The sequence below is a fragment of the Sphingobium sp. CFD-2 genome, from assembly GCF_024611135.1.
GTDB lineage: Bacteria > Pseudomonadota > Alphaproteobacteria > Sphingomonadales > Sphingomonadaceae > Sphingobium > Sphingobium fuliginis.
The window spans coordinates 281,485-338,717 of sequence record NZ_CP084407.1; the positions used below are offsets into that span (position 1 = coordinate 281,485).

At 62.6% G+C, this 57,233-nt stretch carries 51 protein-coding genes and 7 pseudogenes (1 of these 58 running past the window's edge); 27 read left to right on the plus strand and 31 right to left on the minus strand.

Features of this window, described 5'->3' with window-relative positions; all coding sequences use genetic code 11:
- From LDB29_RS26735 to LDB29_RS26785, 11 genes are all read left to right on the plus strand, one after another.
- On the plus strand, positions 1-1,410 hold the 3' portion of the coding sequence (locus tag LDB29_RS26735) for an MFS transporter (protein WP_257558178.1). 54 nt of this gene lie to the left of the window's left edge; only the last 1,410 of its 1,464 coding nucleotides appear in the window; its start codon lies beyond the left edge, outside the window; the stop codon is at positions 1,408-1,410.
- Positions 1,411-2,568: 1,158 nt separating this feature from the next.
- The gene (gene ectA, locus LDB29_RS26740; protein WP_306812604.1) at positions 2,569-3,036 is read left to right on the plus strand and encodes a diaminobutyrate acetyltransferase; all 468 of its coding nucleotides are present in this window, start codon (positions 2,569-2,571) and stop codon (positions 3,034-3,036) included.
- Entirely contained in the window at positions 3,033-4,340 is a 1,308-nt protein-coding gene (gene ectB / locus LDB29_RS26745) for a diaminobutyrate--2-oxoglutarate transaminase (protein ID WP_257558179.1), read from the plus strand. The genes ectA and ectB overlap by 4 nt, the downstream gene beginning before the upstream one ends.
- 10 nt (positions 4,341-4,350) lie before the next feature.
- Positions 4,351-4,764: an ectoine synthase gene (locus tag LDB29_RS26750; protein WP_257558180.1), complete on the plus strand. Its 414-nt coding sequence runs from the start codon at positions 4,351-4,353 to the stop codon at positions 4,762-4,764.
- A gap of 24 nt (positions 4,765-4,788) precedes the next feature.
- Entirely contained in the window at positions 4,789-5,709 is a 921-nt protein-coding gene (thpD, locus tag LDB29_RS26755) for an ectoine hydroxylase (protein ID WP_257558181.1), read from the plus strand.
- Positions 5,706-7,145, plus strand: a complete 1,440-nt coding sequence (locus LDB29_RS26760) for an aspartate kinase (RefSeq protein ID WP_257558182.1) — start codon at positions 5,706-5,708, stop codon at positions 7,143-7,145. Before thpD ends, LDB29_RS26760 begins: the two co-directional genes overlap by 4 nt.
- 20 nt (positions 7,146-7,165) lie before the next feature.
- Positions 7,166-8,413 (plus strand): MFS transporter, encoded by a 1,248-nt coding sequence (locus LDB29_RS26765; RefSeq protein WP_257558183.1) that lies wholly within the window; start codon positions 7,166-7,168, stop codon positions 8,411-8,413.
- The gene (locus tag LDB29_RS26770) at positions 8,410-9,756 is read left to right on the plus strand and encodes an MFS transporter (RefSeq protein WP_257558184.1); all 1,347 of its coding nucleotides are present in this window, start codon (positions 8,410-8,412) and stop codon (positions 9,754-9,756) included. The genes LDB29_RS26765 and LDB29_RS26770 overlap by 4 nt, the downstream gene beginning before the upstream one ends.
- On the plus strand, positions 9,753-11,000 hold the full coding sequence (locus LDB29_RS26775; protein ID WP_257558185.1) for a mechanosensitive ion channel family protein: 1,248 nt from the start codon (positions 9,753-9,755) through the stop codon (positions 10,998-11,000). The genes LDB29_RS26770 and LDB29_RS26775 overlap by 4 nt, the downstream gene beginning before the upstream one ends.
- Positions 11,001-11,157: 157 nt before the next feature.
- Positions 11,158-11,652 carry a transposase gene (locus LDB29_RS26780; RefSeq protein ID WP_257558187.1) on the plus strand — a complete coding sequence of 165 codons (495 nt, stop codon included), beginning with the start codon at positions 11,158-11,160 and terminating at the stop codon, positions 11,650-11,652.
- A gap of 13 nt (positions 11,653-11,665) precedes the next feature.
- The gene (locus LDB29_RS26785) at positions 11,666-12,067 is read left to right on the plus strand and encodes a transposase (RefSeq protein ID WP_257558189.1); all 402 of its coding nucleotides are present in this window, start codon (positions 11,666-11,668) and stop codon (positions 12,065-12,067) included.
- A gap of 101 nt (positions 12,068-12,168) precedes the next feature.
- On the opposite strand, the pseudogene LDB29_RS29330 reads toward LDB29_RS26785, so the two are convergent.
- The 5 genes and pseudogenes from LDB29_RS29330 to LDB29_RS26815 all read right to left on the minus strand — a co-directional run bounded on the left by LDB29_RS29330 (position 12,169) and on the right by LDB29_RS26815 (position 16,522).
- Positions 12,169-13,660, minus strand: a pseudogene (locus LDB29_RS29330) (recombinase family protein).
- Positions 13,657-14,172, minus strand: a complete 516-nt coding sequence (locus LDB29_RS26800) for a GNAT family N-acetyltransferase (protein ID WP_257558193.1) — start codon at positions 14,170-14,172, stop codon at positions 13,657-13,659. Before LDB29_RS26800 ends, LDB29_RS29330 begins: the two are co-directional and overlap by 4 nt.
- Complete coding sequence (locus tag LDB29_RS29335) at positions 14,169-14,534, minus strand: DUF1778 domain-containing protein (RefSeq protein WP_306812605.1); 366 nt, start codon at positions 14,532-14,534, stop codon at positions 14,169-14,171. The genes LDB29_RS26800 and LDB29_RS29335 overlap by 4 nt, the downstream gene beginning before the upstream one ends.
- Positions 14,535-14,564: 30 nt before the next feature.
- Positions 14,565-15,248 (minus strand): annotated as a pseudogene (gene mobQ, locus LDB29_RS26810) (MobQ family relaxase); the annotation flags it as partial.
- Positions 15,249-15,421: 173 nt separating this feature from the next.
- Positions 15,422-16,522, minus strand: coding sequence for an acyltransferase (locus LDB29_RS26815; protein WP_257558195.1), 1,101 nt, complete (start codon positions 16,520-16,522; stop codon positions 15,422-15,424).
- A 227-nt stretch (positions 16,523-16,749) separates the two neighbouring features.
- Between LDB29_RS26815 and LDB29_RS26820 the strand changes: the two genes are divergently transcribed.
- Positions 16,750-17,457 (plus strand): hypothetical protein, encoded by a 708-nt coding sequence (locus LDB29_RS26820; protein WP_257558550.1) that lies wholly within the window; start codon positions 16,750-16,752, stop codon positions 17,455-17,457.
- 198 nt (positions 17,458-17,655) lie between these two features.
- Here the strand turns inward: LDB29_RS26820 and LDB29_RS26825 are convergent, their stop codons facing one another.
- Positions 17,656-18,228, minus strand: coding sequence for an EF-hand domain-containing protein (locus LDB29_RS26825; protein WP_257558197.1), 573 nt, complete (start codon positions 18,226-18,228; stop codon positions 17,656-17,658).
- Between the two features lie 901 nt (positions 18,229-19,129).
- Here LDB29_RS26825 and LDB29_RS26830 point away from each other — a divergent pair.
- A complete protein-coding gene (locus LDB29_RS26830; protein WP_373886387.1) occupies positions 19,130-20,782 on the plus strand; it encodes an FMN-binding glutamate synthase family protein in 1,653 nt (550 codons plus the stop codon).
- A gap of 111 nt (positions 20,783-20,893) precedes the next feature.
- On the opposite strand, the pseudogene LDB29_RS29340 reads toward LDB29_RS26830, so the two are convergent.
- The 4 genes and pseudogenes from LDB29_RS29340 to LDB29_RS26850 form a co-directional block, all read right to left on the minus strand.
- A pseudogene (locus LDB29_RS29340) lies at positions 20,894-21,280 on the minus strand (type II toxin-antitoxin system VapC family toxin).
- Positions 21,281-21,356: 76 nt separating this feature from the next.
- Entirely contained in the window at positions 21,357-22,718 is a 1,362-nt protein-coding gene (locus LDB29_RS26840; RefSeq protein ID WP_257558200.1) for a cell wall metabolism sensor histidine kinase WalK, read from the minus strand.
- Positions 22,715-23,434 (minus strand): response regulator, encoded by a 720-nt coding sequence (locus LDB29_RS26845; protein ID WP_257558202.1) that lies wholly within the window; start codon positions 23,432-23,434, stop codon positions 22,715-22,717. Before LDB29_RS26845 ends, LDB29_RS26840 begins: the two co-directional genes overlap by 4 nt.
- A 75-nt stretch (positions 23,435-23,509) precedes the next feature.
- Positions 23,510-23,854 (minus strand): RcnB family protein, encoded by a 345-nt coding sequence (locus LDB29_RS26850; RefSeq protein ID WP_257558204.1) that lies wholly within the window; start codon positions 23,852-23,854, stop codon positions 23,510-23,512.
- Between the two features lie 236 nt (positions 23,855-24,090).
- On the opposite strand from LDB29_RS26850, the gene LDB29_RS26855 reads away from it, so the two are divergent.
- The gene (locus tag LDB29_RS26855) at positions 24,091-24,354 is read left to right on the plus strand and encodes a hypothetical protein (RefSeq protein WP_257558206.1); all 264 of its coding nucleotides are present in this window, start codon (positions 24,091-24,093) and stop codon (positions 24,352-24,354) included.
- A gap of 943 nt (positions 24,355-25,297) precedes the next feature.
- Complete coding sequence (locus LDB29_RS26860) at positions 25,298-25,795, plus strand: hypothetical protein (RefSeq protein WP_257558209.1); 498 nt, start codon at positions 25,298-25,300, stop codon at positions 25,793-25,795.
- 304 nt (positions 25,796-26,099) lie between these two features.
- On the opposite strand, the gene LDB29_RS26865 is transcribed toward LDB29_RS26860, so the two are convergent.
- Both LDB29_RS26865 and LDB29_RS26870 read right to left on the minus strand, forming a co-directional pair.
- Complete coding sequence (locus tag LDB29_RS26865; protein WP_257558211.1) at positions 26,100-26,534, minus strand: DUF934 domain-containing protein; 435 nt, start codon at positions 26,532-26,534, stop codon at positions 26,100-26,102.
- Entirely contained in the window at positions 26,527-28,161 is a 1,635-nt protein-coding gene (locus LDB29_RS26870; RefSeq protein WP_257558213.1) for a nitrite/sulfite reductase, read from the minus strand. Before LDB29_RS26870 ends, LDB29_RS26865 begins: the two co-directional genes overlap by 8 nt.
- Before the next feature lie 245 nt (positions 28,162-28,406).
- Here LDB29_RS26870 and aqpZ point away from each other — a divergent pair.
- Positions 28,407-29,131: pseudogene (gene aqpZ / locus LDB29_RS26875) on the plus strand (aquaporin Z).
- A 76-nt stretch (positions 29,132-29,207) separates the two neighbouring features.
- Positions 29,208-29,531: a hypothetical protein gene (locus LDB29_RS26880; protein WP_257558215.1), complete on the plus strand. Its 324-nt coding sequence runs from the start codon at positions 29,208-29,210 to the stop codon at positions 29,529-29,531.
- On the opposite strand, the gene LDB29_RS26885 is transcribed toward LDB29_RS26880, so the two are convergent.
- Positions 29,522-29,674, minus strand: coding sequence for a hypothetical protein (locus LDB29_RS26885; RefSeq protein ID WP_257558217.1), 153 nt, complete (start codon positions 29,672-29,674; stop codon positions 29,522-29,524). The genes LDB29_RS26880 and LDB29_RS26885 overlap by 10 nt on opposite strands.
- Before the next feature lie 612 nt (positions 29,675-30,286).
- Between LDB29_RS26885 and LDB29_RS26890 the strand changes: the two genes are divergently transcribed.
- Both LDB29_RS26890 and LDB29_RS26895 read left to right on the plus strand, forming a co-directional pair.
- Positions 30,287-30,532 carry a type II toxin-antitoxin system ParD family antitoxin gene (locus LDB29_RS26890; RefSeq protein ID WP_373886390.1) on the plus strand — a complete coding sequence of 82 codons (246 nt, stop codon included), beginning with the start codon at positions 30,287-30,289 and terminating at the stop codon, positions 30,530-30,532.
- Between the two features lies 1 nt (position 30,533).
- Positions 30,534-30,848, plus strand: a complete 315-nt coding sequence (locus LDB29_RS26895; RefSeq protein ID WP_257558220.1) for a type II toxin-antitoxin system RelE/ParE family toxin — start codon at positions 30,534-30,536, stop codon at positions 30,846-30,848.
- A 212-nt stretch (positions 30,849-31,060) separates the two neighbouring features.
- Here the strand turns inward: LDB29_RS26895 and LDB29_RS26900 are convergent, their stop codons facing one another.
- Positions 31,061-31,375 carry a hypothetical protein gene (locus LDB29_RS26900; protein WP_257558553.1) on the minus strand — a complete coding sequence of 105 codons (315 nt, stop codon included), beginning with the start codon at positions 31,373-31,375 and terminating at the stop codon, positions 31,061-31,063.
- On the opposite strand from LDB29_RS26900, the pseudogene LDB29_RS26905 reads away from it, so the two are divergent.
- Positions 31,262-31,543 (plus strand): annotated as a pseudogene (locus tag LDB29_RS26905) (integrase); the annotation flags it as partial. The gene LDB29_RS26900 and the pseudogene LDB29_RS26905 sit on opposite strands and share 114 nt — an antisense overlap.
- A 12-nt stretch (positions 31,544-31,555) precedes the next feature.
- On the opposite strand, the gene LDB29_RS26910 reads toward LDB29_RS26905, so the two are convergent.
- Positions 31,556-32,452: a fused MFS/spermidine synthase gene (locus LDB29_RS26910; protein WP_257558222.1), complete on the minus strand. Its 897-nt coding sequence runs from the start codon at positions 32,450-32,452 to the stop codon at positions 31,556-31,558.
- Between the two features lie 180 nt (positions 32,453-32,632).
- Positions 32,633-33,819: pseudogene (gene bktB / locus LDB29_RS26915) on the minus strand (beta-ketothiolase BktB).
- Between the two features lie 237 nt (positions 33,820-34,056).
- Here bktB and LDB29_RS26920 point away from each other — a divergent pair.
- Positions 34,057-34,278 carry a hypothetical protein gene (locus LDB29_RS26920; RefSeq protein WP_257558224.1) on the plus strand — a complete coding sequence of 74 codons (222 nt, stop codon included), beginning with the start codon at positions 34,057-34,059 and terminating at the stop codon, positions 34,276-34,278.
- A gap of 448 nt (positions 34,279-34,726) precedes the next feature.
- On the opposite strand, the gene LDB29_RS26925 is transcribed toward LDB29_RS26920, so the two are convergent.
- The 6 genes and pseudogenes from LDB29_RS26925 to LDB29_RS26955 form a co-directional block, all read right to left on the minus strand.
- Positions 34,727-35,641 carry a lysozyme inhibitor LprI family protein gene (locus tag LDB29_RS26925; RefSeq protein ID WP_257558226.1) on the minus strand — a complete coding sequence of 305 codons (915 nt, stop codon included), beginning with the start codon at positions 35,639-35,641 and terminating at the stop codon, positions 34,727-34,729.
- Between the two features lie 216 nt (positions 35,642-35,857).
- A pseudogene (locus LDB29_RS26930) lies at positions 35,858-35,986 on the minus strand (metallophosphoesterase); the annotation flags it as partial.
- Positions 35,987-36,388: 402 nt separating this feature from the next.
- The gene (locus LDB29_RS26940) at positions 36,389-37,393 is read right to left on the minus strand and encodes a YihY/virulence factor BrkB family protein (RefSeq protein WP_257558228.1); all 1,005 of its coding nucleotides are present in this window, start codon (positions 37,391-37,393) and stop codon (positions 36,389-36,391) included.
- Positions 37,394-37,499: 106 nt separating this feature from the next.
- Positions 37,500-37,988, minus strand: coding sequence for a MarR family winged helix-turn-helix transcriptional regulator (locus LDB29_RS26945; protein WP_257558230.1), 489 nt, complete (start codon positions 37,986-37,988; stop codon positions 37,500-37,502).
- A 670-nt stretch (positions 37,989-38,658) separates the two neighbouring features.
- Positions 38,659-39,399: a hypothetical protein gene (locus LDB29_RS26950; protein WP_257558552.1), complete on the minus strand. Its 741-nt coding sequence runs from the start codon at positions 39,397-39,399 to the stop codon at positions 38,659-38,661.
- A 69-nt stretch (positions 39,400-39,468) separates the two neighbouring features.
- Positions 39,469-39,930 carry a response regulator gene (locus tag LDB29_RS26955; protein WP_257558232.1) on the minus strand — a complete coding sequence of 154 codons (462 nt, stop codon included), beginning with the start codon at positions 39,928-39,930 and terminating at the stop codon, positions 39,469-39,471.
- A 538-nt stretch (positions 39,931-40,468) separates the two neighbouring features.
- Here LDB29_RS26955 and LDB29_RS26960 point away from each other — a divergent pair.
- From LDB29_RS26960 to LDB29_RS26970, 3 genes are all read left to right on the plus strand, one after another.
- A complete protein-coding gene (locus tag LDB29_RS26960) occupies positions 40,469-40,846 on the plus strand; it encodes a DUF4168 domain-containing protein (protein WP_257558234.1) in 378 nt (125 codons plus the stop codon).
- 234 nt (positions 40,847-41,080) lie between these two features.
- Entirely contained in the window at positions 41,081-41,410 is a 330-nt protein-coding gene (locus LDB29_RS26965) for a Rap1a/Tai family immunity protein (RefSeq protein WP_257558236.1), read from the plus strand.
- Between the two features lie 105 nt (positions 41,411-41,515).
- Positions 41,516-41,962, plus strand: coding sequence for a hypothetical protein (locus tag LDB29_RS26970; protein WP_257558238.1), 447 nt, complete (start codon positions 41,516-41,518; stop codon positions 41,960-41,962).
- Positions 41,963-41,994: 32 nt separating this feature from the next.
- On the opposite strand, the gene LDB29_RS26975 is transcribed toward LDB29_RS26970, so the two are convergent.
- Positions 41,995-44,019, minus strand: coding sequence for a lytic transglycosylase domain-containing protein (locus tag LDB29_RS26975; RefSeq protein ID WP_257558240.1), 2,025 nt, complete (start codon positions 44,017-44,019; stop codon positions 41,995-41,997).
- 130 nt (positions 44,020-44,149) lie between these two features.
- Positions 44,150-44,950 carry a helix-turn-helix domain-containing protein gene (locus LDB29_RS26980; protein WP_257558242.1) on the minus strand — a complete coding sequence of 267 codons (801 nt, stop codon included), beginning with the start codon at positions 44,948-44,950 and terminating at the stop codon, positions 44,150-44,152.
- A gap of 100 nt (positions 44,951-45,050) precedes the next feature.
- Here LDB29_RS26980 and LDB29_RS26985 point away from each other — a divergent pair, with 100 nt between their 5' ends.
- Positions 45,051-46,250, plus strand: coding sequence for an MFS transporter (locus LDB29_RS26985; RefSeq protein WP_257558243.1), 1,200 nt, complete (start codon positions 45,051-45,053; stop codon positions 46,248-46,250).
- Positions 46,251-46,486: 236 nt separating this feature from the next.
- Here LDB29_RS26985 and LDB29_RS26990 read toward each other — a convergent pair whose 3' ends face one another.
- On the minus strand, positions 46,487-47,194 hold the full coding sequence (locus LDB29_RS26990; RefSeq protein WP_257558245.1) for a YoaK family protein: 708 nt from the start codon (positions 47,192-47,194) through the stop codon (positions 46,487-46,489).
- 392 nt (positions 47,195-47,586) lie between these two features.
- Here LDB29_RS26990 and glmM point away from each other — a divergent pair, with 392 nt between their 5' ends.
- A complete protein-coding gene (gene glmM / locus LDB29_RS26995) occupies positions 47,587-48,927 on the plus strand; it encodes a phosphoglucosamine mutase (protein WP_257558247.1) in 1,341 nt (446 codons plus the stop codon).
- A gap of 374 nt (positions 48,928-49,301) precedes the next feature.
- On the opposite strand, the gene LDB29_RS27000 is transcribed toward glmM, so the two are convergent.
- A complete protein-coding gene (locus tag LDB29_RS27000; RefSeq protein ID WP_257558249.1) occupies positions 49,302-49,445 on the minus strand; it encodes a hypothetical protein in 144 nt (47 codons plus the stop codon).
- A gap of 35 nt (positions 49,446-49,480) precedes the next feature.
- Between LDB29_RS27000 and LDB29_RS27005 the strand changes: the two genes are divergently transcribed.
- Positions 49,481-50,146, plus strand: coding sequence for a PIG-L deacetylase family protein (locus LDB29_RS27005; protein ID WP_257558250.1), 666 nt, complete (start codon positions 49,481-49,483; stop codon positions 50,144-50,146).
- A 402-nt stretch (positions 50,147-50,548) separates the two neighbouring features.
- On the opposite strand, the gene LDB29_RS27010 is transcribed toward LDB29_RS27005, so the two are convergent.
- From LDB29_RS27010 to LDB29_RS27030, 5 genes are all read right to left on the minus strand, one after another.
- Positions 50,549-52,819 (minus strand): bifunctional diguanylate cyclase/phosphodiesterase, encoded by a 2,271-nt coding sequence (locus tag LDB29_RS27010; protein WP_257558251.1) that lies wholly within the window; start codon positions 52,817-52,819, stop codon positions 50,549-50,551.
- A 366-nt stretch (positions 52,820-53,185) separates the two neighbouring features.
- Positions 53,186-55,081: a PAS domain-containing sensor histidine kinase gene (locus LDB29_RS27015; RefSeq protein WP_257558252.1), complete on the minus strand. Its 1,896-nt coding sequence runs from the start codon at positions 55,079-55,081 to the stop codon at positions 53,186-53,188.
- A gap of 182 nt (positions 55,082-55,263) precedes the next feature.
- Positions 55,264-55,830, minus strand: a complete 567-nt coding sequence (locus LDB29_RS27020) for a DUF488 family protein (RefSeq protein WP_257558253.1) — start codon at positions 55,828-55,830, stop codon at positions 55,264-55,266.
- Between the two features lie 10 nt (positions 55,831-55,840).
- Positions 55,841-56,455, minus strand: a complete 615-nt coding sequence (locus LDB29_RS27025) for a uracil-DNA glycosylase family protein (protein ID WP_257558254.1) — start codon at positions 56,453-56,455, stop codon at positions 55,841-55,843.
- A gap of 250 nt (positions 56,456-56,705) precedes the next feature.
- Positions 56,706-56,981, minus strand: a complete 276-nt coding sequence (locus LDB29_RS27030; protein WP_257558255.1) for a hypothetical protein — start codon at positions 56,979-56,981, stop codon at positions 56,706-56,708.
- Positions 56,982-57,233: the final 252 nt, after the last annotated feature.

Sequence of the window (57,233 nt, forward strand, 5' to 3'; positions counted from 1 at the left end):
GGGCTTTCGCTGATGATGCTGATGCCCTCGCTGAGCTCGAGCACCGCCAACGTAGCGCTGCCGAGCTTGGCGAGAAGGTTCGCCGCATCGTTTCAGGCAACGCAGTGGATCATCCTTGCCTATCTGCTGACGGTCACCGCGCTGGTCGTCCTCGCCGGACATCTTGGAGATATTTTCGGCCGGCGCAGGCTGCTGCTGGCCGGCATCGTCGTTTTTGCGACTGGATCATTGTTGTGCGCAATGGCGCCCGGTCTTGAACTGCTGATCGCCGGGCGTGTGATCCAGGGGAGCGGGGCAGCCTTTATGATGGCGCTCACGATGGCATTCGTCGGCACGGTTGTTCCGGCGAAACGGACCGGTCGCGCAATGGGGCTGCTGGGCACGATGTCGGCGATCGGGACCACGCTTGGGCCAGCGCTAGGCGGGGGGCTGATCGCCTGGGCGGGCAGCACGGCGATCTTTCTCATCAATCTGCCGCTCGCCGCCGTTGCGGCCATAAGCGTCTTGAAGGCCCTGCCACAAGATCCGCCGCGCGGCGCGGCGATGTCCCCGCGTCTGGACATGACCGGCATGGCCTTGCTTGCAGCTACGCTGACCAGCCTTACGCTGGCGATGACCCTGGGACGCGGGCAGTTCGGCTTCGTAAACCTCGCGGTCCTGGCCGCCGCCATCGGCACAGGCGCCGTCTTCCTTGCGATCGAGGCTCGAGCTGCATCCCCGCTGATACGGCTGGACCTGTTGCGCAACCGAGCGCTGGTTGCCGGTCTTTCCACCAGCATCATCGTCTCCACCGTGATGATGACCACCCTGATCGTCGGCCCCTTCTATCTGGCAAGGGTAGTCGCGCTCGACCCTGCAGGCACCGGATTGGCCATGGCAACAGGGCCATTTGTGGCCGCCATCGCCGGCGTCCCGGCCGGGCGGCTGGTCGAGCGGATCGGTGTCCGGTCCGCTGTGATTGCCGGGCTCGCCGCGATGGCTGCGGGCGCCACTGCCCTCTCGATCATTCTTCCGGCCTTCGGGATCGCCGGCTACCTCGCGCCGATCGTCGTGATGACGGCGGGCTATGGGTTGTTCCAGGCGGCAAACAGCACCGCCGTGATGGCGGGCACGACGCCGGGCGAACGCGGGATCGTCTCGGGAATGCTGAACCTGTCGCGCAATCTCGGCCTGGTTGTGGGAGCATCTGCTATGGGAGCAGTGTTCGCCTGGGGGATCGGCTCGGCAGACATCATAAGCGCTGAACCTGTCGCGGTCGCCACGGGCACGCGCGCGAGCTTCGCGGCAGCCGCAATCCTTGTCGTCCTGTCGCTGGTCATCGCGCGTCGCGCGACCCGTGCGAACGGACAACCCGCGCTCGTCAGGCTTCCTGTCGGCCACGATCGCGGGCAACGCAAACGTTCATGTTAAGCGATACCACCCCTCCCTCGGCAAGAGCTCATCAACTGCCAGATCCACGTCCTGGAGGATCGATACGAGCCAGGGCGGCGACTTTACGCACGTTCAGTGGTCGGGCCTCTGAAGTGGCGCGCCATGCGATATGGCGGGCGCCGGAACTCTCCTGCCATCACCATGCGCGGCCGGCAAGACGACCATGCGGCCTGCCGTCTCATTCCGGCGCTCAAGGAGCCATCTGTCGGCGGCGCTGCTGCGCACGCTCTTTGCCATGTCTGGGAGGGCAAGCATGTCGGCAGGGGAAAGGGAGCAGGCTTCTGCAAGATTTCAGTTCCCTTGCCGGCTGCGAGGCGGCCCGATTTCTATGTCATTCCTTTTCCCGTCCGCCGGATTCTTTTGCCAAAGCCGTGGACTTCGCACTCGATGCCGTTTAGGGCGGCGATGTCCCGGCTGGCCCCATCCCCCAAGATGCCACGGCCGGGCACTGGACGCCGGCCACGCCCTTTTGGCCGGATTTTCCCTGTCCCGGCGCCGGCATCGACGATAGTACGCATGAGGCGTCGGGACTTTTTCATGCGCCGGGATCCTGGCCCTCGGCCCGACCTGGCGGTTGCCCCCCCGCATCCGTGCGGCGGGCCCCGATCAGATGGCGGCAGTCCTTGCCGCAGGAATTCTGGACAGAATATCTCCCCTGGGCGTGAGCGAATCGCGCGGGAACGACACACACAGGACGGGCTCTTGCAAGGGGACGAGCGACCTTGCGCCGGCAATGCGGCAGCTGCCGATCTTGCTTGCATGCGGTGGGCTCCAGTCGCACGAAGCGCACGGGCAGCGATCCCCTGATCCATGACTGAAACATAGAAGGGACGGGGCTTTGCAGCGATGCAAATTCCTTCGGTAGACAAAGTATTTATATGGATTCTTTATGCCGAAAATCGCCAAGAATCTGCTTGAAGGTTGAAAAAGAGGACGAATTGGCCTAGATCATGGTCCCGTTCGAGGGGGCGGATCGCTCTGCCACGAAATTAATAATTCGGGAGATAAAGCATCTTCAGGTCAAATTCCGATGCGGCGAATAGGCCGCCACGGACGTTTGCGAGCCTTTCACCTGCGCGTTCATCCAAATTCCTGTTCCGCAAGCCCGTTGCACTGGACGGCCCGGCCGTCACGGCGCTGGTCGCGCAGTGTCCACCGCTCGACCCCAATTCGGCCTACTGCAACCTGCTGCAGTGCACGCATTTCGCCGACAGCTGCGTGATCGCCGAATGCGATGGCGCCATGGCGGGTTGGGTTTCGGGATACCGCCCGCCTTCCGAGCCGGAATGCTTCTTTGTATGGCAGGTCGCCGTTGCGCCTGCCGCACGAGGGCAGCGGCTTGGCCGCCGGATGATCGACGCGCTGCTCGATCGCCCATCGGCGCAGGGCGTCACCCATCTCATCACCACGGTGACGGATGACAATGTGTCGTCCTGGGCCTTGTTCGAAGGCCTGGCGAAACAATGGAACGCCGCGCTTGCCAAAAGCGTGCTTTTCGATCGCGACACCCATTTTGCCGGCGCTCACGCAACCGAATGGCTTGCGCGTATCGGCCCGCTGCCCCGCATGAGAGGTGGCCCAACACAAGGAAAAACGGCGACATGATCACCACCCTTCCCCAGCCCACGAGCCGAAAACCCGACACGAGCCTGTATGAGCGACGCGAATCTGCCGTGCGCAGCTACGCCCGGTCCATGCCGCGCCAGTTCACCAAGGCGCAAGGCGTTTGGATGCATGACAATCAGGGCGGACGTTATCTCGATTTCCTGTCGGGATGCTCGACCCTCAATTACGGCCATAATCATCCTGTGCTCAAGCAGGCGCTGCTCGATTATATCGAGGCTGACGGCATCGCCCATGGCCTCGACCTGCACACCGACGCCAAGGCTGCATTTCTCGAAGCGCTGGAAACTATCGTCCTTACGCCACGCCGTCTGGATTACCGGGCCATGTTTACCGGGCCAACCGGCACGAACGCCGTCGAAGCCGCGATCAAACTGGCGCGCAAGGTTACAGGCCGCGAACTGGTCATCGCCTTCACCAACGGCTTTCACGGCATGACGCTGGGGGCGCTGGCCTGCACCGGCAATGCGGCCAAGCGAGGCGGCGCAGGCGTACCGCTCGCCCATGTCTCACATGAGCCCTATGACGGCTATCACGGGTCCGGGGTCGACACCGCCGACCTGCTGGAGCGGCGCCTGTCCGATCCGTCGAGCGGCCTTGACGCGCCCGCCGCGATATTGGTGGAAACCGTGCAGGGCGAAGGCGGCCTCAATGCCGCATCGCCGCAATGGCTGCGCAAGATCAGCGCCATCGCCAGGCGGCACGGAGCCCTGATGATCGTCGACGACATCCAGGCGGGTTGCGGCCGGACGGGCAGCTTTTTCAGCTTTGAAGGCATGGGCTTTACGCCCGACATCGTCACGATGGCGAAGTCCTTGTCGGGGATGGGCCTGCCCTTCGCCCTCACCCTGTTCCGGCCGGAGCTGGACCAATGGGCGCCAGGCGAGCATAATGGGACATTCCGGGGCAACAACCACGCCTTCGTCACCGCTACTGCCACGCTGCGGCATTTCTGGAGCAACACGCAGTTGCAGAAGGACATCGCCCGCCGCGGAGCGCTGATCGAGCGCCGGCTGGAAGCGATCGCTCTTCAACATGGCCTGTCCACCCGCGGTCGAGGCATGATGCGCGGTATCGACGTCGGATCGGGCGAGATTGCCGCGGGTGTCACCGCCGCCTGCTTCGATCGCGGCCTCATCATCGAAACGAGCGGAGCGCATGACGAAATCGTCAAGATCCTTGCCCCGCTGATCATAGACGACGCCCAGCTTTCAGCAGGCATCGACATATTGGAAAATTGCATCCGCGAAGCATTGTCTTCGCCCTACGGCGTCGCCGCGGAATAAAGGAGCTATCATGATTGTTCGAAAATTGCAGGACATCCGCAAGTCGGATCGCAATGTCAGGTCGCAGCAGTGGGAGAGCGCGCGCTTGCTGCTCAAGGACGACAATATGGGATTCTCCTTCCATATCACGACCATGTATGCCGGAGAGGAAATCCACATGCATTACCAGAATCATCTGGAAGCGGTGCTGGTTCTCAAAGGCACGGGCACGATCGAGGATCTGGGCACGGGCATCACGCACCAGCTGGCCTCAGGCGTCATGTATGCGCTCAATGCCCATGACAAGCATGTCGTCCGGCCCATCACCGACATTCTTTGCGCCTGCGTGTTCAACCCGCCGGTCACCGGCAAGGAGGTCCATGATGAAAACGGCGCCTACCCCGCCGAGGCGGACATGATCCGCACCGCTGCGCTGAGTAACTGACCGAACAAGAAAGGGGCAAGTCCCTTGCAAGACATCTACCCGTCCCGTCACGCCAAGACGGCGGAGTTTTTGCCGCGCCTCGATCCTGTCGTCCATGGCCGCTGGAGTGAGGATGCGCCGATCAGCCAGGAGGAGGCCGAACAGTTCGACCGCGATGGCTATCTGGTGCTGGAGAATCTGTTCTCCGAACGGGAAATCACCTTCCTTCAGGCCGAGGCGGGCAAGCTGCTGGCAGATCCGGACGCGCTGGAAGATGAAACGGTGATCGGCGAACCGGAAAGCCGCGAGATCCGTTCGATCTTTCGCATACACGCGCAAAGCCGTGTCATCGCCAGACTTGCCGCCGATCAGAGGCTGGCCGGTGTGGCCCAGTTCCTGCTGGGAGATCAGGTGTACATCCACCAATCCCGCCTCAACTACAAGCCCGGTTTCCAGGGCAAGGAATTCTACTGGCACAGCGATTTCGAGACCTGGCATGTGGAGGACGGCATGCCGCGCATGCGGGCGCTGTCCATGTCGGTGCTGCTGGCGGAAAACACACCGCATAACGGGCCGCTGATGCTGATCCCCGGATCGCACCGCAGCTTCCTGACCTGCGTGGGGCAAACGCCCGAAGACCATTATCGCATGTCGCTCAAACGCCAGGAATATGGCGTGCCCGACGAGGACAGCCTGGCCGAACTGGCGCACAGGCATGGCATCGTCGCGCCGACGGGCAAGCCCGGATCGGTCGTGATCTTCGACTGCAACATCATGCATGGATCGAACGGCAACATCACGCCCTTCCCCCGGGCCAACGCCTTTCTGGTCTATAATGCCTCAAGCAACCGGCTGGTCGCTCCCTTCGGCGTTGAAAAGCCGCGCCCGGAATTCATCGCCGCGCGCAGCGAGCCCCATCCAATCGTGCCTGTTGCAGGTCCGCTGGCCGAGGAGGCGCTGGCATGAGCGGGCATAGCGTCGAGAAGATCGGCGGCACGTCGATGGCCGCCACCGCTACCCTGTTCGATAATGTGCTGATCGCCGGACGGCAGGGATCAGACCTTTACAATCGCATTTTCGTGGTGTCTGCCTATGCGGGCATCACCGACCTGCTGCTGGAGCACAAGAAGAGCGGCCGGCCCGGCGTCTTCGCCCGCTTCGTCGCCGACGAAGGCGCGGACGGCTGGCGCGAGGCGATGGAGGCCGTGCGGGCGGCCATGCGGGACCGCAATGCGCAGATGTTCGCGCGGGCGGACAGCCAGCGAGAGGCGGACGCCTTCGTCGACATGCGGATCGACGCTGCGGCATGCTGTCTTGGCGACCTCGCGCGGCTGCGCAGCCATGGACGCTTCTGCGTCAAGGAGCAGCTGACAACGGTGCGCGAAATGCTCGCGGGTCTGGGCGAAGCGCACAGTGCCCACAGCACCGCGCTGTTGCTGCGCGACCGGGGCGTTAATACCGTCTTTGTCGATCTGACGCTGTGGCATCAGCAGGACATGCAGGAGCTGGATGAGCGGATCACCAAGGCGCTGCGGTCTGTCGACCTGTCGTCCACCCTGCCGGTCGTCACCGGTTATGCCGGGTGCCGCGAGGGCATGGTGCGCCGCTATGCGCGGGGCTATTCGGAAATGACCTTCTCCCGCATCGCGGTGCTGACCGGCGCGCGCGAGGCGATCATCCACAAGGAATTTCACCTGTCGAGCGCGGACCCGAAGCTGGTCGGAACAGGCAGGGCGCGAAAGATCGGGCGCACCAACTATGATGTCGCCGACCAGCTCGCCAATCTGGGCATGGAGGCCATCCATCCAGGCGCGGGCCGAGGCCTGCGGCAGGCCAGCATTCCGCTGCGGGTGCGCAACACCTTCGACCGCGAGGATGGCGGGACGCTGATCTGCGGCGATTATGTATCCGACAGCCCGCGTGTCGAGATCGTGACGGGCATCCGCCACGCGCAGGCACTCCAGTTCTTCGAGCAGGACATGGTGGGGGTGAAGGGCTATGACGCGGCCATATTGGAGGCGTTGACGCGGCATGGAGCCTGGATCGTCAGCAAATCATCCAACGCCAACACCATCACTCATTATCTCTCGGCCGACGCGCCGACGGTGACGCGAGTGATCGAGGATTTGCAGCGATCCTATCCCGATGCGTCGATATCCGCCCACCCGGTCGCGGTGGTGTCGGTGATCGGCAGCGACATTTCTCGGCCCTCGCTGGTCGCCGATGCATTGGCGGCGCTGGCGGGAGAGGAGATCAGCGTCATGGCGATGCAGCATCAGATCCGCAATGTCGATGTGCAGTTCATCGTCGATGTCGCACATTATGATAGCGCAGTGCAGGCGCTGCACCGCGCCCTGGTGGAGAGCGCCAACCTGGCACCAGAGGGGCGGCGCGCCGCCTGATCGGCGTCCGATCTGCAGTCATGCTTGACGCCATCCGACCTGTCCGCAGCCTATTGCTGTCCATCTTCATGCTGATGGCGGGCAGCGGCTTTCTCGCGACGTTGATCAGCCTGCGCCTCAATCGGGCGGGCAGCGGCACGATGACCATCGGCATTGTCGCCACGGCCTATTTCGGTGGGTTGATCATAGGATCGCTCCGCGCCGGGAACCTGGTACGCAGGGTGGGGCATATTCGCGCCTTTGCCGCCTTTGTCGCGCTGCTGTCGGCCAGCACCCTGTCCTATGCGCTGTGGACAGAGCCGCTGTTCTGGATGCTGTTGCGGCTGGTGGACGGGATTTGCGTGGCGGGCGTGTTCGTGTGCCTGGAAAGCTGGCTCAACGCCCGCGCCGATCCGCGCATGCGCGGCAGCGTGCTGGCCGCCTATATGGTCGCGCTCTATTCAGGACAGGCGATCGGGCAGTTGCTGCTCGGGGCGAGCGGGTCCCTGCCCGCCATCCCCTTCCAGATCGCCTCGATCCTGATCTCCCTGGCCATTATCCCGCTCTGCCTGACGCGTCATTCCGCCCCCGCGCCAGTCGAGGCGAGCGCCTTCTCGCTCCGTTCCCTGCTGGCTGCCTCGCCGCTGGGAGCCTGGGGCGCGGTGGCGACCGGGCTGATGCTGGGCGCCTTTTACGGGCTGGCGGCGGTGCATGTGCGGCGGCTGGGGCTGGACCTCCCTCAGACCGCCCGCTTCATGATGATCGTCATCCTGGGCGGGGTGGCGCTGCAATGGCCGCTCGGGCGATTGTCCGACCGGCATGACCGGCGGCTGGTGATTACCGGCAGTTTCGCCGTAGCGGCACTGGTCAGCATGGCGCTGTCATGGATCGACGGCGGCTCGCTCCTGCTGCTGCTGGGCGCGCTGTTCGGAGGACTGAGCTTCGCGCTCTATCCGCTGTGCGTGGCGCACTGCAACGATCGGTTGCTCGAAACGGAGAGGGTGGCGGCGAGCGGACGGCTGGTGCTGCTCTATTCCATCGGCGCGGCCCTGGGGCCGGTTCTGGCTGCCGGCTTCATGACGGCCGTCGGGACGGGTGGACTGTTCCTCTTCATCGCTTGCTGCGCAACGGTCGCGGCGGCGGTCGGGCTATGGCGACAGCGCGCGTCCGAGCCGGTGCCCGGGAAATATCAGCAGGAGTTTCAGATCGTTCCCCGGACCACGCCCATGGCCGCGCTGCTCGACCCCAACAGCGCTGACCCGGATATGACGCAAGGACAGACGAGATGACCGCGATTTCCACTCCCGCCGTGGCCTCCGCTTCTCCCACGCCCGCCAAGGACGCCATCTTGCGCCGCGCCATCGCCGCCTCGGCGATGGGCAATGCAACCGAATGGTTCGACTACGGCATCTATGCCTATGGCGTGACCTATATCTCTGCCGCGCTGTTTCCCGGCAGCACGGAGGAGGCCGTTCTGTTCGCACTGGCGACTTTTGCGATATCCTTCCTCGTCCGGCCATTGGGCGGACTATTCTGGGGACCCCTGGGCGACCGGCTGGGCCGCAAGTCCGTGCTGGCGCTCACCATATTGCTGATGTCCGGCGCCACGCTGTGCGTGGGGCTGATCCCGGATTATTCCAGCATCGGCTTGTGGGCGCCCGGTCTCCTGGTCGCGCTGCGCATGGCGCAGGGATTTTCCACCGGCGGCGAATATGGCGGAGCAGCGACATTCATGGCCGAATATGCGCCCGATCACCGGCGCGGCTTTTTCGGCAGCTTTCTCGAATTCGGGACGCTGGCGGGCTTTTCGCTCGGCGCGGCGCTGATGCTGGGTTTCTCGCTGATGCTGGGAGATGCGGCGATGCACGCCTGGGGTTGGCGAATTCCTTTCCTGGTGGCAGCGCCCATGGGGCTGGTCGGCATGTATCTGCGCTCGAAGATGGAAGATACGCCGGTCTTCCGTGCGGCCGCAGCGCGGCATGATAGCGGCCCGCCCCCCTCGCCCGGCCTGCCGCTGCTGCTGCGGCGGCACTGGCGGCCCATGCTGGTCGTTGGCGGGCTGGTGGTGGCGCTCAATGTCGTCAACTATACGCTGCTCAGCTACATGCCGACCTATCTGCAGCGGCGGATCGGCTTGTCCAGCAACGAGGCGCTCATCGTGCCGATCATCGGCATGCTGCTGATGATGATGTTCCTGCCCGTTGCGGGATCGCTTTCGGACAGGGTCGGGCGGCGGGCCATGTGGCGGGTTTCGCTCATCGGGCTGCTGGTCGCCGTGGTTCCGCTCTACATGCTGATGGGGACGGGCCTTGTGGGCGCGATTGCCGGATTCGTCTTGCTGGGCCTGCTCTATGTGCCGCAGCTGGCGACGATTTCGGCAACTTTCCCCGCGCTGTTCCCGACGCAGGTGCGCTTTGCAGGCTTCGCCATCGCCTATAATGTGTCGACCTCCATCTTTGGCGGGACCGCGCCAGCGATCGGCAGCGGGCTGATCAGCTACACCGGCAATGAACTGATGCCCGCCTTCTACATGATGCTGGCCTGCATCGTCGGCCTGATCGCGCTGCGCTTCATGCCCGAAACCGCCGGCCGGTCCCTCCATGAGGATCCTTTCGCGGAGAAACAGGCTTGATCACCAACCTTCCCGTTTCCAACGACAGCATCGCGTCACTGACGCGCGGCTATGTGGAGCAACCCTGGATGCAGAGCGGTCTGGCGTTGCTGCTCCTGGGCGTCTTTGCCTGGATCGCGAACTGGATCGCCAAACGCATCGTGCTGCGGCTGCTGCTTCGCCTGCTCAACCATTTTCCCTTTCGCATAGAGGCAGGCCATGTCGGCACGATAGTGGCGCGGCTGTCCAACATCGTGCCGGCGCTCGTCGTCGAACTCGGCATTGGGACGATACCGCATCTCTCTTCCGAGGCCGTCGCCTTCGTCCGTAGCCTGTGCACCGCGTTCACCATCCTGACGATCGCGATTGCACTCAGCGACTTCCTCACATTGCTCAACGATCTGTATCAACGCCGCCCCGACGCGGCCAACCGGCCCATCAAGGGCTATGTGCAACTGGGCAAGCTACTCCTCTACGCCGCCGCCGCGATCCTGATCATCGCAGCGCTCATGGACCAGTCACCGCTATTGCTGCTGTCGGGCCTCGGCGCGATGGCGGCGGTGCTGATGCTGGTGTTCAAGGACACGATCCTCTCCCTCGTCGCCTCGGTGCAGATCGGTTCCAACGACATGGTGCGTGTGGGCGACTGGATCGAAATGCCCCAGTTCAACGCCAATGGCGATGTCGTCGATATCGCCTTGCACACGGTCAAGATCCAGAATTTCGACAAGACGATCACCACCGTTCCCACGCATCGGCTGATCTCCGAGAGCTTTCGCAACTGGCGCGGCATGGCGGAATCGGGCGGTCGCCGTATCATGCGGTCGCTCATGATCGACCAGCGCAGCGTGCGATTTCTCGATGAAGACGACATGGAGCGCATGGACCGCTTCGCCCTGCTGCGGACCTATCTGCAATCCAAGCAAGGAGAGATCGAGCAGTGGAATGCCGAACATGGCGCCAAGAGCATGGTCAATGGCAGGCGCCTGACCAACATCGGCACCTTTCGCGCCTATGTGCTGGCCTATCTGCGCGCGCGCGCCGACATCGCCCAGAACAAGACTTTGCTCGTGCGCCAGCTCGCGCCCAGCGAAAACGGCCTCCCGCTGGAAATCTACGCCTTTGCAAACAGCACGATATGGGCAGAGTATGAAGGCGTCCAGGCGGATGTCTTCGATCATCTGATCGCGATCCTGCCGGAATTCGGGTTGCGGCTGTTCCAGCGTCCTTCTGGCGCGGACCTGTCGGCAATGGCAGCGGCCTAGATACCGGTGGCAGACGGTTGCTCCTGCCCGGCAGCCAGGGAAAATCCTCATCAGGGCGGCGCTGGCGCTTGTCAGGCTAGGAGACCTGTGTGCGGGTGGGTGTAGACATGGGCATTGGTTGCTGATTCTATGGGCTTTCCGAAGAGGAGAGCGGGACGTGGTGCATCGTTCGATAGGCCAGGAGCGGTTTGGTTTCGCCGGTCGCATGCGGCCCCGATCATCGCTCGACGAGCTGGCCAAGCTGATCCATTGGCAGCCGGTCGAGGCTCTCCTCAATCCGCTCTATTCGGCTGCCAAAGGCGAACCCGCCTGGCGGCCTTTGGCGATGTTCAAAGCGCTGCTGCTGTCGATCTGGTATGACTTGTCGGACGTGAAGCTGGCCGACGCGCTTGATGATCGCGCGTCGTTTCGCCGTTTCTGCGGCTTCTCCGGCACAGAGGCGACGCCGGAACGCACTGCCTTCGTGCGCTTCCGCAAGCTGTTGGTCGCGGACGGGCTCGACGGCAGCCTCTTCGAGGCTGTGACGGCCCAACTCAAGGCGAAGCCGGTCACGGTCAAGACCGGGACGCTGGCCGACGCCACCATCATTACCTCGGCCAGCGAGCAGGATGACGATGGGCGATGGGTCAAGCATAAAGGCAAAAGGGCGTGACGCGGACACGGCGTTGGTCGAGAGGATTTCGGTCACTCCGGCCAATGTAAACGACGGGCGTGCCGGTCCGGCGGCGCTGCCCGATGATCCCGGCGAAGTCTTTGCCGATCGCGCTTATCGCGGTTCGCATTTCGGCAGTGCCGTCCGCGCCAAAGGCGGCACGCCGCGCATCGTCACCCACAGCGTCTGGGCTCGCACGCAGGAGGAAGCAGAGGTTTGGCTCAGGGTCTGGAACCAACCCATCCATCGCGTTCGCGGCAGGATCGAGAAGATATTCGGCACGTGGAAACGCAGCTACGGCCTACGCCGGATGCGATGGCGAGGCATCGCCAAAGCTACCGCCCAAGTCCACCTCACCGCCCTCGCATACAATCTCAAGCGCACGCTCTCCATCGTTAATGCCGCAGCGGCGTGACGTCAACGGCGCAGGGCCGGCGCGCACTGCACTGACCACCGACTAAACCGCCGTCAATCACCCCATAATCAACGCCCTACACCCACCCGCACACAGGTCTCCTAGAAGAGTCGGCTGGCAGTATGGAGCGCAATGTCGGTCGTTTCAAAATCCTTGCCGGTGCATTGCAACCGGTCATCGCGTTCCTTTGCAACTGCATAGACCATCAGGCCGAGAAGGTTGAGCTCCCTCCCCGTCCGCCACTTCAGTCCCTGAGTGGGCACTGAGTTTACGCCGCTTTTTCCGGTAAGCGCCTGAAGCAGCCGGTCTTCGATCCCATGATCCGAACCTCGCCATCGGCGACCTCGATGCGCTGGGCGAGCGCGCGGAGATGGTCGCGGCGGTAGCCACCGCCTTCGAGGCGGATGCGCTGGCGTGCGGTCTTGGCGAAGGTGCGGACCATTTTCGGGTGATGGCCTTGGAGCCTAAGTTGTCGAGCATCGCTTGCGCCCGCTCGGCGTCGGCCTTGGCCTGGTCCCTGATGGCCTTGAGGCCGTCGATGCGGTCTTTCAGGGCTGGATCGTCAATGTCGGCCATGCCTGCCTCGATGGCGTCGTAGAGGCGCTTGAACCGCAGTTCCGATTCGGCAGAACGCTTGTTCAATTCGGCGATATGCTCGCGACGACGTTCGGATTGCTCCTGCCGTCGGTCGAGAACGCTGGAGAGGATGGTTTCCAGCCGCTCAGGCTGGAGTAGCTGGCTTTCAAGATGGTTGGCGACAAGATCGTCCAGCTTGTTCATCGGCACGGCCATGCCCTCGCAGGCGGTCGGTCCTTGCCGCGCCTTCATAGAGCAGGCGTAATAACGATAGCGCCCGCCCTTGCCGGCGCGGATGGTCATGGCCCCCCCGCACTTGGCGCAGTGGATCAGGCCGGTGAGCATGGTCGGCCCGCTAATGACGGCGGAAGGGATGACCTTGGGGTTGCGGGCTTTCAAGAGCGCCTGCACGGTTTGCTGCGCTTGTTGAACTCGTGCTCGCCCATATAGGTGCGACGAGTCATGCGCCCCGTGTTTCGGCAGCAACGGTGCGATAGCCAATAGGAGGAAGGGAGCCGTTCCAGAAACCTTGCCGTGCGTTCTCCTTCAAGGCCCGCATGACGTGCTTGGCGTTTTCCTTGGACTGGTATTCGTCGAACAGCGCCATGATCTGCCGCATCGTGACGTGCATGGGGTCATCACCCATTTCCTGTGTGATCGAAACCAGCTTCACGCCGTTCTTGGTGAGTTTGCGAACATAGAACTCAAGCTCGAAATGATCGCGAAAGAACCGGCTGAACGAATGGACCACCACCACGTCGAACGGCGAGGGTTTTGACGTGCCCGCCTCGATCATGCGCTGGAACTCAGGGCGGCGGTCGTTGGTCGCCGATGCGCCTGGTTCCACAAAGGTTTCCACCAATTGCAGGCCGCGCGCCTCGCGATAGGCTTCACCCTGCCGCTTCGGGTCGGAATCGACACGTCATGCTCGGCCTGCCGCGCCGTCGAGACTCGCAAGTAAAGGGCGGCGCGCAGCGCTGCATGGGGCAGAGGTTTGCCCTCGTTCGGGGATGTCATGGCGTTTCTCCCGACAAAAGACGCTGTGCCGTCGCTACAGGCAGATACAGTCTATTGGGCCGATCAATCAGCGCCGTGAATCCGAAAGCGGCATAGAAAGCCGCCGCCTTCTCGTCGATGGCGTCGGCAAATATGGCGTGTGCACCTATCGGCGCTTCGGCAATTGTTTTGATGGCGTCGAACAACAGTGCCTCGCCAAGTCCAAACCCGGCATAGGAGTTATCGCGCCCAAGCCAGCCGATCAGCACCGCCGGAACGGTCGGATAGCGCGGCAACCGGCCCGCCAATGGTTCGGGCACGGCCATGAGCGGCACGTTACTCGATGAGAGCGTGTAAAAGCCCGCAACCCGGTCGGTCTCAAGGTCGCGAGCGACAAAGCAGGTCGCGTATCGGCGTTTGATGTCCTGCGTGACGGCTTCACGAAAATAGCGGTCGATCCGTTCATTGCCGCATGAGAACGCCTTGCGCTGGTGCCCTTTGCCAAGCGGCTCTATCGCAAACCTCGCACTCACCGAGGCGCGATCAGGTCAGCATGGCGCTTCGCTGCGCGGGCAAGACGGGAGTTCGGCGCAGGCGGATTGATCAGGGCCTTGGCAAAGCGCACTTGATCCTCGGCAGCCAGACGCAGCACGTCGGCTTCCTCGACCGTGCGGCGGGCATCCTCGCCCGCCGTCGCAATCAGATAGCCGGTCAGCGTCAGGCCGCGCAGCCGCGCCGCACGCTGCATCTGCTCATAGACATTGACGGGCACGCGCGCTTCAAGACGGGCGGTTTCGACTTCGCTGGCTGGTCTGGGCATGGCTGATCTCCTTGTCGACATTATATACGGCATATTGCCGGATTTATCAAGAATGAGATCAGCCGAACAATTCATCGTCCTTGCCGAGTTCGACCAGATCGGGCACGCGCCGTTCTCGCGCGCGATCCGCCGGTGATCCTCGGCGCGGTCTGCCTCAAGCCCGGCGGCCTCGATGCGCTGCGCCGGTGCGCCGATCTTGGTCTGCGGCTCCAGCGCGACGCCTTGCGCTTCAAGACTGCGGTGGTCGATCCGCGCGTCGATGTCGAGTTCGGCCAGGCGCTCGTTGACGTGATCGGCCCAGCGCTCGCGCCATTGCTCCAGTTCCGTGCGGTTCCACTCCCGAACCTTCGGACCGAAGCCGTTCTCGTCCACCGACCGCATCGTCAGCATGACGTGCGCATGGGGTGTCGGCATTCTGTCAGCGCCGATGTCCCAATCCACATTGAGGTCGGCGATCATGCCCTGATCGACAAACTCGGACTGCACAAAATCGCGGGCCAATTCGATACCCTGCGCCTGCGTCATCTCACGGGGAATGGCGAACTCCACCTCGCGGCAAAGCTGGGCATCCTTCCGCTTCTCGAACGCTTCAACGTCATTCCAGAGCTTTTCGCGGTCGTTCCATTCCTCCGGAGCGTTCTCCGGCAGCATGACCTCGGAATGGACGACGCCCGGCTTGTTCGAGAAGTCATGGTCACGGTCCAGCCGGTCATCGCGCAGCTGCGACGCGGAACGACAGGCGGAGGCGGCAACCGCGCTGCGGCCCGCCGCGCGTCCGATCCAGCCCATGTAATCGCCCCGGATCGAGGCCATACAGATTCCTCGATCCGAAGGCTATCTGCTCTGCGTCTTTGAGGTCTGGCGGTCTTATCTGCTGCCGTTCAAGCGCCGGTTGGGCTGCGCAACCCCTGCTTGAACCGCCGACTTCCGCCGCGCTGGGAAGCCCGGTCGGCCCGCGCTCCCTAGACCGCAACCAGCCTGCCTCGTGTCCACGATCCGGTCAGCCGTCCGCCGCTCAACAGCCTCGCCAAGGCGGGGGCGGTGCGGGTCAACAGCGAGCCCGATAACATGGCAGCGGCCAACACCAGCAGGGGCTGGACAAACAGATAGACCGGATAGAGGGGTGAACCGAGCTTGCCGAATATCGCGCCCAGCACCGGTCCGCCCAGCCAAATGAGGATGAGATGCGAACAGAAAAGGAAGAAGGCGAAAGGTTCAATGCGCAGCAACATGCCTAGCGCCGCACTGCCTGCAAGGCTCCAGGCCAATCGCCAGAAAAACATGGCCGACGCGACGCGCACTGCCAGGTCGAGCATCGCCACCTCGACGCCCGGCAGCGCGCGCGCCGGCAGCAGAGCAAAGGTGAGTTGTGCTGGCATCAGCAGGATGAAAGGCAAGGCCGCAACGCCGAAAGGCAGCGTCGCGACACGATCTGCCAGGCCCGTGCGCCGCGCCAGGATCCCCATAACGAAGAAGAACAGGATCGACGCCCGCATCAGAACCGGCGGTCCCCAGTCAAGCAGCTGGCACAAGGCTGCGCATAGAGCGATCGCCAGGAGCACCCGCGCCGGCAGGCGAACAAAGAGCGGCGCGGCGACCATGCAGAGGAACAGGTCGCGCAGGAACGGCATCTGCACGTTGATGTCGGGATTGCGGCTGGCGATGAACAGTTCCTCGAACATCCAGCCGGTCGATTGCGGGACGGGCGCGGAGAGCCCCAGCGCCCAGGCCGCCCCCGAGACCAACAGGATGGCCAGCGCATTCCACATCACCATTGGCAGCAATATTGTCCGCGCCTTGCGCCTGACATGACGCACCCAGTCCTGGGTGCGGGAAGACCCCTCGACCAGCCATCCTGAGATCAGTCCGAGCAGTGGCACTGCGCCACGGCCGAATATCTCCATGAGCGTCCATCGCAGACCCTCCTGCGGCGTCCCGCGCAGGCTTTCCAGATCATGACCATTAAGGCCCGTCCAGGCGTGAACATAAACGACGCCAACGATGCAGATGACGCGCGCTATCGCGATCGCATCAGATCGGCGAGCCGCGTCGGCGGTCAACATTGGATGCAAGGCAGTTTTCCCATAGGCGGCAAGGACTTGGTCGATTACCCTTCAAGCTCCAGTCCGTCCACCTGCTCCGCGCGACAGGCGTCGCGCCACACAAGGGCACCGTGCGCCCGCCTTCATCTGCGGGCACTGCAGCGCTCACGGTCTGGCGATCATTCAGCGGGATAGACGCGTCGCCGTTCCACGGCATAAGGTGCGCCAAGCCTCTTTGGAGCGTGGCCATGCGCAGTATCGATTTTTCATCCTGGCAGAATCTCGTCCTCACGCTCTTCGGGCTCATTTTCGTGACTTTGATCGGCGTCGGGATCCGGATGCTGACCATGATGACGATCCAGCAGCGGCGCGAGCGCATGAACCGCCAGATCAACGAAAGGCTGCGCACGCTGATAGCCGCATACAAGGCCCTTGGCGGATCGTTTACCGGCACCCTCACGGTCGACCCTGCCCATCTGCGCGACCTGCGCCTGCGCGCATCGGAAGCTGACGCCGATATGCGCGGGCAGGACGAGACAGGTTCAACAAACCCCGATCCACCGGATCGTCCGCGACGCATCCGGGACATCGTCGAGGCTGCGCTCGCCGACATCCTGTTGCTGGGGACCGAAGAACAGGTCCGCCTCGCCGGGCACGCAGCGCGCGAACTGGTCGCCGGACGCCCGGTCCCGACTCATGATCTGGTGATCTCGCTGCGAAATTTCATCCGTGAGGCGCTTGACCTCGATCCGATCCCGGCCAATCTGGCCATCCCCGTGCAAGGACCGGCGCGTCCCTCGGGGAGCGGCGGCAGGAACGGCAAAAATACGCAAGGCGGCGGGCGGCAGGGCGGCGGCGGTGGAGGAATGGGGGGCGGAATGGGCATGGGCCTTGGTGCCGGCGCCGGGCTCGGCGCCGCCCACGCCGGCACGCGCGATGACAGCGACAGAACCTGATCACGCGTCGCCCGACGCCAGTCCAATCATCTTCGGGGCCGGATGCCCAAGCACCACGCGGGGCCAGCCATGCGCTCGACAGTTGCCCGCCGGTGCGGTCCTGGAAGGCGCAACCAGGGCCGCCGGTGCGAGGCGAACGCCTCGGGAAGCCAAAGGTCGCGGAACCGGGGTCGGTTCGCCCCCGGTCCCGCCCGGCGATCAGCCTGCCGGCGTTTCCGCCGGAGCGCCCTGCCGCTTGGCCCGCCATTGATCGCGCATGGCCTTGCGTGCCGCCTGCCTTTCCTCTTTTGTGACCTGCCCATCCTTGTTGGCGTCCAGTCGGTCGAAGCGGGCGAGCGCGGCGGCCGTGAACTCGGCCTGGGTGACGGCGCCGTCCTTGTCGGCATCGGCCATGCGGCCCAACATCATGCCACCATGGCCGCCTCGGCCCCGACCGCCCCAGCGATGGTGCCTGCCGCCTTCACCTGCATCCGCCGCGCTCGCGCCATCCTGGCGCTGGCGCCGCGCGCCGAACTCCTCGCGCGAGATCTGGCCGTTTTTGTCGGTATCGAGGCGGTCGAATTGCGCGGCACGTCTCGCCGCCCGGTCGGCCTGGTCGATCTTGCCGTCCTTGTTCACGTCCATGCGCGTGAACTTAGCGGCGCTGCGCGTCTCCACCTCCGTCCGCTTCGTCACCCCGTCGCCTTTGCCCTGCCCGGCATAGGCAGAACCTGCAAAGGCCATGGCCGAGAGCGACATCCCCAGCAGAACATTGCGGGTCAGCTTCTTCATCACAACAACTCCTGTCCAATTTCCAGACCGGAAACCCCGCGGCTTCCTGTGGTTGGTTCTGCTGGTGCCGTGTCGCGCGAATATCCTCTGAAGGCAGCTATATTGTCGCGCTTTGTATCAGGATGCGCGGCGCCCCATGTGCAAAATCCCGGGCGGGCATAAACCGCCCGAAGATGCTGCGAAGCCCTGTTTCTCATTGGCGCGATCTCCATCCCCCCGACTTTTCAACAACGGCGGGATGCCGGAGCAGCTGGCGCTGGTCCAGCTGTGGCGCGGAGCGGGGCCGCTGTTCGATGATCGCGAGCGCGCGGCGTTGAACCGGCCTGAAAGCTCTGTCCCGCGTCGGGCAATGACTATGCCCGAAGACCGTTTCCAAGCCGTTCCGGCAGTCTTCGACAGAAGGAGGTCGTTGACTGCCTATGGCCATCTGCCTGATGGACGGGGTGAACCGTATCGCGAGCCGATCCGCAATCCGCCCACATAGTCCAGGCCTGCGACGGATCGCGGCACCATCGCCATCCCGCCACGCTCAATTTTTCCTGGCAGGCCGGACGAGAGAGCTTTGCCTGCACGCAGCACCGCACTATCAACCACGAAATGCTGCCAGGAGCACCATGGACACCCAGGCCGCCGGGTGCACGTCTCGACAGGCGTAAACCGGACCCGGTCATCAGGCTCGGGCGCTCAACGGTTCGTTCCCCTGCGGTGCGCATGCGCGAGCGCATGCCTGGCGCGGTTGCCCAGCGGTTCCGACAAGGCCGCCCCGAGCCTGCAGGAAGAGGCAGACGCTTCTTTCATGTCGCGCCGGCGCCGCCCCTGAGGCATTGGATCTGACCCAGGCATCCGCCAGAAAAATCGCCGTCCAGATCAAGGACCATTGCAAGCATCCGGGAGAATCTCTTTGCTCAAACCGCGCCTCAGCCGCTTCACCGCATGGATCCTCGTCATCGCCCTCTTCCTGGCAGGTCTTGCGCTAAAGCCGCAGTCGCCTGGTCAGTGGATGCTCCTCGCCATCCCCGGGCTGCTCAGCCTCCTTGGGTTATGGGATATATTCCAGACCCGCCATGCGGTGCTGCGCAACTATCCCGTGATCGGCCATGTCCGCTGGATCGTCGAACTGATCCGTCCGGAAATCCGGCAATATCTGCTCGAGGAAGAAGACAAGGCCGTACCCTTCTCCCGGGCTCAGCGTTCGCTCGTCTATCGCCGCGCCAAGGGTGTCTCGTCCGATCATCCCTTCGGCACCCTCCTTGATCCTTATGCGCGCGACTATGAGTTCATCCAGCATTCAATGCGGCCGGCCGTGCCGGCCGATCCCGGGTCCCTGCGCATCACGATCGGGAACGATCAGTGCGCCCAGCCCTATTCCGCCAGCATCTTCAACATCTCGGCGATGAGCTTCGGGTCGCTGTCGGCGAACGCCATTCGCGCACTGAACAAAGGCGCTGCGCTCGGCGGCTTCTATCATGACACCGGCGAAGGCAGCATCAGCCCCTATCACCGCGAGTTCGGCGGCGACATCGTCTGGGAGATCGCCAGCGGCTATTTCGGTTGTCGGACCGCAGACGGGCGTTTTGATCCCGACCGCTTCGCCGCCCAGGCGGCCGATCCGCAGGTCAAGATGATCGAGATCAAGCTCAGCCAGGGAGCAAAGCCGGGCCATGGCGGCATCCTGCCAGCCAGGAAGGTCACCCCGGAAATCGCGCAGACGCGCGGAATTCCCCCTGAGCAGGACTGCATATCGCCTTCCCAGCATTCCGCCTTCTCGACGCCGCGCGAGATGATGGCCTTCATCGACCAGCTGCGGCGCCTGTCCGGCGGCAAGCCCGTGGGCTTCAAACTCTGCATCGGGCTGCCATGGGAGTTCATGGCGATCGTCAAGGCCATGCTGGAGACCGGGACGGTTCCTGATTTCATCGTCGTCGACGGCGGCGAAGGCGGCACGGGCGCCGCGCCGGTCGAGTTCAGCGACCATATCGGTCTTCCGATGCGCGAGGGCCTGCTTTTCGTGCACAATGTGCTCGAGGGGGCTGGTCTTCGCGGGCGGATCAGGATTGGCGTCGCGGGCCGACTGATCAGCGCCTTCGACCTCGCCGCCGTCCTGGCGATTGGCGCTGACTGGGCCAATTCGGCGCGAGGTTTCATGTTCGCGCTTGGTTGTATCCAGTCGATGAACTGCCACACCAACCGCTGCCCAACGGGCGTTGCCACACAGGATCCGGCGCGCCAGCGCGGCCTCGTCGTTCCCGACAAGGCGGAGCGTGTCCGCCGCTTCCATGCCAGGACCGTGCATGCCCTTGCCGACATGCTGGCCGCAGCAGGACTTGGGCATCCCGACGATCTGCGCCCGCATCATGTGGCGCACCGGATCAGCTCGACCAGGGTACGGCACTTCGACCAGGCCCACACCTATCTCAAGCCCGGCGAACTCCTCAGCGGAGCATGCCCGCACAATTTCTATCGGGAAAACTGGGCGCGCGCGCAGGCTTCCAGCTTCGAGCCGCTGATCCCTCCCATAGCCTGGGAAACCCCGACCGTGGCCATGCAGGGCTGAGCCGCCCTTGCAGCACTGGCCATCAAAGCGTGGGCCTCGACCAGCGCGGCGGCCTCATGAATCGAGCGCGGCTCATGTCATTGGGCGAGAGCCGGATAGGTCGCCCTGATATTACAGGAGGCGTGTCGTCGCGCCGAGTGCAGTCCCATCTTCGGCCAGGCGACGGTCGAGCGTGCAGAAGGTCGCCCCGCGCTCGGCTGCGATGGCGAGCTGCAACACATCCCCGGCACGCAGATTGAGGGAGAACTGATCGGCGTACAGCGCCGCCGTCCGGAAATTGTCTGACACAACGGGGACAATGGTCAGGCTCTCCCTGCAGAGCTGATGAAAAACTGGCTCAACACCTCCGCTCGCTGCGGGGCGTCAAGCTGCCCCGTGCGCAGCTTGATTGACAGCGCAGAGGACATCTCCGTCACCACCCACGCTGATGATCAGCTCGTCCGGGGCTGCTTCGCGCGCCTCGCTTGTCCAGCACTGGCAAATGTCGGTTTCATCCAGTTGCCAAGTCAGGATCGGCCGCACGGTCCCGCGTCCACCCGTCCGCGCTCGAGCAGTCTTGCCGTTCTCACGTCCGTCAACGCCGATCAGGCGGAGCGCTTTTCTCAAGCCCGGGAAGCATGATACATGCCCTCAATCCCTGACCTGTGTCTTCCAGGACAAGCGCTCCGCCATGGCTCTCGGCGATCGCCTTCGTGATCGCAAGGCCAAGGCCGCTGCCCCCCGTCTCCCGATTGCGCGACTCCTCGATCCGGTAGAAAGGCTGCGTCACGCGCGCTATCTGGTCGGCCGGAATGCCTGGACCCTTGTCCGCTACCTCGATGCGCAGCGTGTCGCCGGCGGCCACCACCGTCACCCTTGCACTGCAGCCATATTTGATCGCATTGCCGATGAGATTCTGCACGGCGCGCTTCAGCTGGCTGCGCTGCACCGGCAGGACATGGCGCACGGCCGGTTCCCATGCGACATTCTCGCCCAGATCCTGATATTCTTCGACCGCCGTTTCGACAAGGGCGGTGACGTCGGCCGGCCGCAGAGCTTCGCGTTGCCGTCCCGCAGTCGCAAGTGACAAAATGTCTTCCAGCGTCGCCATAGTCTCGCCAATCTTGCGGATTGCCGCCTCACGCTCGTCGGCCGGCTCCATGTTTTCGAGCCGGATGCGCAGCGAGGCCAAGGGCGTGCGCAGGTCATGGCCGATGGCGCCGAGCATCCCGTCCTTCTCGTCGAGCAACGCCACGAGCCGCTGGTTCATGTCGTTGAAGGCCGCAATGGCTTCGCGCAGATCGTCCGGTCCGCGCGGCTCGACCCTGAGGGGCGCCGTCCGGCCCCGAAACTGGCCCGCGGCCATGGCAAGGTCGCGCAAGGGCCGCGCAAGATGGCGCGCAACGACAATAGTGACGCCCAGCACCACGAGGTAGAGCAGCAGCGTCGCGGCTGCCAGGCGCGTGACGAGGCCTGGATCGCGCCGCGGCGCGGGAAGTGTGCCCGCGAGCCATTGGCCATCGGGGAGCCTCGCCGCCAGAGACACGGCATAGCGCGCCGACCCGTCAGCGCGTTTTCTCCGCGAGAGCTGCGGATGCGCGGCGCTGGCGCGGACCTCTTGCGCATTCACGCCGAGATTACGCAAATCCTCGGCAAGTCTCGCCTCGACCGCGTCGCTACGGTCGCCTTCGGCGATGCCGCTGTCGGCGCGCAGCGCGAAGCGCGCGCCGCGGTGAGACAGGTCCGCCGCCAGCGCCTTGCGGAAGATATCCTCGGCTGCGGATATGTCGGCGAACGCGCCGGCAAAACGCGTGATCGCCGGTCCGTCATTCTGCGCCAGGGCAAGCTTTTCGCGCTCGTTGAGGATGAGACCGAAATTCGCGAGCTGCGCGACCGCCAGCGCAGCGCCGAGAAGGAACGCCATCCGCCCGACAAGGCTGCGCGGCAGCAGCCTCATATCCGCCGCACCTCGGCCGCCAGCGTGTAGCCGCCGCCACGCACCGTCTTGATCAGCCTGGGATCGGCGGCGTCTGCCTCGATCTTGCGACGAAGGCGGCTGATATGATTGTCGATGCTGCGCTCGAACGCGGCCAGTTCGCGGCCCTGCGTCAGGTCGAGCAGTTGATCGCGGGTCAGCACACGGCGGGGGTGCGTCACGAACGCAACGAGCAGGTTATACTCGCCTGTGGACAGCGCGACAGAAACGCCTTCGGCATCGACAAGCTCGCGCTCACCGGTCCTGAGCACCCACTGGCCAAATGCATAGCCGGAAGCATCGGGCGCGTGGACCAGCGCTGCCTGCTCGCTCGTCCGGCGCAGCACCGCCTTGATCCGCGCGAGCAGCTCGCGGGGATTGAAGGGTTTTGACACATAATCGTCCGCGCCGATCTCCAGGCCTATGATACGATCGACGTCTTCGGTCTTGGCCGTGACCAGGATGAGCGGAATGTTCGACGTTGAGCGGATGAAGGAGGCGAGGGAAAGGCCGTCCTCGCCGGGCATCATGATGTCGAGCAGGACCAGGTCGATCGCATGGACCGCCAGAATGTCACGGGCCTGCGCCGCATTCGCCGCCGTTGTTGTTCTAAGGCCGTTCTTGCCGAGGTAGGACGCCAGCGGATCGCGGATGTCACGCTCGTCATCGACGACGAGGATGTGGGGATTGCTACTCATATCAGCGCCTTCCATCGCAGAAGAAGCCCCCGGGGCGGAAGACCCCGGGAGCAAATTCGTTGGATCAAAGGCCTTTTAGTGGAAAGCGCCCGCCAGGACAGAGGCGATGATCCCGCTGGTGATCCCGATCAGGACCGCGTCGTTGCCGGACTGCACCCAGCGATAGCCGCGGGGCGCTTCGCGCAGGTGATACTGACGATAGTTTGTGACCACCCGATAGTTGCGGGCCTGGCGATAATCGAACCGTTCGCCCTTTTTCCAATGCGCGCGGTACTGGACCGGACGGATCGCGCGGTGGTTCTGAACCACACGGTGATTCTGGACGACGCGGCCATGGCCGCCATTGTGCTGGAAAGGTGCGGCCATGGCCGGGGTGACGGCGATCGAGGCGGCCAGGGCGGCGATGATGAACGTCTTCATGAGTAACTTCTCCGTGTCGCGCCATCTGCGGCGTTGATTGGAAGATGCAGCCTGCGTGTCGCATGGATTTGCCCGGTTCGATGCTATTATGTCCCGGTTTGTATCAGCCGGCCCGGGACGCCATCTCGGCCCAGACGCGTAAGCCCCTGGAACCGCCGCCTCTGTGCCGGGCGCGGTGGTAAGCGACCGCGAAGGCCTGGTGCAGCTGCGCAAACGCGTGCAGGCTCTCCGGCGCAGTGCTCTACCTGATCCATCCGATATGCTTCGCATGCCTGCCCGGCATCGCCGCGGATCGGATCGCGGACCGCAGCTTGAGTGATGAAGCGTCCCTGGCCACAGGCTGTCTCGATCGCTTCATGGAGACGCGCGAACCTGGTTTCGGCTTGCCACCGGCCCCCGTGCGCGGCATTGCGCCTGCGCCGTCAGTCCTGACGCAATCATCTTCATTTCTGCGCCTGTGGCACTGCCGCGAGAATCGCAGCTTCGATTCCGATGACTGAGCCATGGCCGCAGGAAGAGACGGCTTTGACCAGGCGATCCCTGCTAACCGGCCGCCGCATCCACCCCAACCGCTACACTTGAGCGGCCGTTTGCGGTGCGCCCCGAACGCCCGCTCGGCAGCAGAACGTCATGATCTCCTCAAGCAATCGCGCTTGCTTTCCTTCCAGGTCAGATAAGCATTGCTGGGCGGGGAAACAGCCGGCCTTAGGCCACATGGGCGTTGGTAGGACACCTCGTCCCACGCGAAACAGTGAGACCTTTCGCAACAATCAGATCGATTGTTCGCGGGCCGTGTCGCGCTTTCGAGGCAATGGGAGACTGAATGCTTGGACCCATGCGACAAATTCTTCGACATGTTCGGGACTCGCGGCTGGAATAGGTTGACCCGATCCGCCTACCCCATAGTCCCCTTCGTGATTGGGCTCCGTGCCGGCTCCGGTTCCCCCTGACGACACGGGGAACCCCGGCGCCGGCTCCTTTCAGCAGCACTTGGCCCGGGATTGCGACCGGGTACCCCGGCGAAACACGGCCATAGCAGCCACTGACCGGCTTCAGCCGCGGGTCGAGAGGCTCACGGCGAACTGCCTAACAATCACCAGCCGCGCTCCATCGACTCCAGTATCGGATCAACCCCGCCACAGGATCGGGGCTTGGTCCATCGGCGGCAAAGGGACGACGAGACGAGCGTTGAGAGCGCCGAGCAAATTCGCCTGACAATCGACAACGAAGGCATCGGCATTGATACTGCCTCGCCCGTTAGCCTTGCGGCGCGGCTTTCAAGGACAACAAAGTTCCAAGAAGGGTGCTGAATTGAAGACATCGGGTATTGGCGATATCATGCGCGGGCGCGACGCCCGCCTCTTCTTTTCCAGCAGCGGCTATCGCACTTACCTGTCAAATCCCTGGCGCGGCGGACAACATGTTTTCAATAAGGCAGACTAAATGATGTTTTCGTCTCTTCTCCTCATGGCCACAGCAACGTCATCTGAAACGATAGGCGCGTGGAAGGTCTCAGAGAATGCCGCCGTCATGACTGACAAACGCAAATCGGAAGGGACCGTCTATTCGAGGGACGGGAACGCGATCCTCTCTTTCGCTTGCTCGGTTTCGAACCGCGGCAGCGTGCCGGTCCGGTTCAGGCTTATAACCGACAAATTTCTCAGCGCTCCCGGCAGCCTTCAAGGACGCGGAAAGGGAGAAATAATGTTCCAGATCGATGGAGAACCGGCGGAGACGCTTAGGTGGTATTATGGCAAGCATTCCGCCTTCACCTTGGGCATGTCCGCCGTCAATGAGTTTGGAGCTCTCCTGAACGGGGGCAAGGAGCTCCTTGCAACAGTGACTACCTATCGCGGCCAACAAGTTCATTCGGCATTCGAGATTTCCGGAGCGTCTGAAATGATTGACCGGGTCAAGCTGCTGTGCCCACAGGATGCGTGATCGGGCCGATGACCCGCCTCAGCGCCCGCGATGCCGTTAGGAGGCGACGTCGGGAGCGGCCGTCCATCGGAGCGCCTGTGCAGCTAGGTTCAAGATATGGGTCTTTGGTCGGAACATCCGCATCCCGCGCCATGACCGGCCCAGAACGAATGGCGCCTGAATATCGATCAGCCCGAGCATTGGTCGCTCGGCGATGTTTATCGGCCCGCCACCTCGCTTATGATGCGAGCACCCTGATGCCTCCTGGATCCGGGTGCCGAAAACGGGCAAATGGCGATCGCCGCCCTTTCATGGGAACCGCCGGCTAAGCGGTTGCAGACTGCCGTAATGCCCAAATCGGCGTCAGATCGTCGGTCGCGGACTGATAAGCCCCGGGATAGCGGCTCAGCGCTGCCTCGACAGCAACCGGATCGAAGGGATTGTCAGGCTCGAAACTGTCAAACCCGCAGCGACGCATGAAAAACAGCAGATCGACCAATACATCGCCGACCGCCCTGATCTCCCCGGTATAGCCCGCCTCCCGCAGGATGCTTGCGCTCGAGAATCCGCGACCATCGCGGAAGCGTGGGAAATCGATCTCCACAAGACGCACCCGATCCAGCACCGGTAACAGCATCCGGACGTCGTCGCCTGCCTCGAGAAGAACCGAGGTCGCATCCTTCTGGTCGAGAAACGCATCCAGGGTGACGCCGGGTTTATCTGGAGCCGGATCGTCGCGAAAACGCAAGGGATCACCCATAGATCGCCTCCTTGAACGGGTCCATTCCTACCCGGCGGTAGCAATCAAGAAAGCGTTCGCCCGGCTCGCGGATCTGACGGTAGCGCTCGATGGTACGCTCGACCGCATCGACAATGCCGGTCTCGTCGAAACCTGGACCCGTAATCCTGGCCTGTGAGGCGTCTTGCGCCGCCGACCCGCCCAGGAGCAGCTGATAATGTTCGGTCCCTTTGCGATCGACGCCCAATATGCCGATATGCGCCGCATGGTGATGGCCGCAGGCGTTGATGCAGCCTGAGATCTTGATCTTGAGCTCGCCCAGATCCAGCTGCCGGTCCAGCTCGGCAAAGCGATCGGCGATTTGCTGCGCGACGGGGATCGATCGCGCATTGGCCAAAGTGCAATAATCAAGGCCAGGACAAGCGATGATGTCCGTGACGAGGTCGAGATTGATGCCCGCCAACCCCGCCGCGTCCAGCGCTTTCCAGACGGCGTGAAGATCCTGCCTGCGCACATGCGGCAGCACGAGATTCTGGACATGGGTCGAGCGCAGATCATCGAAGCTGTAGCGCTCGGCAAGATCGGCCACCACCTCCATCTGCTCCGCCGAGATGTCGCCGGCGATCCCCCCGACAGGCTTCAGGCTGATATTGACGATCGCATAGCCGGGCCCCTTATGGGCTTCCACCTGCCGATCGACCCACAAAGCGAAATCCGGATCGGAGCGATCGATCGCTTCGGTGAGACCCGTCTCGAAGGGCGGCGGTTCGAAATGTGCGGCAATACGGTCATATTCAGCCTGCGGGAAATCCCGGCCCAGCGTCAGGAAATGCTCGAACTCGGCCTCAACCTGGCGGCGAAACTCATCCTCGCCGAGTTCATGCACGAGAATCTTCATGCGCTGCTTGTGGATGTTGTCGCGCCGCGCATGGCGATTCCACACGCGCAGGATCGACTGGATATAGGAGAAGATCTGGCCAGCCGGGCAAAAGGGGCGAATGAGAAAGGCAATAAAGGGTGTGCGGCCCATGCCCCCGCCGGCATAGACCTCGAAGCCTCGCTCGCCCGTCTCATTCTCGACGATGCGCAAGGCGCAGTCGTGCCAGCGCAAGGCGGCGCGATCCTCCTTCGCTGCGATCACCGCAATCTTGAACTTGCGCGGCAAATAGCTGAATTCCGGATGAAAGGTGGTCGCCTGGCGGATCAGTTCAGCCCACGGGCGCGGATCGCAGATTTCGTCGGGAGCAGCGCCAGCATAATGGTCGGCCGACAGATTGCGAATGCTCTCGCCGCTAGTCTGGATCGCGTGCATTTCGACCGTCGCCAGTTCCGCGAGGATGTCGGGCGCCTCTGCGAGCTTTATCCAGTTATACTGGATGTTCTGCCGCGTTGTGAAATGCCCATATCCTCGGTCATAAGTACGCGCGATGTGCGCGAGCTTGCGCATCTGCCTGGAATTGAGCGTGCCGTACGGAACCGCGACCCGCAGCATGTAAGCGTGGAGCTGGAGGTACAGGCCGTTCTTGAGCCGGAGCGGTTTGAACTGGTCCTCGCTGAGCTGGCCTGCGATCCGGCGGCGGGTCTGGTCGCGAAACTCCTCGACGCGAGCATCAACCATGGCCTGGTCATAGTCATCATATTTATACATCAGATCGGCCTTGCGTCTGTAGCAGACAGCAACATGGCCATATCAATGCTCAATAAGAAAATGAATATTAATGCGGTTATCCATAATTTTCCTTGTTGCATACTCCCTGTCCCCGCCGATCCTTGGGCAATCGGCGTTCCGTCTTCTGTGCTGAAATGGCGCACCTTGCGTGAGTGGAACAAAAGGCATTGCACCAGCAGGTCAAGCTATTAACCTAGATTTATAATACAGCGGGAGGAGCTGTCATGATACGGACGCTGAGTGCAGAGTTTTTCGGCACATTCTGGCTGGTATTCGGCGGCTGCGGTTCTGCGGTGCTGGCAGCGGCCTATCCCGACCTTGGCATTGGCTTTGCCGGGGTCGCGCTGGCATTTGGCCTTACGGTTCTCACAATGGCCTATGCGGTCGGCGGAATCTCCGGTGGGCATTTCACCCGGCGGTATCCCTTGGCCTTGCGGCCGCAGGCCGCTTCGCGTGGAAGGATCTGATCCCATATTGGATCTCTCAGGTCATTGGGGCCGTGGCCGCAGGCGCGGCGATCTATGCCATCGCGTCAGGCAAGGCGAACTTCGAGGCTGGCGCGTTCGCGTCGAACGGCTTTGGCGACCTGTCTCCCGGTGGCTACTCGCTGCAGGCGGCTCTGCTCACCGAAATCATTCTGACGGCAGGGTTTCTGATCGTTATCCTTGGATCCACGTCGCGAGCCGTTCCTGGAGGTTTCGCGCCCCTGGCCATCGGCCTGGCGCTCACCCTCATCCACCTGGTCTCGATTCCGGTCACCAACACTTCAGTCAATCCCGCCCGCTCCACAGGCGTAGCGCTCTTTGCCCAGACAGAGGCGCTCGGTCAGCTCTGGCTGTTCTGGCTGGCGCCGCTGGCCGGCGGGATCATCGGCGCCCTGATCTGGCGCCTGCTTCTTGCACCCGAGGAATCCCTGGCGAACATCGGTGGCGACGGCGCAGATCATTGAGAACAAGGGCGCAGACGATCTGTCGCGGGGCCTGGGATGACAGAGCCCATGCAAAACGATGCAAAGGAGTGTCCAGATGAGCCTGATCGACAGCATAATGAAGACCATTGCCGGTTCACCCGGCGATATTGCAAACCTCGCCAGCTCGCTTGGGATCGATCCCAAAATAGCGGAAGCAGCCATTCTGGCCCTGGCCAAGGCGCATCCCATGCAGGGGGACACGGTGGAACTTGCCTCGGCAAGCACGGGCGTGAACAGCGTGGTTCTTGGTCAAATCGTCAACGCCATTGGCGGCGAGGGTTCGCTTGGCAATTTCGCAGACATGCTCGATGCTGGTGGCGAGGGCAATCCGCTCGGCGACCTGGTGGGAATGGCGGGGAAACTCTTTGGTCAAAAATAGGCCATCCCAGACCAGACGGCATCATCCGCAATGCCGCATGCGGGCAGCGAAAGATCGGAAAGTGCAAATTCCTTCGCCAGATGAGTCATGGGCTTCGACCACACCAAGTCGTAGAATTCCTGTTGGGTGAAGGTTCGGGACATTGGTGACCTCTGCTCTGTCGTCATTCACCGGACCTGCCTCATGCCGCGACGGTGAACGATATTCGCAGATCGTGCACGCTCTTCGCAAGCGGTCGAGGTCAAGTGAATGTATTTCGCGGGAACGACGATGCGTGAACGGCCTTCGCGACCAGTGACTGATTTTCACGGAAGGCCGCTTGCCGAGCCGGGGACGCCGGTACCGGAAGGGGTCAGATGGCGACCAGAATGTCCTCCTCTCTGGCAGTTTCGGAAGGCTTGATCGGGCAATCGGTCACGACAACCGCCATCCCATAACCTGTTCCCAATTGCCTTGTCCCGAAATCGACTGCTGAAAATGGCGAAACGGGACTGCCGACTAACGCTCTGAGCAGCCGGCTACAGGAGGACAAAGCGGGCAGAGGACGTCACGGTTTGGGCGGCTGCCGGCCGGAGGGTTCATAACGCTCGAACAGCGGCTCCTGTCAGATGTGTACGTTCGCGCCACCACGGAGGAACCGCGACACCTGGTCGCGACTGCACGGTTGAACGATTGATCGACAGTTCACCTCGCGCCGTGCGAAGCGGCTTGCGCGTCCACATCCTTCCACTATATTGAGACAAATGAACAAGCCCATGACCCTCAATGTCCGCATCAGCGGCACGCTGGGCGATTTCGTCGCCACCAATGTCGGCGACCAAGGTGCCTATGAGAATGTCAGCGAATATGTCCGCGACCTGATCCGTCGCGACAAGGAGCGAACCGAAGCCGAGCAGTTCGATCGGCTCAAGGCCGAGTTAACCCGGGCCTTCGCCGCGCCCCAATCCAGCTATGCGCCGCTCGATGCGGACGCGGTGATCGCGCGCAACCATCGGGTCTGACATGACCGGCTTCACGGTCTCGGTGATCGCCGGGCAACGCCTGGACGAGATCTACGTCTATACCCGCGACACCTGGGGCGAAGCGCAGGCGGAAACCTATGTGCGGGAGCTTTTCGGGTGCTTCGACCGTATCGTGCGCCGCGATCAGCTCTGGCGCGCGGTGCCGGCCGAGTTCGGTGTGGACGGCTTCTACTGTCGGCACGCGCATCATTACATCTATTGGCGCCAATTTGCCGATGGCACGGTCGGCATCGTGACGCTCCTGCACGAGCGGATGCACCAGATGGATCGCTTCCGCGAAGACAGCGCGCCCTGATCAACCACTCGGTGGATACGGCTATTGACTTGACTGCATACGAACCGGGAGCAATCGACAGCGCGAAATCGTTTTCAGACACGGTTGTCACACCCAAGGACCGTCCCAGAGTGCGCAAATGCGAACAATCGAACCCAATAACCGGTATTGGGGTCGATCGAAATTTTGCTGAATGGCCTCATTGGCCGAGAACAACTCCTAACTCTCCTCCTTCAGGCCGACAGACGTTCTTCAGGTGGCCACTCAGGCCGTTGGAGAAGCATCATGGAAATATCGCAACTGAACCCCCTACCACAAAACGCCCAGTCTGGAATGCTGGACGGACCGTCGGGGCGAAGCGTGCGCTGAAACCAAAGCAAATATGGGAAATCCGCTTCTACCTCAGTCAACGCCGCCGATTGCGAGATCGGGCGCTGTTCGACCTGGCGACCGACAGCAAGCTCCGTGGCTGCGATCTCGTGCGCATGAAAATCGGCGTTCTTGTCAGCGGCGGACAGATCCGAATGCGGGCAATCGAGATGCAACAAAAAACGGGTCGACCTGTTCAGCTCGAACTGTTGCCTGACACCCGGATCAGCCTAATAGCATAGCTTGAGAAGCGAGGTGGCACGGTGGACGATTATGTTTTTCCGAGTCGGGTTGATCACAATGGGCATCTCAGTGCCCGACAGTATGCCAGGCTTGTCGATGAGTGGTCGTCAGTCCCTTCATTCAGGACGGATTGCGCTCATTTCGCCGACGATGCGCTCCGCCAGCGCTTCGAACGGGACGGAATGGTACCGCGCCAGCTGCCCCGCGGTTGTCCGAAGCTCATCGGGCGATGAAGCCAATGCCGCGGTCTTGCGGGCAAAAACAGTTTTGTTTGCTCCGCATTCAGTTGGCACCGCAACGACATTCTCCGCAAAGCTTCGCCCAATGCGGGCCATCGGGCCAATATAATCAGCCTCCTGGTCCCCGCACAGATTGACCACGAGGAGGCCACCCGGGTTCAACCGATTGTAGCAGTCGTTGTAGAAGCGCTCGGAACAAAGCTGTGGCACCTGGCCGTCCCCATCGAAACCATCGACGAGAATGACGTCGGGCCGCGACCGGTCAATCCGGACATGGTCGGCCCCATCGGCACAAAATATGCTGAACCGGTGATCATCGTCAGGAATCCCGAAGCGGCGCCGCAGGTCAATCACGTCAGGATCGATCTCGACGACAACAATCCGGCTGTCGGGAAGGTGGTGATAGCAGTATTTTGCAAGGGATCCGCCACCAAGACCGATCATTTCGATCGCGCCGGGCGCCTCGTGGAAGAGGAGAAACGCCATCATCATCTGGGTATAGTCGAAAATCAGCCGAACTGGATCGCTGATCCGCATCCCGCTCTGGATGATGACGGAATTGAACAACAGGGTCCGCATATCCCCCAGGTCGAAGACGAGCGGCCCGTTGGCTCCGATCGGTGCCGCAAGCGCAATGTTGATCGGCGGGGGGAGATCTCCAGATTCACCACTATCGAATGCCGGATAAGGCGCAGTTCCGCCTTGCGCGCCACTGCCGTCGAAATCAGCGAAAAGATCGAGGACGCGCACGACATCGTCGCTGTAGGCGACCATCCGATCCCCATCGAATTCCTGATCGCAATGGTCAGGCACGCCATCGCTCGCAGCGGCTGGTCCACAGCGAAGCTCCCAGGGCCAGGTGGCGCGCAGCCGGACAGCGCAAGCGCGCGCCACTGCCGGCCGTGCGCGAAAATGCGGCCGATCCCGCCGCATGCGTCATCACGGCTGAAGAACTCAGCTTCCGACGCGCTCGATGACCAGGGCTATTCCCTGGCCCCCGCCGATGCACATCGTGACCAGCCCATAGCGGCCCGCCACCCGCTGCAACTCATACATCGCCTTGATGGTGATGATCGCTCCGGTCGCGCCGATCGGATGTCCAAGGCCGATGCCGCTGCCATTGGGATTGACCTTCTCGGGCGCGAAATCGAGCAGCCTGGCGACGGCGCAGGCCTGGGCCGCAAAAGCTTCATTGGCCTCGATCACATCGATGTCAGCGAGCGTAAGTCCAGCGCGGCGCAGCGCGATCGGCACGGCCTCAACCGGCCCCAGCCCCATGACCTCTGGCGCGACACCGGCATGTCCCCAGCCAAGGATGCGCGCCATGGGCGTGAGGCCGCGACGCTGGGCTTCCGCCCCCGACGCCAACACGAGCGCCGCGCCGCCGTCATTCAGTCCGCTGGCATTTCCCGCCGTCACAGTCCCCTGCTCCTTGCGGAAAACAGGGGCCAGGGCAGCAAGATCGGTGGCGCTCACGCCGGCACGAACATGTTCGTCGCGGCTGAACGATTTGACGGCTCCGCGCGCCTTGATCTCAACAGGCACGATCTGGCTGTCGAACCGGCCTTCGCTCTGCGCCCGCGCCGCACGCCGATGGCTCTCAACCGCCAATGCGTCCTGCATCTCGCGCGTGATATCATATCTCTGGGCGATATTTTCGGCGGTAACCCCCATATGCCCCGCTCCAAAAGGATCGGTCAGTGCCGCCGTCATCGCGTCGACCATCGCTTCATCGCCCATGCGCCGGCCCCAGCGCAGCCCTTTGACCACATGGGGCGACTGGCTCATGCTCTCCACACCACCGGCCAGACGATCTCGCACTCCGAAAGAGCGATCATCTGCGCGGCTGAAATAATGGCCTGAACGCTCGATCCACACAGGCGATTGAGCGTGAGAGCGGGTGTCCGGTCCGGGATGCCCGCTGCCATGGCGGCCACCCGAGAGACATACATGTCGGCAGGTTCACTCTGGATGACCTGACCCAGCACGACGTGCTGAACATCGTGAGGCTGAAGTGCGGCACGCCGGATCGCCGCATCTATGACGATACGCCCCAGTTCCGCAGGAGCAACGCTTTTGAGGCTTCCGCCAAAATCGCCAATCGCGGTGCGTGCTCCAGATAGAATGACGACGTCCTGCAAATCCCGTCCCTTTCCGATTTTCCAGCGCCGCGCCGTAGCGCGCAACGCGCAACACCGCGATAAGCCATGCCGAGGATTGATGTTTTAAACATCATAGTTAATTATTAGCATTTCAGAAAGCATGTGTATAGGCAAGATGGCATTTAGCCGCGCAGGTGGCGTCAGAAGGCTTGGACCTTGTGCTCTCCAGCCGCACCCGATCGAGCGAGCAAATGATGATCGAAATGGAGCTGTCATTTGAGTCTTGCCGACATTTATCGCCAACGATCCGTCGACCAACGTGCTGCTGCTGCGGCCGAGCCCCTGCCCTTGCGCCGGCAGCAGCATGAAAGGGCTGCGCAGCGGTGGGAGACGATGGCGCAGGAGGCCGCGAACGATGCACGCAGAGCCCAGATCAACGAGGCGGAGAAACGCGCACGGCAGGCGCCACCTTATGTGCAGCCCGATCAGCCTGGATAACGTTGCCGGCGCAAAGCCACCCCGAGGACGCGACCGGGCCAGCAGCCCGGAGCCTGCTCGCCAACCGCGTCACTTCCTCAAGCGCCTCGTCGGTCCTGCCCATCAAAAATCGAGAGATCCGCCGGCGCCTCAGAAATGGGCGGGCAGGAATCGCGGGCAGATTCCCGGCGCACTCCCCGACTCGTCGTGAGTGATCAGCATCTCTTCGTGATCCTCAACAGAGCTGTCGCAGGGTCCTCTCGTGTCTGCGCCCCAGCTTCGGACGACCCTGGCGGAAGAGCGAAACACCTGGAACCTTTTTTGGCGGTGGGCGCCAGTCCTCGACCGTCCGGGCGGGCGTCTTTCCAGCCGCACGAGGATTGCATCTGACCCTTATTGGCCAGGCACCGCCAGGGCAGCGGTGCCTGGCCTCGAGGCACCGCAAAATCAAGGGCGCGGAGCCCATAGCTTAATAGCCATTGTCGTTACCATAGGTGAAGCGCCGAAGCTGGCCCGACCGTTCGGTGTTCATCCGAGCCTCGCAACGGAGACGAGTGGACTCCCGCTCTGCCGGATCGAGCGATGCCTGCGCTGCCTCAACCTTGCAATCGGCCGTTTTCTTCTTGATCCACGCGCGCTGGAGCGAGAGAAGCTGATCACGCTGATCGGATGGAATGGCGCCCCAGATCGCGTTGATCGTCTGGGTCGAGAGGTCGAACTCTGCTTTCGCTTCGCCCAAAGTGGCCTGCTTCTGCTCGGTAAGCGCCGCCTGTTCCTGCTGCTCGGCCAGTTGCGTCTGCTGTTGCTCTTGCTGGTGCGATTGCTGCACCGTCTTGTACCCAAGGTGGCCGCCCAGGATGGCGCTCACGAACGTCGGCGCCGCATCGGCATTCTCCAGCTCGGAATAGACCTTCTCGCCATCGTCCGTCGGCTGGACATTGAAGTCGATGTCCATCGTGAATGCATTGGCCTCGCGCTCGGCGCCGCTGTTGTCTGCAAACTCGGACACTTTGTTGACCCCCTGCAGCTCGCGAGTCTTGTCGGCGTCCGTGATCATCGCATCGGGGAAGACGACCTTCAGCTTCCCGGTGCAGAATTTCTTCGTGCTGTTCGGATCTTCCTTCGAGGTTCGCACATCCTCGATCGCAAATTTGATCTGGTCAAGCGCCGCGCGGATTTTGGACTTCGATATGACCGCACCATAGGCTTCCTGGCTACCAGCGAAAATCGTCTTCTCGACCTCTTCCTTGATGATCGAGATGGTGGTGTCCTGCCCTGGTGCCGATGAACAGCTGAGTTTTTCGCCGAATGGGCTCCCCACATTACCGCAGCCGGTCAAGCATGCGCCGGCAAGCATAAGCCCAACAATCGAACGAACCATCATTACCCCCGTTTTGAAGACACCCCTCTCTAATCTCGTGACGGTTATGAAATTATGTAGATGGTCGATGCTCAGCCCTTGCTGGATTTGAGGGTCCAGCGGTAGCCGGCGCAGAAGGAGCCTGTGCCCCTCCCCCCATGCGGCCTTTCCCGCCCGACGCGGCGTCCGAGGGGGTGGATCGGCCTGGTCGCGTGGTGCGGGATGAGCCCCGGCCAGTCCTCACTGCGGATGAATGGCGATCAGCCACAATTCCGGCGGCGCCAGCATCCTGACAGGCAAACGGCTGGTGCCAATCCCGCCCGACACCACCATGGTCCGGGCGCCCTCGCGATAGATGCCGCAGGCATAAACATGTGTCGTAGCGAGACCTCGCCATCGCATTCGGCCCAGGCCGTAGCATCGCTTCCATCTACCGAAGATCTTCTCGCTGCGGGCGCGCACGCGATGGATCGGTTCATTCCATTCGAGGGGGCTTGCGGAGCGTTTCAACTTCGTCGCGGCACCACATACCGGTGGCGACCATCCGGGGAATGCCGCCCTTTGCCAGCACTGCATCAAAAAAGTGATTGCAGCGACAGGCGCTGCTCGCCTCGTCCGCCAGACGCGAACAACAAGGCGGCAAGGCCTGTGAGGACGGCGCCGCCATATCAGTGCCTCAGGCCATGCCGCCGTAACAATATCGGGCAATGACGCAGTGAAAGGCTGGTGCCTGGCATCGTTCTGCGGCTGGTGCGCCACCAAGCGTCGTGGTCAGGCGGATGATTGGAGATGCCCGTCAACGGGCATGCGCCTGTTGCTGGAACGCCGCGCGGCGCCATCCATCCTCTGCCCTCCCGCATCTGCGGCTTCCGCGCTCGTGTCGCACATGGTCTGCCGCTCCGCCTCGGCATTGATCAGGGCGCCGATCAACACGGCATAAGCGGAGACGAAGAGCCACATGAGGAGCACGACCACGGCGCCAAGCGAGCCGTAGGTCGCGTCATAGTTGCCGAACCGGCTGGCATAAAGTCCAAAGCCGAGCGTCGCGGCGAGCCAGAGAAATGTCGCAAGACAGGAACCAAGGCTGAACCATTGCCAGCGGACATCGGTTCTGCCAGGCGCGAAACGGTACATGCCCCCGATAGCGACGCTGCACAGGGCCGCGGCGATGAGCCAGGTAAGCGCCTGCACGGCGGTTGCGCCCAATGGTCCAATCCCGGCAACCAGCCCTTTTGCGACACTGAGCATCGAGGCGGCCGCAAGGCCGATGATGCTCACAAGGACGGCGGCGCCGGCAAGCGCACCTGCGACGAAGATGTTTTTCAGAAGCGATCGCCTGTCTTGCTGCTCATAGATGATGTTGAGCGATCCAATCATGGCGCTTGAGGCCCGCGATGCGCCAAAAATGGAGACCAGCAGCGCGATCAGCAGCCCGATCCCCTTCTTTTCCTGGGCGCTCGTCGTAAGCTGCGTGAGCTGCTCCTGGATGAGCCGGGCAGCGTCAGCGGGCACGACCTCGAGAATGGTGCGCATATGTCTCGTGACCGTCGCGGGATCGGCGGCGAGCCCGTAGATCATGACGACCGCTCCCAGAAGCGGCACGAAGGAGAGAAAGGCGTAGAAGGCGACACCGGCCGAGAGCAGCCCGAGATTGTGCCGTCCGCTGTTCACCCAGACGCGCCTGATGATCGCCCTCCACGCCGCAGCCTGCATGTGCCCCGATGTCCCAGGACCACCGCCTGCTCGCGCCGCGCGTCCCTGCTTTGACACAGACATGTCCACTCCAGTGCATGTTGGGAAAGGGAGATGGTGAACGGCCAAGCCCATTCTCTTCTCCTGCTCCTGGCCCGGGCCGGGAGCAGGACGCTCGAGGAAACCCTCCTCAGGAAGGCTCGGATCGATCTATGGGGCCGCTGTCGAGCAACGGCGCGGCGTCAATATCCTGCGCATCCATCAGCATCGCTAACCGTTCGACGCCCGCCAGGATCATGGCCTGCTCCCATTGCGGCAGCTTTGCGAAACGCTCGGTAAACGTAGTCTGCAGCAGGTCCGGCGCCTCCGCCAGAGCCTTGACGCCCGCCGGCAGGGAACGCAAAATGAACTGGCGCTTGTCCTTTTCACTGCGCTGCCGCTGCACAAAGTCGAGTTGCTGAAGCCGGTCGACGATTGTGGTGATCGTGGCCTGGCTGAACTTAAGAGCGGTGGCAATCGCCCCGGGCGTGGCTGAATCGCGCGACGCGATCTCGCGCAGGACGAGCCATTGCGAGGGCGTAAGACCAGTCGCCGCGGAGAGCCGGCGGCTGCCGATTTCCGTGGCGCGCAGGACGCGGCGGAGAGCCCGGAGGGTGAGGACGGCGACTTCTGAACTCATGATGGAGACATAGCGAATATGGCCTTCCTGGCCAATCTAATCCTTCACAAGTCAAAGCATCTCAAGAACGTCTTCGTCGGCCAGAAGAACTGCTTCAGGGATCCCTGGGGCGATAATCGCGCATCCTGGCGGTTCCTTCCTGTGGCGCCGAGCGAGCGAAGCCCAGGACAGGAAGGATATATTTTAGGAATTGAACGAGCTTCGGGAACGGTCCGGCGCGGCTTCACGCCCATTTGCGCGAACTTGCCTGCCAGATCGAGGAGGCCTTTCACGCGGCGCATGTCCGGATCCCGCACATCGACATGGATATCGGGCCATCGTCCGGGCGCGCGGGCTCGATCTGCTTGCCGGCAACCAGGCAAATGGCTCAGAGCGCTCTTCCTCCATCACGACGTTCGACCGCAAAAGCCGTGCTGCCCGCCTGACGGTGCACGGCTCGCATCCGCCGACGCGTCCGGCAGGGAAGCTCGCAGGCGATGTCCCTGGGTCCAGTGGAGAAGCGGCAAGGCGCATGAGCGAGCGCGCATGACGAGGGACAAGACGTTATCCGATGCATTCCCGTGGGCCGAATGTTCGTCGGCCGGATCATGGCGACAGGATTGCAAAGGGGCGCTGCGGGGCGCAGCGCGCCGCCAGTCTTGCAGGACCAGGGCGCGCTTGCCGATGATCGTCAATCCGCCTTGGCGCTCGGGGCCAGAACCTGGGCGGAAGGTCTGTTGGCCGCGTCGACCGTGCCATCGGCGATCATCGCCTTCGACATGCTCGCCGCTTCACCCTTGAGCGCGGCATCCTCGCTGGTCTGGCTCGCGCCGATGAGTGCGGCGAGCAGCAAATTGCGGTTTGCCGGACTGGATTGTTCTGCAACCGCCTTGCGAGCCAGCGGAACCGCTTCTGCATAAAGTGGCGCAGCGCCCGCCTTGTCCTGTTTGCCGAGCTTGAAATTGCCAAGCTGGATCAGAATGCCGGTTAACACGCCCCTGCTCTGCGCGTCGGCGGGATTGACGGTCACGACCTTGCGCCAATGGGGCAGGCTCTCCTCATAAAGCGGCGCAACCGCATCCAGTTTTTGCAAGGCAGCGTTCGCCGCCGCCGTTGCATAGAGCGCGTTTGCGAGAAAATTCACATTTTCAATCTTGTCCGGCTGCGTCTTTACCGCATCGCGGATCGCCGGAAGTGCGGCTTCATATTTGGCAAGAGCTGTCGCGTTGTCGCCTTTTTGCTGCGCCTGCTGCCCAGCGGTGAAATCCGTCACCGCCTTGTTGAAGGCGACAATCTGTTCCTGACTGAGGGCGGGAGCGGGAGCAGGAGCGGACGCTGGAGCCGCTGATCCGGCTGGCGGCGAGGCGGGTTCCTGCGCCGCAGCAGGCAGAGCGGTGGAAAGAAGGAGGGTCGTGAGCAAAATCTTGTGCATCGGTTTTTCTCCAGTTGAGGGGCATGCGCACGAGTTCAACCCGATATGCAGCCACGGTTTTCTGTAAAGCTAGTCCAGTGCCGCCAGGAGATTGATCGGTTCCTCAGGAGGAAAGATCGCATCGACTATCTTCAAAGCCAGGGCATCCAGATGATAGGGTTTCGACAGGACAGGGCCAAACTGCCACAGATCTGCGGGCAAGTCTCGCCCATCCAATGCTCCCGAGGTGAACAATATCCGTATGCCAGGCCAGCGCATGCCAACCTCTCGCACCAGGTCGAATCCGTCCCGCTCACCGGGCAAATTGACATCTGTGAAGAGCAGGTCGACCTTGCCGTCCAGCTGGTGAAGAACAGCCAGAGCCTCCTGGGCATCAGACGCAGTGAAGACGGTAAATTCCTGATCGATCAGGAACTCGCAAGCGTCCATCCTGAACAGAGCCTCATCCTCGACTATGAGAATGATGACGGACCGTGGAAAGCGCGGCTTGCCGGTCAGTCCTGCCATTGCGAACCGGACATGCGATTTCATGCCGTGCTTAGAGGAAGCGGACATGCTCTGGTTGCTGCAAACGCCTGGCCGCGAGCCGAAGAGGGCTGGCAGGTACGACTCACCATCAAGTAGCGGTACATCATTCAATCATCCAGCCAGCCATGGCCCCCAAGCGCTTCTTTCTTCTCCTTTAAGCAACCCGGTCGAAGCGACGTTATTATAGCTTTTATATGCATGGACCGAACCTTTGCCGCCGGCTAATCTCATAGAAAACAGCTCCTACCCGCAGCCCCCTTCCGCCAAAGCCCATGATCGACAGACACCATCGCCAGCCGCCTCTCCTGGGGCAGCACACCGTTCGGACTGGTTCGTCGCAAACCATGCGCCATCGGCATTGCCGCGGCATTCGTCGCTCTATGGGTCGCAGTCCCTGATAGGCCGCAAGGAGGCCTCGCGCAGGCGGCCTGACAAGCCCTGACCAGGGCGTCTTGCCACGGCTTGTCCCAGGATCGCCGCCGGTGAGGTTCCTGTCCGATGATTTTCGCGCCAAGATCCGTTCCCTCATCGAGGTTAGCTCATGCCCAGAATTCTCCCTTCCGCCGCGCTCTTGTTCCTCCTCGCTTCCTTTCCGGCCTCCGCATCGAGCGGCAGGCAAGCAGGCATCGGTTCGACTGTTTCGGCAGCAGAACTTACGCCGCGGCAAATTCATGCCTACGCGTCGGCCCTGCTTGAAATTCAGAAGATGAGGCAAATGGTTTCCGCGCGCGCCGCAAAGCTTCAATCCGACCAGGCTGCTCTTCTCAAGCGCCAGGCCCAGGCTGAAATGATCGGCATAGTAGGAAAACATGGGCTGGACTTGGCGACCTTCAATGCGATCACCGCCAGGATCGAACAGCATCGCAAGCTTCGTCATCAAGTAAGGCAGCTTATGATGGAGCAGCTTCTTTCCACCTGACACGGGCTTTGGTTCGATCCACGAGAGCCAGGAGCTTTCGATCGCGGCCGCAAATGGGCTATGGTCGCCTTTCGTGCGCGCGCAAGGCCGGTAAAGTGACCGCCCGGGGATCGGGTCGGATGGCCCGGGCAAACAAGCCGGCCTGATAGGATAGAGCGCGCTTCTCGGGTATTGCAGGAGGACATCATGAGCCGGACCTTGTTTCTCATGATCATAGCGGCGGGGATCATGCCCATGACCGGCCGCGCTGCAGAGACGATGAGAGAGATACCTGCATTTTTCTCCGGCAATCAATTATTCGAGATATGCTCCAATCCCAATTATGGCCAATGCTCGATGTATGTGGCCGGCGTGATCGACGGAATTTTCCTTGCCGATGGCGAGGGGGGGAAGCAGTCGCTGTGCCGTGGCGAAATCACCAACCAGGGGGCAGCCGAACTGGTGCTCAGCAAGCTGTCGGAAGACTCCGCCTTGCGGTCCCTTTCCGCCGCCGCCGCAGTTCGGGCGGCGGTCGCCGCGCGGCTATCCTGCAGCGCTGGCCCTGTTCTTGCCCAACACTCCTGACAGATGTCCCGATTTTTGCCTTCCCGCATTTGACATCGCCGCGCCGCCATGGAGAAAATGCCTTGTGCGGGAACGACAAGAGGTACAGCTGCGATGCGCTCATTCATGCTGCTTGGACTGGCGGCACTCATAGCCTGCGATGCGAGAGATAACAGGATCGCACCATCCGATAATGGCCCCGGACATGAAGACGAGGCCTCGTCCCTCCTGTCCGACGAGCGCGCACCGGCCGCTCCGGATGCACCAGCGACAGGCGACATCGCGATGCCAGCATTCGCCCCGCAATATCCTGGCTCCACGATCACGGCGGTGAACAGCTCAGCTGCCGGACGGAACCTGCATGAAGTGAGGCTGGAAACGCAGGACGATGCCGCACGCATCATGGACTTTTACCGGGACAAGTTCTCGGCAGGAGGTTTGAGGAAGACTTCGGATTTCCAGTCCGGGGGCACCGGTGTCCTGTCTGCCGCGGCCAAAAACAGAAAGGCCTCGATCGCCATAGTGAAAGAGGGAACGAAAAATTCGATCGTCCTTACCTATTCCGGCGACTGATCTGAAATCCGGCACAGGTGCCCGATCGTCGTTCACCCAGCGCTTTTCTTGCCCAGATAGCGGGACAACGGCGTTTTCGATCCAGCGAAGCGAGCATGTTTGGGATTCATCATTTCATAGATGACCGCATTTTCGAGCACGCGCTGCACATAATTCCTCGTTTCGTAAATGGGGATCTGTTCAATCCATCGCAGCATGTCGGAGCCTGGCGTCCTGGGGTCGCCATTGGCGCGGATCCAGCGGTTCACATTGCCGGGTCCCGCATTATAGGCCGCCACCGCCAATGGATAGCTGCCGCCATAATAGGATAGCATTCGCTGAAAATAGGATGAGCCCAGCATGATATTGTAATTGGGGTCATCGAGCGATCCGGCGCTGTAGCGCATGCCGAGCTTTCCGGCCTGCTCACGCGCGGTACCGGGCATCAACTGCATCAGCCCCCGCGCCCCTGCCCGGCTGACGATCTTCCTGTCGAACTGGCTTTCCTGCCGGGCGATGGCGTGCACGATGGTCCAGTTATATTGCGCCCCTGAAGGCACGGGCACGCGAGGAAAGGCGCTTGTTCCATATCCGGAGAGGCCTCTCGACACCGCGCGCCGGCCAACCATCACCCCAAGGTCGGGCCGCCCGATGCTTCTCGCCAGTTCAACGGCCAGATAGTGATCGGCCTCGCTCTCGGCACCATTGGCGATGGCACGAGCAAATTTGCTCTGATCCTCCCAGTAGCCCATTTCCCCGAGCGCCTTGACAGCGCGCACGACGGACCGGTTGGCAAAGGCCCTGCGCTGCGCGCCCGATATTCTGGGCGGTCGATCGCCGATCGCGGGCGGGGGAATCGGGCGGCCAAGACGCTCAAGCGCGAGTTGACCGTAAAACTGGCCGGGAAACTCGGCGGCCTGCGCGAAATAACCGTTGGCCCTCGCCTCCTCACCAGCCTGGAGCGCCGCGCGGCCCGCCCAGTAGAAGCCCTTGGACCGGGTCTGCGGCGACTTGGCCGCCGTCGCGTACCGGCGGAACATCTCCATCGCTTCCCGGGACTTTCCCAGATTGTAGAAAGCGGTAGACCCGGCGAGCCAGGCCAGGCTGGTATAATCGTCCCTCTCGCCGATCGGACGGCTGCTGACATCCGTCCCAGGCGCATAGGCATCGTCCAGCCTGCTCGCGATCCCATAGGCAAAGCTCCACTGGCTGTCCCTGGCGGCGCCGCGCGCATGGGTCAGCAGCGTCTCGAACCATTTCTCAGCGTTGCCAGGCGGCAAGACCAGGACCGGACGATTGGCGAGATATTGCCTCGCCGCAATCGGGTTGCCGTTATGGAGCAGCCATGTCGCCTTGTCCGCGACATAGCCAGCATCGCCAGCCCCCGCAGATTGGGCCAGCTGCATCCTTCGTGACGCGTCCGCCGCCTTGCGGCGCAAGGCAAGGCGGGCTTCATAAACGGTGCGGCGCGAAGGCGACACATAGGCCAGCATTCTCTGCGCCCCCGCAAGGTCATTGGCCCAGAGCAGCGTGTCGGCTCGCTGGTCATGCTCGACGCTGGTCCAGCCCGATCCAAACAGGGAGAGAAGCCGCGCCTCATCACCGGCCGCCAGCGAGCCGCCCAGCCACGCGCTCCGCGCGGCCACCCGCGCCTCGTTCATCCGTCCGCCCTGCATCAGCGCCATCGCATGGCGGGCATGACCCACCGGCGTGCGGGCCGGAAAGCGCGAGAAGAAGGCGACGACCTGACGAGGATCGTAGCTGTTGGGGTTGATACCGGTCTCCGCGAGACGCCGCATCCGGCTCTCACCAGGCCAGCCGGGATTGGCCATGATGAAGCTGGCATAGGCGGAGAAACCCAGGGCATCGCTTCGCTGAAGCACGCGCCATCGGCTGATCGTGGCGGCAATATCCGCATCTTTTGCCGCGCCGACACTCTTCTTCGCGCGTTGCCAGGGACTCTGCTCCACTGGCAGCGGCTGAACGACCGCGCCTTGTGGATTGGTCGGCGGGGCCGGAAGATCGGCCGCAACCTTCGCGACGAGGGTCAGGAGAAGGAAAGTGATGGGAGGAGCCATTATTCAGGATCTTCGACAGGAGGCCGCATCGGAAAAAGTCTATGGAAATCAGGAGCGATATCCGCACGGCCCTCCAGGCGTTATTATGGCTTTCCTATGCCCGCGCGCATCCGTTCAGTCGGAAAGCGGCTCAGGCGCGCAGCCCAGGTTCGGCGCTCCCTGTTCCCGTGGGTCTGTAACGGCTTGGCGGAACGCCCAACTTGCGCTTGAACATCGTCGTGAAGGCCGCCGCGCTGTCATAGCCGAGGTCAAAGGCTATGCTGGTGACCGGCTCCCCCGCGGCGAGGCGCGGCAGTGCAACGAGGATGCAGGCCTGCTGGCGCCATGCGCCAAAGCTGAGCCCTGTCTCCCGGCGGAAGGCGCGCGTGAAGGCCCGGCGGCCCATCCCCAGTTCCCTGCTCCACTGCTCGATAGTGGCATGGGTCGTGGGCCGTTCCAGAAAGGCCTGGCATCGGACGGCTATCTCCGCCGTCCTGGGAAAGGGCACCTCGAGCGGCACCACAGGCGCCGCCGCCAGTTCAGCCAGGAGCAACGCCATCAGCTTGCCGTCCCGCCCTTCCACATCATATTCGGCAGGGACATGGCTCGCCTCCTCGAGCAGGCACCGCAACAATGGCGAAACCTGTATGACCTTGTTCCGGTCTCCCAGCGACCCCTCGGCATCGGCCTCGATCAACACGCTGCGAGTGCTGACCGCCCCCACCATCCGTACCGAGTGAGGACAGCCGCCCGGGGTCCAGATCGCGCGTTCGGGCGGAGCAACCCAGGCTCCCTGGGGCGTACTGACCACCACCACGCCACGGGCGGCGTAAAGGAGCTGCCCGCGCCGATGTTCGTGCCAGTCGAGTTCAAAGGCACGAGGATATTCATTGCCGATCCCCACGATCGGCCTGTCGACCTGTTCCACCAGCGCGGGATCGCTCCAGGGCATGACCTGTCCCATATGCAAAAGTAAATGGCCCATATGGGAATGCGGGCGTCGAGCGGAAAGGGCTATGGGCGGTGCTCGACATCAAACCGGAAACTTGCAGATGAACGCCCCCCGCTCCAGTGACGCGCCTTCAGGTGAAACCACAGTTTTCAGCGTCATCGCCGCCATCAGTGCCTGCCACCTCATCAACGACATGCTGCAGTCATTGCTGCCGGCCATCTACCCGCACCTGAAGTCGGAGCTGGGCCTCTCCTTCAGCCAGATCGGGATCGTGACACTCGTTTATCAGATGACCGCATCGATCCTTCAGCCCTTGATCGGCCTTTATGCCGACAGGCGGCCGACGCCGCTCGCCCTTCCGGCAGGAACTCTGTTCTCACTGGCGGGCCTGCTGGTCCTCTCCACCGCCCACAGCTATGGCCTGCTCCTCGCCGGCGCGTCCCTGTTGGGCATGGGCTCGTCGGTTTTTCATCCAGAATCCTCCCGGGTGGCCCGGATGGCCGCGGGGCGAAGGCATGGCCTCGCCCAATCGATGTTCCAGGTCGGGGGCAATGCCGGCTCCGCGCTCGGGCCGCTCGCGGCCGCCATGGTGGTCATGCGCTGGGGCCAGACGAGCCTCGCATTCTTCGCGCTGCTGGCGCTGCTTGCCTGCGCGATCCTCTGGAATGTCGGTCAATGGTATCGCCATCATGGCATTGCACGCCTGTCGGGCGTCAGGGGCGCAAGAAGGGCCGTACCGACCCTCCCGCGCCGCAAGGTCCTGGGCGGCATTGCCGTGCTGCTGGCCTTGATCTTCTCCAAATATGTCTATCTCGCCAGCCTCACCAGCTATTTTACCTTCTACCTGATCCAGCGCTTCGGCGTTTCGGTCGAAGTCGCGCAGATGCATCTTTTCGTGTTTCTCGGCGCAGTCGCGGTCGGCACGATTGCGGGCGGCCCGCTGGGCGACCGCTTCGGCCGAAAATATGTGATATGGTTCTCGATCCTTGGCGCGCTGCCCTTCACGCTGATGCTCCCTCATGCCAGCCTGTTCTGGACAGGACCGCTGACCGTCCTGATCGGCCTCATTCTCGCGTCCGCATTCCCCGCAATCGTGGTGTTCGCGCAGGATCTCGTCCCCGGCAAGATCGGCATGATCTCCGGCCTGTTTTTCGGCTTTTCCTTTGGCATGGGCGGCGTGGGCGCAGCGGTGCTGGGCGAAGTCGCCGATCGGTCGGGTATCGATACGGTCTATTCGATCTGCGCTTTCCTGCCCGCCATCGGCCTGCTCGCGATATTATTGCCCAATCCCAGGCGGTGAGCGGCCTGACGCCTATCCATCAAAACGAGGTCGGAGCGCACTCGCCTTCCTTGCTGCGCGCCTTTCTGGCCGCCTGGCCGCGTGCGCCCCATCTGCCTGGAAACGCGCCGGCGGGCGGGACGCTCCAGGGCCAGGGACGGCGCGGGAAATGTCCCGCCGTGCGCGCATCAGGGAAGCGCGCTGCATGGACGGCGCACATCCTGTCGAGCGATAAAATGGTAAAAAAGGCCTGTGTGTCACGCCAGCGGGGCGCGAAAGGCACGAACGCTCACCGGTCCGACCTTGGCCGCGCAGATGGCCAGCAACCCTGCTGCACAGGCCGCGATCCTGATGGCCCATTCGCCCACCCGCGCGAGCGACAGAGCGCCAAGGACAGCACCAGCCGTCAGCGACACCCACAGCAGCAGATAAGGAATCCAGGTCCACCGGTTGCCACCCATCAATGCGGCCGCCAGATGCTGACCGATCTTCACCAGCGTGCCTGTCATATAGGTCAGTCCGATCGAGACCTCGCCATTACGCTGGAACACGGCATTCTCCGCTCCCATGGCCACCGCCAAGGCCAGCGCGGCCGCACGGGCGCCCAGGCTCTCGTCGAGCACAGCCGCGCCCAGGAGCACAACGGTGACGAGGGCAAGAACGGCCGCCTTTCTGTTACGACCCGCGAGCGCTGCAGCAAGCGTGCCAAGCACCACCCCTCCGACAAATGCGAAGAGGAGGCATGCTGCAAGGGCGACAGCTCCATGGTCGGTGGCGACCCCCACCGCAAGACGCGTCGAATTGCCGCTCATGAAGGAGACGAAGAAGCCGCCGAGCTTTATGAATCCAATCGCGTCGACATAGCCTGCAAGCCCGGCAAGGCCCGCGGCCATCCCCAATAGCGCTTCTCGTACCCGATCACCGGCGATCCCTTTCGCTCCCGGGATATGGCCGATCTGGGGCATTCGCCTCAAGCCGCATTCTTTATCGTGCTGGGCAGGAGCACCGATCCGGAAAGCTGTTAACGCTTATCGCGCAAGAGCCCTGCGCCGATGCGGTGCATCGGCAACCGGCAGGATCGCAGCACGGCAATGAGAGCGGAAGCGCAGCATCGCCAGGCGCCTGTCCTCCTCATGAAGCAATCGGCCTGCCCTGCCGTTGCCCCCTGCAAGCAATGCGGAGCGACCTTCCTGCACATTTTCTGTCTCGCTCCATATCATAATCTTGGCGATTGCACTGCCATGAGACCGTCAATGTCCCTTGGATACTATCTTTTGTAAGCACGCGCAGGTCCGATCCTGTGGAAAGTCGAGCAAAGCCTGCTAATGCATGATGTGAATGAAGCAGGGGACAGATGATGAGCAGGAATTTTTTCGGAACCGACGGCATCCGGGGCCGGACCAACCAGTGGCCCATGACCGCCGAGCTGGCGATGAAGGTCGGCATGGCGGCGGGCAAGCATTTCCAGCGCGGCAGCCATCGCCATCGCGTGGTGATCGGCAAGGATACGCGCCTGTCGGGCTACATGGTCGAAAATGCGCTGGTCGCTGGGTTCACGGCGGTCGGGATGGACGTGGTCCAGCTGGGACCGATCCCCACGCCTGCCGTCGCGCTCCTCGCCCATTCGATGCGCGCGGATCTGGGCGTGATGATTTCCGCCAGTCACAATCCCTATTTCGACAACGGCATCAAGCTGTTCGGCCCCAATGGCTACAAGCTGTCTGACGAGGACGAACTGAAGATCGAGGCCATGCTGGACCAGGAGATCGCGCTGGCGGCATCGCGCGATATCGGCCGGGCCCGCCGCGTGGAAGACGCCCGGGGCCGCTATATCCACGCGGTCAAGTCCAGTTTCCCGGCCGACCTCAGGCTCGACAGCCTCAAGGTCGTGATCGATTGCGCCAATGGGGCTGCCTATCAGGTCACGCCGTCAGCCTTCTGGGAACTGGGGGCGCAGGTGGTGGCCATCGGCATCGCGCCCACCGGCACCAATATCAACGACCATTGCGGGTCGACCGCGCCCCAGCTGTTGCAGGAAACGGTGGTCGCCTCGGGCGCCGATATCGGCATCGCGCTCGACGGTGACGCGGACCGGCTGATCGTCGTGGACGAGAAGGGCAAGATCGTCGATGGCGATCAGATCATGGCTCTGATCGCCGGCAATTTTGCCCGGGCGGGCACGCTGCGCGGCGGTGGACTGGTGGCGACGGTCATGTCGAACCTTGGACTCGAACGGTTCCTGGCCTCGCAGCATATCCGGCTCGAGCGCACCAAGGTGGGCGACCGCTACGTGCTCGAACGCATGCGCGAGGGCGGCTTTAACGTGGGCGGCGAGCAGTCGGGACACATGATCCTCTCCGACTATGCGACCACGGGGGATGGCACTGTCGCGGCGCTTCAGGTGCTCGCGGCACTGGTGCGCTCGGGCAAGCCCGCAAGCGAGGTGCTCCACCAGTTCGATCCCGTGCCGCAGCTTCTGAAGAATGTCCGCTTCTCGGGCGGCAAGCCCCTCGAACATGAGGACGTGAAGCGGACGATCATCCAGGCCGAGGCGGAACTCACTGGCTCGGGCCGCCTCGTCATCCGTCCTTCCGGCACCGAACCTGTCATCCGCGTCATGGCCGAGGGCGACCGCGAGGATCAGGTGAGGGATGTCGTCGAGCGCATCTGCGAGGCTGTGGCAAGAGTGGCAGCCTAGAGCGAGGGAGCATGCGCCGCGCCGCCACGAGCGCCATACCGCCGGCGACCGGCAAGAATCATTCCGATGTTTTCGGATGCCCGGGGGAGCCGGTGGCGGCTCTCGCGATAGCCCGGCGCGACCTCACGACCTTCGCGACAAACCGGCGTCCCTGGAAATGGACCCCAGCGATATGAAACACCTCCATCTGCCCCACATGGGCAGAATGCACATGCGGCCGCATCGGAGGCCAAGCATTGGCCGCTTGCCTGAGATCGAAAGGCAGGCGGCGACCGCCGCGGCGGCCTGATCCCTTGCCCCACGTCCACGCCACCTTCCAAGGATTGAGAAAGCATTCACGAATAATCGTGCATTGCGCAAACTGTTTCATGCCGTTAACGCGTCGTTGATGAATCGATCACCTGCCCGGTTGTGCGATAAGCCAATCCAAGCCGCTGTTTTAGCATGCTTTTGCGGTACCAACCAAGGCCGGCAGCTTCACCGAACGCGTTAACAATATGGCGCTGCCGAATTTTCATGAAGGACTCCTGTGCAACTCTCAGGCAAGCGAGTAATGGTCCTCAGCCCCCATGCGGATGATGCAGAACTGGGCGCGGGCGGTTATATCGGACGTGTCACAGCGCAAGGCGGCGAGGTGATGGTCGTGCTGGCGACTGCGGGAGCCTCTAACCATATCGAGACTGGCGCAAGCGCCCTTGCCGATCAAAGGATCGCAGAATTCCAGGCCGCCATGAGGGTGCTGGGCGTGCAGCAGCAGCATATATTGACACAGGGACTGGACGGAGAACTTCACGCTTTCCCTCGCTCCAGCTTTGTGAAGCTCCTCGATGACCTGCAAGCCGAGTTCGAGCCAGACGAGATTCTTCTGCCACTGCCCTCCTCACATCAGGATCACACCTATTGCTGGGAGACCGGCATCGCCATGACCCGGCCCAAATCGCCAAAGCTGCTTCCATCTCTGGTGGCAGGCTACGAATATCCCTTGTCCGGCTGGGGCCCTGGCGCTGCCTTCAACAACTGCAAGGGGGGCCTCTATGTGGACATTACAGCATCCTGGGAGTTGAAGCTCGCCGCGCTACGGCAACATGCCTCCCAGTTGGGAAACCGGGCCGGCCTGGTCAGCATCGAGGCAGTCGAGGCGCTGGCGCACTGGCGAGGCCTGGAAGCAGGCTATCGCCGCGCGGAGCTTTTCCACATCGTCCGGCAACGTTGGGATTAAGGCCGTTTCAAGGCAGACAGGTCATCGGCAGACTTCGACCATGACAACAAATGATGAACAAAAGCCTGGTCGAGCCAGGAAGGCGCCGGCCATGATCGCGCGCCCGACCCCGAACGAGCGAAACCGTCCGGCATAGGGGGCATGCGCAAAATGACCCGGCCTGGGGGAGGCCGGGTCAGGCAAGAAGGAAACTGACAAGATTCCCTTCAGGACGCGCCCAAGCCTTTGCACAGCACAGGAACCGGTCCTATCCGGGTTTTTCCCGGATCATCTGCGAGGGGGCTGCCCCCGCCAAGGCAAGTTCCATAGGGGAAGAATGCCGTAAACGCCCGTTTCATATCCCTCGCCATGACCCGGTCGTTGAGGCGTGGGAGCAGGAGACCTGCCTCCCTCATGCGATCGCTACGCCGGCACCGGTCGCAGGTCCAGGCTCCCGGAGAGCAAGGCTGTTGGCACATCGGCCGCGGCAATGGCCGGCGAATAGAGGAAGCCCTGCCCCACATCGCACCCCGCGTTACGCAAATAGAGCTCCTGCGCGCGGGTCTCGATACCCTCGGCCACGGTTTCAAGACCCAGCGCTCGCCCCATGCCGATGATTGCCGACGCGATGGCCTCGCCATTCCTTCCGTGCCCGATCTGGCTCACGAACGAGCGATCGACCTTGAGGATGTCGACAGGAAACCGGTTGAGATGGGATAAGGAGCCATGTCCCGTGCCAAAATCGTCCAGCGCGATCCGGATACCGCCGTCGCTCAGGCGCTGAAGAGCATCCTGTACCTGGTCGGAACCGCGCCCCAGGAAGACCTGCTCGGTCACCTCGATCTGGAGGCAGCGCGTCGGAAGTTTTCTTGATCCCAGACTGGTCCGGATCATTTCAGCCAGGGCCGGGCGGCGCAGGTCGATGCCGCTCACGTTAAGCGCGACATGGCCAAATGCCACCCCTGCCGCCGCCCAGCTTTCGACATCATCCAAAATCCGCGCCAGCATGCGATGGCTCAGCGATGCCCCCATCGCCGGATCCTCGAAAGCCGCCATGAGCGCATCGGGACCACGCAGCGCGCCGTCATGATCGCTCCAGCGCAGCAGGGCCTCGAAGCCCACGATCCGCCCATCGTGCAGCGACACCTTGGGCTGATAGTAAGGCACGATGGCATCGCGCTGCAGCGCATCGCGCGCCAAGGCGATCATGGCTCGCGGTTTGTCGGCCTCCGCCATCATCGCCGGCGCAAACATCCTGATCTGTCCCCGGCCTCCGGACTTGGCGGCGTACAGCGCCAGATCCGCGGCTTTGAGAATATCCAGTCGCGTGGTTCCATCGCACGGAATGAGGCTCGCCCCAATGCTCACGCCGCATTCCACCAGGCGGCCGCGGTGGTGCACCGGCGCCTCCAGTTGCGCATAGATGCGCCGCGCCAGCTCCATGACGTCCGCTTCGCTCTCGATGGTGATGACGAGCGTGAATTCGTCGCCACCCGTCCTTGCCACAAGATCGCCGCTGCCCACCGCCGCATGCAGCCGCTTGGCCACCGTGCATAAAAGCGCATCGCCGCAATCATGCCCGAAGCTGTCGTTGATCGCCTTGAAATTGTCGACATCGATGATCAACAGGGCAGCGCCGGCCGAAGACCCGGCAGCAGCCAGGACCTGGTCAAGATGGTCCTGGAGGACGGTGCGGTTCGGCAGCCGGGTCAGCGCATCGTGGCGCGCCATCCAGAGAGCCTTCTCCTCCGACTTCTTCTGACGCGTGATATCCCGCGCGACCACGATGACGCCGCTCAGCGCATCGATGGTCGAATTGATGGCAAGGTCGAGCCAGATAGTCTTGCCGCTCTCGTCGTCCAACCCGATGACAAGGCTGGCAGGACCGGACCGCGCCGCCTCGAGCGCGCGCAGGGCCTGCGTCCGGTCGGCGACCGGAAGCATGGAGACCCATGGCGCGCCAAGCGCAATCTCGTCGCCAAGCAGCTTCTTGCCCGGCGGATTGCAAAAGACGAGCCGATGGTCCTCGTCGAGGAGGAAGGTCGGATCGGGACTGGATTGCAATATGGTGCGGTTCAGCGACTGGCTGCGCTCAAGCTCGCTCAACGCCACCATGCGCGACACCAGCATCTTGTGGAGATTGAAGGAGGCCATGAAGATGGTCAGCAGAAAGACCGGGAGCTGAAAGCTGATGACAATCATGACAGGTTCGGGCGAAAGCAGCCCGGCGACCGCGCACGGAGCCACGGTGGCGCAGACCATCAGGGTGGCCAGGCGAGGCGTCCCGAAGTTCCTCAGGCAGATGCCGCAGATCATGGCGGCCGCAGACAGGCATGCGATAGCGGCCAGAACCCAGTCGGCGCTGAGAAGGCAGAGGAATGTGCCAGCGCCCACCGAAGCAGACCAGACAAGGGCAAGCAGCGCGGCCAGATAGCGGGGCGGCGCCTGCCCTTTCCTGATCGCCATTCGTCCCTGGAAGATGACACCAAAGCGCAGGGCGCCCAGCACGAGTTCAAAAAGGAGCCAACCGAAAAAAGGCGGTGTGGGATGGCGTCCATATGCGATCGCGGCGACCAGCGTCGTGTTGAGTACGCCGCCCAGGAAAATGGGCAGTGAGGTGAACAGACCGTTCCTCAGCTCCGTCGCGATCGGATGCGGGGGTTCAAGTGGCGAATGCAGCAGCCAGCCCGCCATCTGTCCCAATTTCCAACCCGCTCTACGCATTGCCGCCTGACCCGATCAACCCTCCCGGCCAGGCCGGGGGAAATCGCTAACGTTCCGCACATCATTCCCAAGACTGTCGCGAGGTGAATTGTCAAGCAGAGGACGCGATTGCTTGCGGTTTCTTGAGAACGCTCCAGGAAAATCGAGATGAACGAATGGACAGGGCTGAGGATTTCATCAAATGGGCTTAACTGCCTCTCCCCTTCCCGGCAGGGCATGGGGTCGTGATGCGCAAGCCTCGGCCGCCGCCAGGGGGCGAGCAGGCGGGGCCATGGGCTGTCTTGCGGTGCCCCGGCAAGCCCATCGCTCTGGTCCGGCCATGCGAACCAAGCGCTCTCAGCCGGCTACCAGCCGGTTGATGCTCGAGGCAAGCGTCTGGAGCTTGTAGGGCTTGCGCAGGATGGGAAATTCCCGCTGGTCCTCCGGGATGAACTGCTTGCTGCTGTAGCCGCTGGCAAGGAGAACAGGCAGGCCATAGAGGCGCTTGACCTCCTGTGCGAGCTCGATGCCTGTGCGGCCAGGCATCTGAATGTCGGAGAAAACCAGATCCACCCGATGACTCTCAAGCATTTCGAGGGCGTCCTCTCCGTTGGGCGCCTCAAGAACGTCGCATTCAAGATCCTCGAGCAACTCGCGGGCGAAATAGCGAACATGGTCGCTATCCTCAACCAGAAGGACCCTCAGGCCCTTCGCCACCGCAAGATCGCCCTGATCGCTCGTTAGAACCTGCGGCATCTTATGCGTGCGGGGAAGGCATATCTCCAACGCCGTGCCTTCGCCCATCGTCGAGCGGATTGCAACGGAGCCGCCCGACTGCAGCGCAAAGCCATGGATCTGCGAGAGGCCAAGCCCTGTTCCCTTGCCGATCGGCTTGGTGGTGAAAAAGGGTTCAAAGACGCGTTCCACCTTCTCGGGCGGAATGCCCGAGCCTGTGTCCCTGATCGTAAGACGCACCATTTCCTCCAGCGCCCCATCCAGATTCTCGGCCGAGATCGTGATTTCGCCCCCTTCCGGCATCGCATCCCGGGCGTTGAGAACGGCATTGAGGACCGCTGTTTCCAATCCCGTCGGATCGATCTCGACGGGCCAAAGAGCCGAAGCCAGCTCGAGTGACAGGCGATATCGGCTGCCAAGCGTGCGCTGCAGCATCTCGCCAAGCGCATCGAGGCGGACGCTCAGATCGACAACCTCGGGCTCGAGAGGCTGGCGACGGGCAAAAGCGAGAAGCTGCGAGGTAAGGCTGGTAGCGCGCTCGGATGTCTCCAGCACGGTGCTAAGATAGTGGTTGCGCTTCTCCTCGGGCAGGTCGGGCCGCCTCAAGAGCAGGTCGGCAGTACCCCGCACGACGGTCATGAGATTGTTGAAATCATGAGCGATGCCACCGGCCAGCTCTCCGAGCGCCTGCAGCTTCTGGGACTGCAGCAGCGCTTCCTGGGTCTGCCGGAGTTCATCCTCGCGCCTCTTCCTTTCGGTCGCGTCCCGGGTGATCTTGGCATAGCCCACAGGCTCACCGGCATCGCTGAAGATCGGCCCGATGACGACATGGGCCCAAAAGAGGGTTCCATCCTTTCGCACGCGCCATGCCTCAGCCTCGAACTTGCCGTTCTCCAGCGCCTCCTTCAACGCTGCTTGCGGAGCGCCGCGCGCACGGTCCTCGGGCGTATAGAAACATGAAAAATGCCGGCCGACTATCTCCTGCGCCTCGTAGCCCTTGATGGCTTTGGCGCCCGCATTCCAGTTCGTAACCAGGCCATCGGGATCGAGCATGTAGATGGCATATTCGCGCACGCCCTCCACCAGCATCCGGAACTGCAGTTCGCTTTCCAGAAGCGTGCGCTCGCGGCGCTTGGAGGCCGTGACATCCCGTGTGATCATGGCAAATCCGACGAGATCCCCATCCTTGTTCCAGACAGGGTCGATCACCACCTGGGCAAGAAAGCTCGTTCCGTCCTTGCGGCGCTTGCGGCCTTCGGCTTTGAAGCGTTGCTCGCGCGCGGCCTCAAGCGCGCGCTGTGAAAGCCTGGCATCGCGCTCTTCCGGCGAGAAGAGCGCGTCTAGATGCTGTCCTATGATTTCTTCGGCTGCATATCCTGTCAGCCGCGCCGCACCTGGATTCCATGTCTGGATATATCCGCGGGCATCCAGGGTGCAAATCGCCAGCTCCTCGCTCGAGTCAAGCGGCAGTTCGAGCCTTTCGTTCGATCCGGGCCGTTCGAAGGTGGCATCAGCCATTATTGATCCTCGCAATTCGACTTTGCATCCCCCTGAAAATCATTGAAAGCAAATCGCTCACAGATCAAGCCGCCTGCGGTTTTCCCGGACGCGTGCCGATGGTCGGGCAAGACCGTAAAAGGATGAACATCCGCGCGGCGGATCGAGCAGGCGGCCGGCCCTTCTTCCAATCGACGGTCCTGCTATACAGCCCCGGGTTCGGCAAGACAGTCATCGGACGGATAGGTAATGGCTTCACCATCGATCCTGGCGGCCGGATTGAGCAGGGCTGGTTCGATGCGATCGCCGCCCATGAGGTGCAACACCCGCCATCCTGAAGCGAGCAGATAGTCGGCGATGATGCGCCGATGGCAGCGCCACCACACCGCTTCTGCGCACATGATCGCGCAGGACCTTTCCCGCGCGAGTTCCTCCAACTCGGCAAGGCCATGCCGGAACTGCGCCGATAGCGCGTAATCAGCGTAGTTGTGGAAGCTGCGGTTTTCCCAGAAGCCATTCACCTCGGGCGCCACATGCGGCTGGCGACCCCGGCGGCCGCCGAGCGCAGCGATGAAGTGGTGCCGTATCTGCCGCCGGGAAAGCGTATCGGCCAGGATGTCGAGATTATATTGCGGGTTCGTCCGGGAACGGGGGATAGTCCGGACATCGACGACGCACCGCACATCGGCATGGCGCAGGACCGCAACAAACGCGTCGATGGTGCGCGTGGAATGGCCTATCGTATAGATCGTCTTTTCGCCGGCCCGCAAATCCATCATCCTAACCCAGAATATCGCGCAGCCGCCGCCGCAGCGCGGGCAGCACCTCCGCCTCAAACCATGGATTGCGGGCTATCCAGAGGCCCGAGCGCCAGGATGGATGGGGCAGGGGAAAATATCGAGGCAGGAACTTCTGGAATCCTCGCACCCGCTCCGTCATCGGACCAGGCCCAAGAACGCTCGACTGAGCATAGGCACCAACAAGCAGGGTCAGCTCGAGCCCTGGCAGGTGCGCGAGGAGATCATTGCGCCACAGCCGGGCGCATTCGCGGCGCGGCGGCGCATCCCCGCCCCTGGCCCGACCTGGATAGCAAAAGCCGACCGGGAGGATCGCAACCCTGCTCTCATCATAGAATGTCTCGGCAGGCATCTCCATCCAGGCCCGCAGCCGATCGCCCGACGGATCCGCAAAGGGGATACCCGACGCATGAACCCTGGAACCTGGAGCCTGGCTCGCGATGAGCAGCCTTGCAGAAGGCGCAATCTGAATGACCGGGCGCGGCTCTGCGGAAAGGACGCCAGCACATGCCCGGCAGGAGCGCACCGCCGCGACCAACTCCTCAAAGGCATCTGCCGAATTTTCCGTCTCCTGCCCTTCCGTCTCCAGGCCCGGCATGCCTCTCATCCTCCCTCACCAGACTATAAGGCGCCGCGTGCAAGAGAGTTCCCGCGCATGGCGCACCCTTCCCTGCCGGGAGCGGCGCCGGATCCCGGCAGTCGAACCGCTTCCCCGGTGGAGGGACGGCGATATCCATGCGAGCACAACCCTCTTCATGGGCGGGGCAGGAATTTACGCGGCTCACGGATCGTCAGCGGCTCGAAATGCTCCCGGGTGCAATCAGACAGCTAATTTCCACACAATGATCTCATCGCCCGCGTGCAGCGCGCAAACGGGATACGAATGACTCGCCTCGACTAAAGGTCACGACAGGCTTTCCGATCGGCAGCACTGCGCCATTTGCTGAACGTGCCGAGCGGATCTTCGCCAGGCTCAAGCTGTCCTGGGCAAGCGCTTGCGCCGCAAGCTCATCAATGTGCTTAACAATAGCCTGTCGGGGGAGATGCGAATTTGTTTTTCCCGTAGCTCGCGCGAGCGCGGAAAGTCGCTGCTCGACGCCCTCTGGGAGACGAAGCGCCAACATGGCAGTCTCCTTTGCTGCGTCCCATGTAGCACACCGCAAAGCGCCGCGTTGCCAACTTGTTGCAGCGTTTCTTCCATCAAGGTGACATGGTCCAGAGCTACCGAATTATGCGCTGCACCAGGACCGCAAACCCTCGCTTTATGGCTGCGGCGGAGCTGGCGGTCGGCTAACTCCTCATTTTGTTGACAGCCCGCACGGGTTGGCGGGGAGCGATCAGACATCCTAGATTGTCGAGAACGCCAGATAATGGGC

Coding starts and splice junctions, on each gene's coding strand:
- ectB (WP_257558179.1), top strand. CDS start 3,033: ATGATCACCACCCTTCCCCAGCCCACGAGCCGAAAACCCGACACGAGC.
- LDB29_RS26750 (WP_257558180.1), top strand. CDS start 4,351: ATGATTGTTCGAAAATTGCAGGACATCCGCAAGTCGGATCGCAATGTC.
- LDB29_RS26760 (WP_257558182.1), top strand. CDS start 5,706: ATGAGCGGGCATAGCGTCGAGAAGATCGGCGGCACGTCGATGGCCGCC.
- LDB29_RS26765 (WP_257558183.1), top strand. CDS start 7,166: ATGCTTGACGCCATCCGACCTGTCCGCAGCCTATTGCTGTCCATCTTC.
- LDB29_RS26770 (WP_257558184.1), top strand. CDS start 8,410: ATGACCGCGATTTCCACTCCCGCCGTGGCCTCCGCTTCTCCCACGCCC.
- LDB29_RS29335 (WP_306812605.1), bottom strand. CDS start 14,534: ATGAATTGTTCGGCTGATCTCATTCTTGATAAATCCGGCAATATGCCG.
- LDB29_RS26815 (WP_257558195.1), bottom strand. CDS start 16,522: ATGTTGACCGCCGACGCGGCTCGCCGATCTGATGCGATCGCGATAGCG.
- LDB29_RS26820 (WP_257558550.1), top strand. CDS start 16,750: ATGCGCAGTATCGATTTTTCATCCTGGCAGAATCTCGTCCTCACGCTC.
- LDB29_RS26825 (WP_257558197.1), bottom strand. CDS start 18,228: ATGAAGAAGCTGACCCGCAATGTTCTGCTGGGGATGTCGCTCTCGGCC.
- LDB29_RS26840 (WP_257558200.1), bottom strand. CDS start 22,718: ATGAGGCTGCTGCCGCGCAGCCTTGTCGGGCGGATGGCGTTCCTTCTC.
- LDB29_RS26845 (WP_257558202.1), bottom strand. CDS start 23,434: ATGAGTAGCAATCCCCACATCCTCGTCGTCGATGACGAGCGTGACATC.
- LDB29_RS26850 (WP_257558204.1), bottom strand. CDS start 23,854: ATGAAGACGTTCATCATCGCCGCCCTGGCCGCCTCGATCGCCGTCACC.
- LDB29_RS26860 (WP_257558209.1), top strand. CDS start 25,298: ATGATGTTTTCGTCTCTTCTCCTCATGGCCACAGCAACGTCATCTGAA.
- LDB29_RS26865 (WP_257558211.1), bottom strand. CDS start 26,534: ATGGGTGATCCCTTGCGTTTTCGCGACGATCCGGCTCCAGATAAACCC.
- LDB29_RS26870 (WP_257558213.1), bottom strand. CDS start 28,161: ATGTATAAATATGATGACTATGACCAGGCCATGGTTGATGCTCGCGTC.
- LDB29_RS26880 (WP_257558215.1), top strand. CDS start 29,208: ATGAGCCTGATCGACAGCATAATGAAGACCATTGCCGGTTCACCCGGC.
- LDB29_RS26885 (WP_257558217.1), bottom strand. CDS start 29,674: ATGTCCCGAACCTTCACCCAACAGGAATTCTACGACTTGGTGTGGTCG.
- LDB29_RS26890 (WP_373886390.1), top strand. CDS start 30,287: ATGACCCTCAATGTCCGCATCAGCGGCACGCTGGGCGATTTCGTCGCC.
- LDB29_RS26895 (WP_257558220.1), top strand. CDS start 30,534: ATGACCGGCTTCACGGTCTCGGTGATCGCCGGGCAACGCCTGGACGAG.
- LDB29_RS26910 (WP_257558222.1), bottom strand. CDS start 32,452: ATGGTCGCCTACAGCGACGATGTCGTGCGCGTCCTCGATCTTTTCGCT.
- LDB29_RS26925 (WP_257558226.1), bottom strand. CDS start 35,641: ATGATGGTTCGTTCGATTGTTGGGCTTATGCTTGCCGGCGCATGCTTG.
- LDB29_RS26940 (WP_257558228.1), bottom strand. CDS start 37,393: ATGTCTGTGTCAAAGCAGGGACGCGCGGCGCGAGCAGGCGGTGGTCCT.
- LDB29_RS26945 (WP_257558230.1), bottom strand. CDS start 37,988: ATGAGTTCAGAAGTCGCCGTCCTCACCCTCCGGGCTCTCCGCCGCGTC.
- LDB29_RS26950 (WP_257558552.1), bottom strand. CDS start 39,399: ATGCACAAGATTTTGCTCACGACCCTCCTTCTTTCCACCGCTCTGCCT.
- LDB29_RS26955 (WP_257558232.1), bottom strand. CDS start 39,930: ATGAAATCGCATGTCCGGTTCGCAATGGCAGGACTGACCGGCAAGCCG.
- LDB29_RS26960 (WP_257558234.1), top strand. CDS start 40,469: ATGCCCAGAATTCTCCCTTCCGCCGCGCTCTTGTTCCTCCTCGCTTCC.
- LDB29_RS26965 (WP_257558236.1), top strand. CDS start 41,081: ATGACCGGCCGCGCTGCAGAGACGATGAGAGAGATACCTGCATTTTTC.
- LDB29_RS26970 (WP_257558238.1), top strand. CDS start 41,516: ATGCTGCTTGGACTGGCGGCACTCATAGCCTGCGATGCGAGAGATAAC.
- LDB29_RS26975 (WP_257558240.1), bottom strand. CDS start 44,019: ATGGCTCCTCCCATCACTTTCCTTCTCCTGACCCTCGTCGCGAAGGTT.
- LDB29_RS26980 (WP_257558242.1), bottom strand. CDS start 44,950: ATGCCCTGGAGCGATCCCGCGCTGGTGGAACAGGTCGACAGGCCGATC.
- LDB29_RS26985 (WP_257558243.1), top strand. CDS start 45,051: ATGAACGCCCCCCGCTCCAGTGACGCGCCTTCAGGTGAAACCACAGTT.
- LDB29_RS26990 (WP_257558245.1), bottom strand. CDS start 47,194: ATGCCCCAGATCGGCCATATCCCGGGAGCGAAAGGGATCGCCGGTGAT.
- glmM (WP_257558247.1), top strand. CDS start 47,587: ATGAGCAGGAATTTTTTCGGAACCGACGGCATCCGGGGCCGGACCAAC.
- LDB29_RS27000 (WP_257558249.1), bottom strand. CDS start 49,445: ATGAAAATTCGGCAGCGCCATATTGTTAACGCGTTCGGTGAAGCTGCC.
- LDB29_RS27005 (WP_257558250.1), top strand. CDS start 49,481: ATGGTCCTCAGCCCCCATGCGGATGATGCAGAACTGGGCGCGGGCGGT.
- LDB29_RS27010 (WP_257558251.1), bottom strand. CDS start 52,819: ATGGCGGGCTGGCTGCTGCATTCGCCACTTGAACCCCCGCATCCGATC.
- LDB29_RS27015 (WP_257558252.1), bottom strand. CDS start 55,081: ATGGCTGATGCCACCTTCGAACGGCCCGGATCGAACGAAAGGCTCGAA.
- LDB29_RS27025 (WP_257558254.1), bottom strand. CDS start 56,455: ATGCCGGGCCTGGAGACGGAAGGGCAGGAGACGGAAAATTCGGCAGAT.
- LDB29_RS27030 (WP_257558255.1), bottom strand. CDS start 56,981: ATGTTGGCGCTTCGTCTCCCAGAGGGCGTCGAGCAGCGACTTTCCGCG.